We start from the raw sequence: 48,391 nt of genomic DNA, 5'->3' as shown, positions 1-48,391 counted from the left end.
CCGAGATATCTTGGAGAATTCTGCTTTAGATTCAATCATCGCTTTAACCTTGAGGACATGACCCTTGCACTTTTAAGGGCATCGGTATGCGCACCACCTATGCCAGAAAAGCTTCTCAAGCTAGCTGAGAGTCGGTGGTAATCAGGAAATAAAATGGTAAACTTAGGTTAACCAAACATAAGTACCCTCTCACACAAACCAAGCAACATCCTGTAAGACTATGTTAAATAATATAATTCCTTAGTGACCCTGCGCCGTGCAATGTTTTACAATGGCGCGAATTATGGATTGCATTATCGATACAAATCTTGGCAACATCTATGAATTAGTAAGCCAAAACTTGACATTTTCTTGTTATCTGACGGCTTATTCGTCGTCTGTTTTCGGTGCGACTTTCTTTTTCGGAATGAATACCGTATCACCCACAGCAACATTCTGATGAAAACTCTTATCGCGTTTAACGGGTTTCTTGGCTGCTTTCTTGGCTTGTGGTGCCGCTTTCTTCGCAGACTTACCTTTACCACGATAATCGGGTTTATTAGGACGTAAGCCTTTAAATTTACCTTTCAGCCCTTCAAGCTCAGAGAATGCTAAATCTTGCTGTAAAAACGCCTCTACACGCTTAAAGCTATCCCAGTCTTTTGGCCCAACCAAAGAAACTGCGTCACCTTTATTACCTGCTCGACCAGTACGGCCGACTCGGTGAACATATTCTTCAGTATGTTTCGGCATATCAAAGTTAACCACGTGCGTAACGCTAGCAATATCCAAACCGCGAGAAGCAATATCGGTTGTGACAAGAATCTTAAACACAGCACGTTCAAACTGACTCATAATCGTATTGCGCTGAGTCTGAGTTAAGCCACCGCTAAGCGCAATCGCTTTAAGCTTTTTCTCATTCAGCTTGGCGGTCAGTCTTTCCGTATCGGCACGCGTCGCCGTAAAGATAATCAGCTGCTTGTAGTTCTCTTGCTCTAAGATGCGTTCTAAAATCGCTTCTTTGTGATCTAAGTGATCACACAAGTAAAACTTCTGAGTGATATCTGTGTGCTCTTCGCTACCTGCACCAATCGCAATACGTTTTGGCGCATCAAGCATTTCGAAAGCGATGTCATTCACTTCAGCATGATCAAGTGTGGCAGAGAACATGAGAGTTTGACGACGGCGATGCTTAGCAGCGAGGTGAATACGGCGCAGTTCAGGAGCAAAGCCTAAGTCAAGCATGCGGTCTGCTTCATCAAGAACAAGTGTTTCAAGTCCATCTAAGAATAGTGAACGATGTTCTAAGTGGTCGGCTAAACGCCCTGGCGTCGCAACAATGAACTTAGGGTAGCGGCGTAGCGCTTTCACCTGATCATTAAAGTTCTCACCACCAACAATCAGAGTCGCGTCGTACGTCAGGCCACCCAGCATAGAACGTAGTTCGCCGTAAACCTGTTTTGCCAACTCACGCGTTGGTGCAAGAATCACTGCGCGAGGATCTTTTGCAGAGAATGCTTTGTTTTTTAATGACTTGTGCAACATAGGCAAAACAAAAGCCAACGTCTTACCAGAACCCGTTTTCGAAGAAGCCAACAGATCTTTACCTGCAATCGCGACCGGGATCGCTTGTTGCTGTATTTCTGTCGCCTTCTTAAAGTCAAAATGCTTTAAGTTCTTGAGTAAGCGATTGTCTAAACCTAAATCTTTAAAGTGCAAAGTATTCTCCATTTGATCATTAAGTGTCGCAGGCGAAGCTTATGATGGAGCCTTACAACACGGGAATTAATAAAAACAGACTATGATAACTGGATTCGCTTAAGGAGGATAGAGATCACATAAAATAATATCGAATGTCACTAAGGCAATAAAAGTATCACTTTTATTGCCTTACATTCATTGCTCTCACCAATGAGACGTGGGTCAACTAATTCGATAATTACCTAAAATCTTGGTTTTTTTTGACTTTTTCTGACTTTTGGAAGCGTAAAATTAGGGTTAGACTAATGGACGTTACTATACACAAAAAGGTATAGGGCATTTTATTGATACTTATATATGCAAGGAGTTCACTTATGAACAAAATGTTGATCGCAGCTGCAGCATCTTCTGTGCTTCTACTAGCTGGTTGTGCGTCTGGTCCAGACGAAGCTACTACTGCGAAAATGGATGAACTGAGCAATCAAGTAAGCCAGCTAAGCCAAGACGTTCAAACTCTTCAATCAGAAGTTCGTAAGTCTGGTAATGCGGCTATGGCAGCTCAAGAAGAAGCAGCTCGTGCAAATGAGCGTATCGACAACATTGCTCAGTCTTACACTAAGTAATTACGTCTTTTAAAAGAAAGGGTCTGCATGCAGACCCTTTCTTTTTTTGTTCTTTAGTTGATAAAGCTTGATGCGACGATTTCGACGGGAACACCGTTTTGAGCAAGGATTGCGGCTCGTGCCTTAACATCCGACTGGTCAAATTCTTCCAACCACCATGTCAGTTCTTGCGGCATGATTAAAGGTTTCTTGATACCATCACTACGAGTCAAAGGCTCATGAGCTTCGAGAAAGACACTTCGATCTGGCTCTAATGCCACCTTGATAGGTTCATTGATCACACGTACCTTCTCCCCTAACTGAACCTGTGAAAACAACCACTCGATATCTTTCGGATCCATGCGAATACAACCTGAACTGACTCTAAGTCCGATACCAAAATCTTTGTTGGTCCCATGAATTAGATAGTCTCCAGCGCCGTACGCCAAGCGTAACGCGTATTCTCCTAGTGGGTTTTCAGGCCCGGCCGGTACAACCGCTGGTAGCTCGATGCCTTTGGCAAGATACTCTTTTCGAATCGATGCTGGTGGAGTCCACGTAGGATTTGGACGTTTCTGGCTGATTTTAGTCTCCATTTCTGGAGTATCACGCCCTATACGTCCAATGCCGACAGGGAAAATATGTACCTTATTGATCTCAGGTTCAAAATAGTAGAGTCGTAACTCAGCTAAGTTGATCACGATTCCCTGACGTTCAACATTAGGCAAAATAATTTGGGTCGGAATAGTCAATACGTAGTCTATAGTGGGAAGAAAGGGATCTACCCCCTTATTTGCAGCCATAAGAGATAGAAAACCAACATCGTATTGCTTGGCGATATTCGCCAATGTGTCACCTTCTTGCACCTTATGATATTGAGTTCTGCCTACTATACTGCTTTCTTTTGCAGGCAAGTCGTAAGTAGCCGCAAATAAAGGCGAACTTATACAACAAAAGAACGCGATAAACTTACGTACCATTCACATTGTCCTTAGCATCTTTATAAAGGCTTAAGGTTATCTCTCTTTCGGTCTTATGATCAACTATTGGTGACGGATATGACAATTCCTTTGCTTTACTCCACTTCCAGGGTTGATGGATAAACTGGCGAGGTACTTTGGCTAACTCAGGAATCCATTGGTAAACAAAGTCACCTTGAGGGTCGAATTTCTCTCCCTGAGAAATGGGGTTAAAGATCCTGAAATAGGGTTGGCCGTCACAACCGGTAGAAGCGCACCACTGCCAGCCACCATTATTGGCCGCATAGTCACCGTCGATGAGATGCGAGATAAAGTATCGTTCGCCGACACGCCAATCTAGATGCAGGTCTTTGACTAAAAAACTGGCCACAATCATTCTTAATCGATTATGCATCCAGCCAGTCTGGTTTAGCTGCCTCATTGCTGCATCAACAATGGGATAGCCTGTGTGTCCTGTTTGCCAAGCTATCACTGCGCTGGCTGAGTCTCGCCAAGTAAGTGAATCTCCCCATTCAACAAAGCTCTTGCCTTTACTCAACTTATCTTCAAAGTAGATCAAGTGCTGATAAAAGTCGCGCCAGACTAATTCAGTTAGCCAAACTTCTCTTCCTGCGGTGAGTGGCAATGTCTGACTATTATGGAGACGGGCCATGCACTGACGTATCGATAAGGCCCCTATAGCTAAATAGGGAGATAGCATACTGGTGCCGTTGATCGATGGAATATCCCTTTGCTGATCATACTGATCACAACGTTCAAAAACAAAACGTCGAAGTTGACCAATGATAGCATTGGTTTCGACAGAGTAACTTCCACTGTACACACGAGGGTAATCTAGAGCACAAGCCGACGAAAGCCGTTCTATGCCGTCTATGGATTGAAGCTCAGCTTTGCAGTCGACAGGCTTTGCTTTCAGTACGCTAATAGGCTGTTGGTACAATTTGGTAAGATATGCGCGTTTAAACGGGGTAAAAACCTTGAAGTAGTCCCCTTGTTTATTGAGCACACTGCCCGGTCTCAACGCACACTTGTCATCGACCCCTATCACTTCGATATCGGAATCGCTCAGTTGCTGTTCTAAATATGAATCGCGATTTCGCTCGTCAACTTCATACTCCTTATTGTAGAAAACGCCGCTCACTGAGTTGGCTTGTGCCAAATCAGCCACTCTCTCTGCCGCCTGTGTAAACGTCTCTACTTGCACATAGAATAGAGGGACATTGAGTAAATCAAGATCATTGCGCAATTCGCATAAGCGACGAAAGATCAAGTCTGCCTGAATAGGTGCCAAGCCGTGACGCTGCCAAGTCTTAGGTGTTGCAACATAAATGGCTGCGACAGGTTGGCCTGATGCTAATGCTAAGTTCAAGGCACGGTTATCTTCGACACGCAGGTCTCTACGTAGCCATACTAACTTCATCGTTTTACTCGCTTTCTACCATATCGGATAGCTCCAGGTTGCCGCTAAAACTGAGCTTAATTCTCTCAATGTGAGATTGCTGGGCTACGGTAACTGGACGTCCACTAAAAATCGCCAATGTGTCATAAACATGTAAGTCAGGGTGTTCTACTAATCCCGACAAGTCATCGACACCATCGACAATAACGACATGCAAACCTGACTGAGAAAGCGTTAATGCCCACAAGCGAGACTCGATATCGTTGGTGCTTTCATAACAAATAAGTAAGCAACGTTTAGAGCTAGATACTTTGTTTTCTGCTTCTAAAATCTCGTTAAGCCGTGCAACTAATAAGGTTCTCATCATCCCAGTTTGGAGTGATCGTAAACCGAACCGAACCACGGAAAGCGCTTTTTCAGTGGGCTGAATGAACTGCCGCTCTACAATATCAATCGGGTACTCTTTCAGCACTGTGGCGATGATGGAGTCCGCTTTGTTTTTGCTGAGCTTAGCTAAAGCCTCTAACAACAACGGCACCTCATCCAAATGATTGACAACAGTCAGCTCATTTGCCTCGCCGGCGTCATTCAGATCTAAAACCTGTTTGACCTTACCGATAGAGACTCCTTTACTCAGCCAACTCTGTATCTCCCCAATAAGCGCTATGTGCTGCTCAGTATAGATTCGGTGACCTTTTTCCGTACGGTGTGGCTGAATTAAATTGTAGCGCCGTTGCCAAGCCCGCAATGTCACGGGCTTTACACCAGTCAGTTGAGACACTTCTCTAATTGCATACTGCTTTTGTTCACAATCCATATCTTAAACGTAACTCCTGAGGATGAGGTTGGAAGAACACCTGCTGAGAAAGGTACTGATCAGGATGCGCCGACAAGTAATGTTTAAGCAGAGTGAGGGGGGCGAGCAAAGGGAGTAAACCGACACGATAATCATCGATGGTCTGACGCAGCTCTTGTTTCTCGGCTTTACCTAATTGACGTTTAAAGTAGCCCTGAATGTGGAGAAGAACATTGGTGTTATTCTTTCTGCTCGCTCGGTACGACATCGCTTTTATTAGCCCTTCACGATAGAGAGAGTAAAACTCATCAAGCCGATACTCTTTTATATTGGCGACTAAGCTGCCTAATTTTTTATAGGACTGAGGATGGTGTGCCATCAGTACCAACTTATATCTAGAGTGGAATGCGACGATTTTCCCTCTTGTCGGTTCATCACCCATAGACTGATAGAAATCTTGTAAGGTGTAGACCCTAGTTACAAAGTTCTCTTTGAGCACAGGATCATTGAGCCGACCGTCTTCTTCTACCGGTAGCCATGGCATTCGCTCCATTAACTCTCTGGTATAAAGCCCGACACCAATGTTTTCAGCCCCACCATTTTTGTAGACTTTGACTCTTTCCATACCACAAGTTGGTGATTTAGCACAGACGATATAGCCGCATAACTGCTCACTCGCTAGCGCCTCTACTTTTGCTTTGGAAAAGTCGATCATTTGTTGAGTATGTTCCTTGCTTGGATCCTTCGTTTCGACCAAAGCAATTCGCTCTTCATTCGAAATTAAGCGAATCGTCGGTCTTGGTACTGGCATCCCGGCTCCCACCTCAGGGCAGACGGATACAAAATCAAAATAAGGCGCGAGCTCTTTGGTCACAAACTTACTGACTTTATGGCCGGAGTCGAATCGCACTCGTTCACCCAATACACAAGCACTGATGCCAATCTTAATCTTCTGTTCCATAACGAGCTCCTTACGAACCTTGTGGCTATACAAGTAAAAATCCTGTACAAGTTTTAGCATAATTTTCTTCAACTGTACAAAAATAGTGTTTGTACAATCATGGGAAATGGTACGAAAAAATTGCTTATTTGGTTCACCACATAAAGCAAACGTTTTGCCGAATCGATTGCTTTACCAGTTTCAACACATTTGGTTATCAATAGGTAAATTTGGCACACATAGCCGCTCTTTTGTGACATACTTCTCATGGAGTATTGGCAGATATAGCTAGTATTGCCTCAACAGATTTTTCAAAATCAACACAATTAGTAATCAACACCGTGATTGACTAATAAATTTGGAGTAATAACTATGGCAACCCCACACATTAACGCTCAACCTGGTGATTTCGCAGAAACAGTACTTATGCCAGGCGACCCGCTTCGCGCTAAGTACATCGCTGAAACTTTCCTAGAAGATGTCAAACAAGTTTGTGACGTTCGTAATATGTTTGGTTTTACTGGTACTTACAAAGGTAAAAAAGTATCGGTTATGGGCCACGGTATGGGTATCCCTTCTTGCTGTATCTACGTGCACGAACTTATCGCTGAGTACGGCGTGAAGAACGTAATTCGTGTAGGTAGCTGTGGCGCGGTACGTGACGACGTAAACCTAATGGACGTTGTGATCGGTATGGGTGCTTCTACTGACTCTAAAGTTAACCGCATTCGTTTCAACAACCATGATTTCGCGGCGATTGCTGACTACGGTCTACTTGAAGAAGCGGTGAACCAAGCGCGTGCTCAACAAGTTCCTGTAAAAGTAGGTAACGTATTCTCTGCAGACCTATTCTACACACCAGAAGCGGACATCTTCGAGAAGATGGAAAAGCTAGGCATTCTAGGTGTTGATATGGAAGCAGCAGGTATCTACGGTGTTGCTGCAGACTTAGGGGCGAAAGCACTAACTATCCTAACTGTATCTGACCACATCATCCGTGGTGAGAAGCTAAGTTCAGAAGAGCGTCAGAAGTCATTCAACGACATGATGAAAGTGGCTCTAGAAACAGCGATCAACATCTAATTCTATTCTTATTGCCGCCAAAGTTGTCTTTGATGGCCTGAATATCCCGAGGGGGAGATAGTGACTACTGGCAAACTGCCACAGGAAGCAGACGGGTTACAGCTCAACTTTTGTAAAACATTGGCGTGTGACAACTTTGGATTGAGTGAAGCGCATCGTTACGTTGTGCAGCATGCTAACCCTAAGCGACCTGCGATGGTATGTCGGGAGTGTGGTGCTTTCCCCCCCTTACTTAATAACCGTGAAGTTTTAAATGAACTTCACCGCCTTAGACATCTCCACAGCGACGGCCTACCCGCCTGTCGTAATGACGACTGTCAAAACTTCGGACTTTCTGTCCACACCCATAAACATCTATACCATGCCTTTGGCTATAGCGGTGACCGTCAGCGTTACCGTTGTAAGTCATGTCAGTCGACGTTTGTCGATAAATGGTCAGGTGCCAATAAAAAACTGCACTTCCAAGAAAACCTACTTGGTTTGCTCTTTATGGGCTATTCCGTACGCGAAATATGCCGCAAGTTAGAGATCAATCCAAAGACGTTTTACGATCACCTCGATCACATCGCAAGTCGTTGTCGTAGAAAACTGGCCATGTTTGACGCCCGTTGGGTAAACCACGCTCAAGACTATGAGCTTGCCTCTCATTACGTGTCTCTCCAGCCCAAAAGCAATAATGGCGTTTTGTGGATAGCGACTGGTGAAGCGCACAGTGGTTACATCTTATGTCAACACGTCAATTATTCTGCTGACGAAGAACCTAGTGGGAGTGTCGATCACGATCCGTATCAGTTTCCGGCACGATTCGTTTCACGTGAACATTCATCCGAAGCCAATATGCCAGCGCCAACCCCTTCTCCGTTCTTAAGGGAGCGCATTGATCAGCAATATCAAACCATTTTGGCTCGCGGTAACGTTGAAGATCCAATGGGAAATCTTACGGTATTTAACTACCCGTCGAAGGGTGCGTTGATTCGTCCACCCTATACTTCCTACGCGCATTTTCTGCACGTGATGGATATGTGTCACAGTGAGCGTCAAGTCTCCATATATTTGCCACAAGATCCGGTACTACGTTCTGCGGCCTTGAGTGTTTGCCTGCCGAGAATACAGCGTCAAAATATCGACCTTATGTACGTTGAGGAAGATAAAGCGTGGCGAGAAGAAAACCCAATCGACAAAATCGATATTGTTCACATGGGATGGTGGCGCGATAGGTGGGCAATAGTGTCTGGCGAACAAGCCTCTAAAGGTATTTGTTACCTAGCTGGGAATAATAACCAACCAAAACAGTGGATTCGTAAGGCTTCAATCCGCCAAACAGAGTTTTATCAACATCGTTTTCAAACTTTGTTTGAGAGCTTTATCAATGAACCTAGGCGCAAGTTACGTCCAGGTGGACTGATGCCAATGCTTGATATATTCAGAGCATGGCATAATTTATGCTATCAGGATAAGACAGGAAGGACAGCCGCTCAAACTTTAGAATTGACTCAATCACCTTTGACTTTGCGCGAACTACTTTCATAATTCTCAGTAATGTGACGAATGCCCGTAAACAGTTTCTGTTTTAGCACTTTTAGTAGTGTTCATTCTTTAGCAATTAATATAATACCAGTAAGTATGTGAACACTGATGCAGTAAAGGATTGATTCATTGGATAAAAGCCAGCGGCTGTTAAAAGTCGAAATTGAGCAACTCAAAAGGCGAATTGAAACGGAAGCCGATAAAGTGTGGGCGATTGCTGAGCAATGCGCCGCTCGCTCATCGCAAATCCTTTTCCCTGAAGGTGAAATCCAGTGTCTAATCATCATGTCTCGTTGTGCTTGGTGCACAATGGAGTACCGCAAGGGCTTAAAGTACATAAAAGACGCCCATAGTAAACTCAATGCACTTGATACTGACGACCTCCTTCCAGAAATCTTACACATTCACGCCCTGCATTACTGGGGAGAAGCCAAATACTACTCCGCACAGCAATTTTGGATCAACGCGCTAGAGCAGTCTGCCCTAGTTGATGAAACAGAAATCCAACTCGAAGCACTGATTGGCCTTGGTAATGTCTGGCGTATCACCCACGAATACCAACTTGCCAAATCTACCCATGAATTAGCCGTTAAGGTGGCCAATAACAGCCGTATTGGCTGGCTCGAAGGTAAGGCACGAATCTTACTCGCTTGGGATCTGTATTTACTCAACAACTATGTGGAAATGCTCTCGGTTCTCGATGGTGCGATGGAAGTGTTAAAAAACCATCAAGATAAAACATGGCAAGCAGAAGTGTGGGATTTTAGAGGACTAGCCCTGCTAGGACTTGAGCGCATCGAGGATGCAGAACAAGCCACCAGCAAAGCTCACGAACTCGCCCTGCGCCACGATCTCATTTGGATGAAGGCGCACTCATTCATTAGCCGAGCGCGAGTCGAACTTCTACGTAAAAGACCCGAAAAAGCCGCAGAATTACTCATACAGGCAGAACAGTCTGCCATTTCCTTCGACAATGGCGAGTTGCTATCGCAAATCTGTTTCCAACAATCTCGTGTCGCTGAAGAGTCGGGCGACTACCAAACAGCCCTTCAAGCGTTTCAAAAATATCGTAAACACTCTATTGCTATGCTCCGCGAGCAAACAGCAAGAGTCAGTAACGACAAAGCCCGCGCGTCTAAACGACAGCTCGAACAACGCGCCCGCAAGCTGATCAACCGAATTCGTGGTCAACATGAATTTGACCCAGACAAACAGTTAAGTCAGATGGTATCGGAAACCTATTGGTGGGAGCAGTTAGTTCTATTCAAGACTGAACTGAAACGCTCGAACCATGCCGTCATCACCATCCAACACCATGACTCCAACTGCCTTGATGTCTGTGCGGAACTGACACACTCAATTTGTAATAAACAAGATCTGCTGGCTCGACTGAGCAGTGAACGCCTCGGATTACTTCTGGCCGACAAAGGTGAAGAAGCGCTTAACGTTTTCCATATCCTTGCAAAAATGATTGAAATTTACCCATGGCACCGTCGTGGGCTCAACCAAGACTTACCTAAGGTTGTATACCAAGATATCCTCTCTTTCCCTTTCACATTAGAGCAGCTCGAAGACAGCCTGCAACAGGAAGATCATGATGGAAGCATTGTTTAAAAAGATATCTGAATCTGGTTTAGATGCAGCTTCCGTGTCCGGTGAAGAGGCGTTGATATTTTGGGATCATGTCAGACTACATGTAGCAACCACATCGCAGGAAAAAGCACAGTGTTTAATCATTAGCGCTGAGTTTCGTTTTGAGCTGAAGCAGTTGCAAGCCAGCATCGATGAACTTAGACAAGCGTTAAGTTATCTCTCTCTGCCTGAAGACGCTGAGCTCATTTTAGAGGTACGCAACGCACTTGCAGATAAACTGGTAGAAAATGGGGATTACCATGGTGCTCTTGGTGAATACAGCAGTTCATCAACGATAGCGGTCGATAACGGCTTCATTGATGCTTATGTTCTTGCGGTCATAGGTATGGGCAACTTATGCGATGCCTATGGCGATCACAACCGTGCACTGCGTTATTATCAAAAAGTTGACAGTATCGACCATGCCATTAGTAGTCGTTCGCTCCGTTTGCGATACAAACTCTATATGTTAGCGTGTTATATCGAACTCAATCGAACCACCGCTGCAAGCGATCTGATTAAAGAGTGTGAAGAGTTAAGCATCCTAGTCAGTGACAAAGTTCTGTCTGGCCAAATTCTTCTCTACCAAGCAAAGTTATATCGACAAAGCAGACAACTAGACTCAGCGATGCGTTGTCTTGGCAACGTACAGTACACGACAGGTAACATTCACTCGACTTGGCTGTCTAACATGATCCGTTTAGAACTTGCTGCCTGCCTGTGTGAAGTAAATAAACCTCATATTGCCAATTGGGTTCTAGAATCAACCCGAAAACGAATCAAACAATACGCGTCTCCGATCCTCAACCTTCAGCTATGTAACTCGCTGGCGGAAATTAGCGCGCAGAGCGATGATTTCAAAAGTGCCCTAGAATACCAAAAAAACGCCTACCGGATTGAGAGTGAGCTAATGAAGAAGATCCCAATCGGGGAGTTAGGCGCCAGTCAACTACGTCGACTTTCTCGTTTTGAGTTGCAATTAAAACTGATCTTGTCTGAGCAAGAGAACCGAGAGCTGAAAGAGACTACAGAAAGCCAAAAGCATACCGTAGCTCAGCTTCAACAAGATGTGTTTACCGATCCTTTGACCTCTCTACACAACCGCCGTTGGTTGGATGTCAAACTGAAAGACTTGCTGTTGCATGATGTGCCATTTGCTTTGATGGTCGTCGATATCGATCACTTTAAGTCGATCAATGATGAGCTGAGCCATTTGATTGGCGACAAAGCTATTGTTAACGTCTCCCACGAACTTTCAACCTATTTCAAGTTTCGTGGCGCTTCATGTGTGCGTTTTGGTGGAGAAGAGTTCTTGGTGATTCTCGAACGTTCTACACTCGAGCAGGCTGAATTGCATGCCGAAAACTACCGTGAGCGTATTTTCAATTTTGGTTGGCAAAATATTCTTGGCGAACGCGGACTAACCGTGAGTATTGGCATTACGCTCCATCGCGAGGGCGAAAACACCCAGCGCACATTTTACCGAGCAGATAAAGCACTTTATCGAGCCAAAGCAAATGGGCGTAATCAAGTCTGCACTGAGTAGTCAACTACTGAATAAAGAACAAGGAAAGTACCAACAAACCGAAAGCTACGCCTGACCAAGACATATTACGGCAATCTCTCCCTGAAAACCCATCATTCCTCGCATAACGTCGCTGTGCTTTAACTTTCGACAAAATTGTAACCAATTAATCGCTAATTTGTTGTTTTTATTTCTATACTTTATTTCTCAACCGCCGTACGATTTAAATTTAGAAACACAACTACAGGGACTTAGCTATGTTTTTAGACTACTTCGCCTTAGGGCTGTTGGTCTTTGTTGCCCTAGTTATCTTCTATGGCATTATCGTTATTCACGATATTCCCTATGAAATAGCTAAAGAGCGCGGGCATCCCCACCAAGACGCCATTCACTACGCGGGCTGGGTTAGCCTCTTTACTCTTCATGCCATTTGGCCATTTTTGTGGATTTGGGCCACCATTTGGCGAAAAGAGCGGGGCTGGGGATTTCAAAAGCTCGAAGAAGAGCAGCATGATATTCACCATCGAGTTTCCACCCTCATCGATCAGGTTGATCAGTTAGAGCAGGAAATTGCAACCCTCAAAGCAACCCAAAGCCAGAAAAAGTCTGATGATAACAATAAGCAGGAGGAGCAATAATGGATTTACTACTCATTCTGACTTATGCCGCGCTGTGTATTACCATTTTCAAAGTATTCAATATCCCATTGAATAAGTGGACTGTCCCAACAGCAGTGCTTGGGGGCGTGGTTTTGATCGGTACGCTGATTCTATTAATGAACTTCAACCACCCATTTACTCAGATCGGCAATCAGGTTTTCTCTTCAACACCGATCGTGTCTGGCGTGCGTGGTAAAGTGATTGAGGTCCCTGTCGAAGCAAATAAGCCATTGCAACAAGGCGATATTTTGTTTCGAATTGATCCCATCCCTTATCAGGCCGAAGTGTCTAAGTTAGAAGCTCAAATCAAAGAAGCAAGCCAGGGAGCCCTTGGCTTAGAGTCTAAGCTTCAGGCCGCCAAAGCCGCAGAAGTACAAGCGATTGCTGAACGAGATAAAGCACAAAGAGAGTTCTCGCGCTATCAACGTGGTTACGATAAAGGTGCGTTCACCGAGCAACAACTTGATACTCGCCGTCAAGCCTACAAAGCGGCGCAAGCAGCCGTGGAGTCCGCAGCAGCGGGCGTTGAACAAGCTGAGCTAGCGCTAGACTCTGAGATAGGCGGTGAAAACACCACTGTTGCTCGTCTTTTAGCTGACCTTCGCAAAGCCGAGTTTGACTTAGAGCAGACCGTCGTGAGAGCGCCCACAGATGGCTTTTCCACACAACTTGCGCTGCGACCTGGTGTGATGGCCGTACCGCTACCGCTGGCACCGGTTATGACTTTCGTCCATACCGAAGAAAAAATCTATACCGCCGCGTTTCGCCAAAATTCGCTACAAAGACTAAAACCAGGTTTTGAAGCTGAGTTTCTATTCAGAGCACTACCAGGAAAAGTGTTTAAAGGCGAAGTGATTGATGTTTTACCCGCTATCGGTGAGAGCCAGTTCCAAGCTCGTGGTAGCTTACTCGGTACTGAAGCATTGAGAACCAGTGGACGAGTCTTTGTGACGCTTAAAATTACTGACGACCTCACTGAGTACCAACTTCCTTTAGGTACTGCAGTTGAAGTGGCCGTCTATTCAGATAGGTTCAGCCATGTTTCTATCATGCGTAAAGTCCTGATTCGAATGAAGAGCTGGCAAAACTACCTCTATCTCGATCATTAACCCTACCAATCAACAGGCCTCCACCATAGAGGCCTTTTTCATTGGCAGGATTAAGAACGGCATTTTTAATCAGTAAATGAACCTGCTACTTTTTAGCCATCCAGATAGTTAGCTTTCCAAGCTCAAACTCTGAAGGTATAATCTGCGCCTTACGAACTTAGGTGTATAAAACTTAATCAAATAAAGCACCTATCATTGCGTTCTTTTACAATTTCATTGCCATTCATTCGCTCGTTGTTCATCGCTAAAAGCACGGATGAAAGGATGTAATACAAAAGGTTATCTATGAACTTTTCAGCAAAAACAGTCGTGGTCATCGCGATCGGCGCAGCACTCTACGGTATCGGCGGTCTGCCTATGTTTGGTATTCCAGTTTTCGCCAATACAACACTTAAACCAGCAATGGCTGTATTAGCTCTTTTCTCTGTACTATTTGGCCCTATCGTTGGCTTCCTAGTTGGATTTATCGGCCACTGGGTGACCGATTTATTTGCTGGCTGGGGCGTATGGCTAACTTGGGTTCTGGGCTCAGGCATTGTCGGCTTGGTGATCGGTTTCTTCCCTATCTTAACCAAACAGCGTATCTCTCAAGGCCACTTCGATAACAAAGATTTTATTCTCTTCGTTCTCCTTGCTTTGGTTGGTAATGTATTTGGCTACGGCTGTTCAGCCTTGCTCGACACCGTTCTCTACGCAGAACCATTCACCAAGGTCTTTACTCAGTTGACGATCATCGCTGCGGGTAACACCGTTCTGATCGCCGTTGTGGGTTACTTTATCCTTAAATCTGTCGCAAAACGCAACAAACAAAGCCGCAATCTTTCTGAGGCTTAAACGATAATGACCATTGAATTTTCTGACTTCTCTTTTAGATATGAGTCACTGGATAAACCGACGCTTAAACATATCAATCTAAGGATAGAGAAAGGAGAGAAAATCGTCATTATCGGGCCAAGTGGTAGCGGAAAGTCGACACTTGGCCAATGCTTGAACGGTCTGATCCCGCACGCCATCAAGGGCGAGACTTCAGGTCAATTGCTTTTAAATGGCAACGCGGCGACTCAATTGGATCTTCACCAATACACAGAGCAGATTGGTACGGTGTTACAAGACACCGATAGTCAATTCGTTGGGCTGAGTGTAGGCGAAGACATTGCCTTTGCATTAGAGAATCAACTGGCCTCGAACATCGAGATGTACCCTATCGTCAAGTCAACGGCGCAAATGGTAGAGCTCGGTGACATGCTTGATCGTTCGCCACACGATCTATCTGGAGGCCAGAAACAACGTGTATCGCTTGCCGGCATTTTAGTAGATGATGTTGATACTTTGCTGTTTGATGAACCACTTGCCGCTTTGGATCCAAAGACAAGCCGAAAAACCATCGAGATCATTGACCAGTTGCATCGTGATACGGGTAAGACAGTCATCATCATAGAGCATCGACTAGAAGATGTTCTACACCGCCCCGTAGATCGAGTCATTCTAATGCAACAAGGAGAAATTGTTGCAGACATGACACCCGACGCATTACTGGCGTCAACTCTACTCGAAACTCATGGAATTCGTGAACCACTCTACTTAACGGCTCTAAAAGCGGCCAATTGTCCGTTGGAACAATTAGACACTTACTCCTCTATTAAAGAGATGCCTATCACTGGCTATAGGCCGCACTTTGCCAACTGGCAGAGTCCAACCAAAACGCTTACTCGCTCAGAAGATAGTCTACTTACCATCAACGAGTTAACCTACTCTTACGACGGTGAGAAGAATGCGTTAGAAAACGTCTCTTTTACTATTTCTCACGGCGAATTTGTGTCTGTACTCGGCAAAAACGGTTCCGGAAAATCGACGCTTACCAAATTAATTATGGGTGTGATCGAGCCAGATTCAGGTTCTATCTGTTTAGAGGGAGAAGACATTGCTACTCTTTCTATCTTTGAGCGCAGCCAGCAAATTGGTGTGGTGTTACAAAACCCAAATCATATGATTTCACACCACATGATCTTTGATGAAGTTGCCTTTGGTTTGCGCAACAAAGGATTGTCAGAACAAAAGGTTGAGAAGAAAGTGCTCGATACCCTTGAACTCTGTGGTTTGAGCAAGTACCGAAACTGGCCAATTGAAGCGCTAAGCTATGGACAAAAAAAGCGTGTGACCATCGCTTCAATCCTTGCTTTAGAGCCTAAGCTGCTGATTCTTGATGAACCTACCGCAGGACAGGATTATCGCAACTACACCTCTATGCTGAACTTTGTTCGCAAACTAAATTCGCAGTTGGGTATTACTGTCATGATCATATCCCACGATATGCATCTTGTGCTCGAATACACTGACCGCTCAATTGTTATTTCTGACAGCCGCTTGATAGCAGATGCGCCGATGACTAAAGTTTTCAGCCAGCCCGAGCTACTCGACAAAGCCAATCTAACCACCACTAGCCTATATGATCTGGCAGAGCGTTTAGATGTCGCCGATATCAATGCGTTTATGCAGTACTTCATCCAACTAGAGAATCACGCAGCATGAAAGCTTCTAAAATGAAGTTTGGTATCAGTTATGTCGATACCAAGTCGCCTTTGCATGTACTAAATGGCATTACCAAGTTCGCCTTATTTATGGCTTGGGTCACTGTGGTACTGACCACTTTCGATATCCGATTGATTGGTTTACTGATTGTGGCAGGCCTGTACTTACTAAAAATCACTAAAGTACCTTTCAAAGTTTACAAACCTTTGCTCATTGGTACAGCCAGTGTCTTAACACTCAACGCACTATTTATGTTTTTGTTGGCTCCCCAACAAGGCAGTGAATACATTGGATCAAGTACTGTTGTGTTTAATCTGCCTGGCCACTATTCGCTAACTCAAGAGACTCTGTTCTATTTGGTTACGGTCACTCTCAAATACTTCAGCATGTTCCCAATTGCCTTGGTATTTGTCTTTACTACTCACCCGACAGAGTTTGCAGCCAGCTTGAACCGCATTGGCGTACCGTACAAGATTGCGTATGCCGTCAGTCTGACACTGCGCTACCTTCCTGAGGTCAAGAACGATTTCGTCAATATCATGCACGCTCAACAGGCCCGTGGCCTTGATATATCAAAAAACACACCTCTAGTGCAGCGCCTACAGAACGTGGCTAAGATCCTTGGTCCTCTCATTTTCTCAAGCTTGGACCGAGCAGATGAAATATCCAACGCGATGACGTTAAGAGGATTTGGACGCCACAATACCCGTTCATGGTATAGCTCAAGACCACTAGGCAACACGGACAAACTCTGCCTGCTAGCCATTACGGTCATCGTCATATTGGCGGTAGCTAAGCGCTATCTAGAAACCGAATTGTTCTGGTATCCGTTCTAACAAAAAAGCCTAGAGTCGAACTCTAGGCTTTCTTCTAACTGACCGCTAAAGCTCTGGTCCAAATTACGAGCAACATCATCGCTGACACAACCCAAACGGCGGTAGCCATACTTAGGGTTTGAACCAAACTAAAGCGATAGCTGAAATAGTAGACGGTTAACAGATAGCTAGCATAAGGGAGCAGTGAGTAGAGGCCAAACAAGGCTGTGGCTCGTAAATCTTCCATATTCCGCTCTGAGCCGACAATGTAATGCGCGATCAAAGCAAAGCTTGGAAACAGCGGTACTAAACCAGCAATAAAAAAGTTCTTCGATTTGGACAGCAGTGCAATCACCAACACAGCGGCGGCACCAATCAGACATTTAAAAAATAACGCTACCATCGCTTACCTACACCAAATTTAAGAACAGCTCTTCATCAGTCATGTATTTATGCTTGCTACCTAGATTTCTAACGTGCATAAACATAAAGTTGGGAAAACCGGGGGCGAGCAAATCATTGGGGAGCCAAACAATGCCTCCGACAAACACATATCTGCCCTGCTTGTCATCAGTGTGAAGCGCGTTATTTATCTCTGTCGACAGTTCAGGACGAACACCTTCAACGACACACACAATTTGTCCACGAGCAACGCCAATAACTCGCTTAACTAAATTGGCTTTTACCCCACAACGCCAAGCTTGTCTCGTGGCCATCTCAAAGCCATGCTTTCGCACACTTTTTTGAATATTAACAATCAGATTCATCGTGTAGAACACCTACTAGGCGGCATATGTGGCTCTAGAGTAGTAACTGCGGATAAGAATAACGACCCATCAGATTGGTGCAATTCCCACCAGATGAAAATTGCATCCAAATTGATGTTGGACACTTTGCGGCATCTTGCCGTTAGAGCAATGTGGTATTTGGACCTGTATTGTTGCACTATTAAAACGCACCAACGCACCAATATATAGCGCTTGCACTCTTGGGTTATTGCTAAATTAAATTAGATATTACGCGTCATAAACTGGCTGTTAGGGTCGAGATGGACGCTTTGCAACACGTCAACAACGCGGTTTATTTCCGCTACTTTGAAACAGCAAGACTCGACTACTTCAACAAAATCATTCTGCTCGTTAACCTAAAACAAAACCATATAGGCCCTGTGCTCAGCCACACCGAGTGTCGATACAAAGCACCAGTCACTTATCCAGATACGCTGTTAATTGGTTCCCGTGTCACTGACTTGCAAGATGACCGATTCACAATGGAGTACCAGATCGTAAGTGAAAGCACTGGTAAAGTGACGACCGTTGGTTCAGCCACTTGCGTCATGTTTGACTTTAAGCACCACACCAAAGCTTCTATACCTGAAAACATCAAACAAGCTATTTTATTAGCCGAAGAACGATAAGCTCAAAATCCTAGATTCGATTTGGCGATTTCATCAGAGCGCCAAATCAATTTGTGTGACATCTCATATTTGACTTGGTATATACTCCTCTCCATCGTAAATAAACACCTTATTTGTCAATGAACAAGAGCTTACTAACCAATCTTATCGCACTCGCTTTACTAACAGGTGGCTATCAAGCAGACAACCAAATTGCCTTATACGCTGGACTATTTGCGTTTTCAGGCGCCATCACCAACTGGCTTGCCATTCATATGCTATTTGAAAAGGTGCCTGGTCTCTATGGTTCCGGTGTTATTCCTGCGCGTTTTGAAGAATTTAAATCAGCAATCAAGACACTGATGATGGAGCAGTTTTTTACCCAAGAAAACATCGACAAGTTCTTAAGCAAGGAAATGGCTGGCGGCAAGTCCCTTAACCTTGAGCCTGTGATTGAAAAGATAGATTTTAACCCAACGTTTGACTCACTCGTTGACGTCATCGCCAACTCTCAATTTGGTGGTATGCTGGCGATGTTTGGTGGCACAGATGCGCTCCAACCTATGAAACAACCTTTTGTCGAGAAAATGAAACTAGCGATTGTCGACATGAGTCAGAGCGACACCATCAAAGATGCCTTAAAAGAACAGTTTGAAGCCCCAGCGATGATGGATGAAATACGCACTAACGTTGAGAACATCATCGATCAGCGCCTCAATGAACTCACGCCCAAACTGGTTAAGGAAATCGTTCAGAGAATGATCAAAGAACACCTAGGCTGGTTGGTCGTTTGGGGCGGGATCTTTGGTGGCATTATTGGCATAATTTCATCCTTTATTGCCTAAAATTGAAAAAGGAAGCGGTAAGCTTCCTTTTTTTATAGTTTCGATATGAGATCTGCATTAACGCCAAAGCTGGTCTTATGCTCTTCAATAACCACTTCACTGCGAGTTTGTATCACGCCAGGCAAGGTTCCTAATTTGGTCGACATAAAGTTCTGGTACGCTTTCATATCCTTAACACGCACCTTAATCATGGTATCGAAGTCACCTGATAGCGAATAACACTCTTCAATTTCCGGCATATCCGCCACAGCTTGAGCAAACTTTTCAAATATTGAAAAACTGGTTTGATCCAAACGAATATGAATGAACACTTGTACATCCAAGCCCAGCTTTTCTGGATTTAGCTCAGCATGGTAGCCCGTAATATAACCTTCTTTCTCCAATCTTTTTACCCGATCAGAACAAGGAGAGGTGGTTAAGTTAACTTGCTTGGCGAGTTCAACAATAGGAAGTCGGCCTTTCAGATTCAAGGCGCGCAGGATCTCACGATCAATTCTATCTAAATCCATTAACGGCTCATTAAGTTGTTATAGATGCTGAAGGTATTCTAAAACAAAAGCACCGAGCCACAGATAGCGATCGTTGAGTTAGCGATAAATTATGTGAAGGTTATGCGATTTTTGCGTCAGAAAAAGCGTCTTGTGCGGTCACAACTTCTGTTTGGCTATTGCAGACCCTGCAAAAGGCCTGCTTTTCCATTTTTACATAGTGGTCACCTTGGAAAACGGTGGCAAAGAAGTTCGCCATATTTTTAACTACCGAGTTATTCTGCGTCTCACAACGCTTCATGACAATTTTATGTGCCGTTTTTTTATCACAACAATGGCAGTACATGTGAGGCATTTCCGTTCGTCCTAAGTGTTAGCGTTATTGATAACTGACATATTTTGAAACCTAGAGTTCATTAAATTCAAACATTAGTTTAGAAAACGTGAGACAAGTTCAATAAATAGTCAATAGACAACAAAAAAGCCCCTAAATTTAGGGGCTTTTCACTCGAACCAATATCAATTAGTCCAGTTCAGCTAAGTGCTTTTTGAACGTTTTGTGCTGCGCTTTCACAGCCTCTTCCGGCTCGCCAGTCGTTAAACTTACACCAACAATAGCAAGAGTCGAGAAAATGATACCAGGGACAATTTCATACACGTCGAACCAGCCACCTGATAACTGCTTCCAAATAACGATAGTCACACCGCCAACCACAATACCCGCAAGTGCACCATTGCGGTTCATTCTTTCCCAGTAAAGGCTAAGGATTAGCGCAGGACCAAATGCAGCACCAAAACCAGCCCATGCGTAAGAAACCAAGCCAAGCACTGAGCTATCAGGTGTCATCGCTAAAACTAGCGCAACAACTGAGATGCCAACGACGGCAATACGACCAACCATAACAATCTCTTCTGAGCTCGCGTCTTTCTTAAACACTTGCTTGTAAAAATCTTCTGCCAACGCTGAAGAGGAAACCAGTAACTGAGAATCCGCAGTACTCATTACCGCAGCTAGAATTGCAGCAAGTAGGATACCGGCAATAACAGGGTGGAACAGAGAGTTCACCAGAAGCATAAAGATCTTCTCGCCATCATCAATGCTTACACCAGAGTTTGTCACATAGACTAAGCCAACTAGACCTACTAGAATCGCACCTGCCATTGATAGCGCAGTCCAGATCACCGCAATACGACGAGCCGTTGTCAGATCTTTATTTGAGCGAGATGCTTTGAAACGCGCCAGGATATGTGGCTGACCAAAGTAACCTAGGCCCCAAGCCACCAGAGAGATAATCGCAATCGCAGAAAGCGGTTCACCTTTAGAGTCATTCCATAGCGTTAATAGCTCAGGGTTAATCGCGGCAAGATCATTGCCAAGCTGACCGAAACCACCTTCCAACGCAGTAATTGGAACGATCATCAGTGCCGCTGCCATCAGCAGACCTTGCACTAAGTCAGTCCAAGATACCGCCAGGAAGCCACCGAATAACGTGTAAGAGACGACGCAAACGGTGCCAATGATTACTGCCGTGGAGTAATCTAGGCCAAAGACTGTTTCAAATAATTTTCCGCCTGCAACCAAGCCTGAACTGGTGTAGAAAAGGAAGAATAAAAGAATAAAGAAAGCAGAAATAACCTGAATCAGTTTAGATTTATCGTTAAAACGACGAGATAGAAATTCTGGTAAAGTCAGTGCGTCAGTCGTGATACTGTAAGTACGAAGACGTTTAGCATTAATTAACCAGTTCAACCATGTGCCTACCAGTAGACCGCCCGCTAGCCAAAATGCTTCGATGCCTGCTGCGTACGCATAACCCGGCAGACCAAGCAGAAGCCAACCACTCATATCCGATGCACCTGCAGAAAGCGCCGCCGGCCAAGGGCCTAATGAACGACCACCAAGAAAGTAGTCGCTTGAATTTTTTGTACGCTGGTATGCGATGACACCAATGGCAAGCATCAACACCAGATACGCAATAAACGTGGTTGTAATAGCAAAGCTATTTTCCATGTGATTTGTCCTCTTTTGAAAGGTCGCCTTCCCTGAATGCCCTCAATACGAGGGCAAATCAATGAAGTTTAGTGGGCTTCGTTTCCGAGCTCTAGCAAGGTCGCATTGCCACCCACTGCTGTTATATTTATTGTTCTTGTACGCTCAGTAATAAAACGGAGCGCCAAATGAGGATCGTGGGCAACAGGAATGCTCACAAGATCCGTTTCAGACGTCAGGCTTACAATTGCGCCCGAACGTTTAGCCAGTTGGCGGTTAATCGTCCTTTCCACCTCTGGACTTCCAACATAACCAATGCTTCGCACGTCCGACTCGAGCAACTGATGATAAGCATCATATGCGGCAAACTGGACAAGGTGAGTTGGAAGTGAAGACTGAACATAGGCAGCCTCTAACACTTGGCAAAGCTCCGCATCATCACTGCATAAGATGACACTATTACCCGCGATCAGCGCAGCCGTTAGTTGCGCAACGACGGATAGCTTCGCTTGCTCTTGAACATCATCCTGAATAACAAGAGCCACACCACGACCCGCGGTGTAAAGTTCGTTGGTTTCGCCTGTAGGGCCGGCCAGACTATGGGTATCAGCAATTAATGCCGACGCTTGATCAATATGGTACGAAACGACCGAAGCCAACTCAGGCTGAACTTGTTGTAAAGCCTGTTTAAAAGCGAGTAGGCACTCACTTTTAGAATCAAAATTAGTTAAATTCCAGTTTTCCCAAGCAGAGAAAGCGTCAGAAAAACAAGTTACTTGATGAACCATAATTACTTCTCCTTGCTCACTCGATTAACAAAACTGTGTTTGCGTAAAACGGTAAAGATAATGTGGACCACCCGCTTTTGGTCCAGTACCTGATAGGCCTTGACCACCAAATGGCTGCACTCCTACCACCGCGCCAACTTGATCACGGTTGATGTAGCAGTTGCCAACACGAGCATGTTTTTCAATCCAGCGGTAAGTGGTTTCATTTCGGCTATGGATACCCATGGTTAGGCCAAAACCGGTATTGTTTATCTGCTCAACCACCTGAGTGAGCTCACTTGCTTTGAATCGAACGATGTGCAAGATCGGGCCAAACTGTTCTTCTTTAAGACAAGAAATATCACGGATTTCAAAGGCTGAAGGAGCAACGAAGTCACCGTTTTCATGCTCATCCGTAAGCACCAGTTGAGCGACTTTTTTCTCTGTTTCAGTCATAAACTCGATATGCTTTAACAACTTGCTCTTCGCATTGACGTCGATAACCGGACCAACATCTGTCGAGTGAAGATAAGGTTTACCAACGCTTAACTCCTCCATCGCCCCCTGGATCAGAGCAACAATGCGATCAGCAATATCTTCTTGAACGTATAGAACACGCAGTGCACTACAGCGCTGACCCGCAGAGGCAAACGCAGAGCGAATCACATCTCTCACCACTTGCTCAGGTAATGCTGTACTGTCAACAATCATTGCGTTCTGACCACCCGTCTCCGCAATCAAAGGCACTGGAGCGGCGTCACGTTCTGCTAATGTTTGGTTAATGCGCTGCGCCGTCGCTGTTGAACCAGTGAAAGCGACACCTGCGATGGCTGGGTGTGACGTCAGAGCCGAGCCAATTTCAGCGCCACGGCCTGTTAATAGCTGAATCGTCCCTGCTTGGAATCCTGCGTCGAGCATCAGTTCAACCGCACGAGCCGCGATTAAGCTGGTCTGTTCTGCTGGTTTTGCCACGACTGTATTTCCTGCAACCAAAGCGGCTGTCACTTGGCCAAGGAAAATGGCCAGAGGGAAGTTCCAAGGGCTAATACAAACGAAAACACCACGACCTTGACGAGACACTTGACGAATCTGCCCATCAAAACCATTAATGGTTAGTTCACCTAACGCGTCCACTTGCTTAGCGTAGTAACGACAGAAATCAACCGCTTCACGCACTTCATCGATACTGTCATGAATCGTTTTACCTGCTTCCTGGTGACAAATCGCGACAAGCTCTGCGAGATTCTCTTCCAACAGATCAGCGAGAGCCTCTAGCTTCTCTGCTCGCTGAGCTTTTGGTGATGCTTGCCATGCAGGGAAGGCCTGCTCAGCACCTTCAATCGCTGCCGAAACATGCTCAAGCGTAGCGAACGCAACCTGACCTACTTGAATACGACGGTCGTAAGGAGCGGTGACTTGTTCAGTGTTGATGTTTTCCTTGATCATGCTTTCGGCAAACATGTTGCCATTGATGATCGGGCCCGCTAGCCACTGCTTACTTAGAAAACTCTCTACTTCATATTCAAACGGCTTAGCTTCGCTCTCGATATCAATGTTGATACCCAAAGAGTTCTTGCGCTCGTTAAACACGTTGGTTGGAAGAGGAATGCTTGTGTTGGAGAAAGAATCAAACGCATTAAGCATATCTACTGGATGCTGTGTCAGTGTTTCAACAGGGCAACGAGCATCGACCAAGCGATGAACAAATGAGCTGTTTGCACCATTTTCCAGTAAGCGGCGAACAAGATATGGCAGCAGATCTTTGTGGCTACCAACCGGTGCATAAATGCGCACGGATTGTTGGTAGGCCGACATCGCATGGTTGTACAGCGAATCGCCCATGCCATGCAGACGCTGGAATTCGAAATCTTTATGCTGAGCCATCACTGCAATCGATGTGACTGTCTGAGCATTGTGGCTAGCAAATTGCGGGAAAATATTACCACGAACATGTTGACTCAAAAGGAATCGAGCACAAGCTAAGTAAGCCACATCTGTCGCTTCTTTGCGCGTATAAACAGGGTAGTTAGTATAACCAGCCTGCTGTGACCATTTGATCTCACTATCCCAGTAAGCACCTTTTACAAGACGCAGAGGAATCATATCTCCCTGCTGCTTCGCTAAGCCATTTAGCCAAACCAAAACAGGAAGCGCTCGCTTAGAGTAAGCCTGCACCACTAGACCAAACTTACCCCAGCCCTTGACCAATTCACTTCGGTACACTTTTTCGAACAATTTGAGGGACAGCTCTAGGCGGTCTGCTTCTTCAGCATCAATGGTAATCGCGACGTCAAGCTCAACCGCTCGACGCAGCAATTGCTGTAAGGTATCGTAAAGTTCTGTCAGAACACGTTGTTCATTCGCAACCTCATAGCGAGGATGAAGTGCTGAAAGCTTAATCGACACAGAAGGCGCTGGACTCACATCTGCAGCATAGTCATCACGGCCTACCGCTTCGATTGCCATTAAGTAATCTTTGAAGTACTTATTTGCGTCAGCGGTGGTAAGTGCCGCTTCGCCTAGCATATCATAAGAGTAAGTGAAGCCCTTATCACGCATGTGACGACCGTTTTTTTGAGCCTCGGCAATGGTACGGCCAAGTACAAACTGGTGTCCCATGACTTTCATTGCCTGATGCATCGCCTTACGGATCACAGGCTCAGACATCTTGTTGACTAGTCGGTTAACCGCGCTTACCGGACTTTGAGATTCGCTATCAGAAAGGCCAACAACTTTACCTGTGAGCATTAAGCCCCATGTAGACGCATTAACAAACACGGAATCAGAATTTTTCAGGTGTGATTTCCAATCTGCCACAGTGAGCTTGTCACGGATTAAAGCATCGGCTGTCGCAGCGTCAGGAATACGCATCAAAGCCTCAGCAAGACACATCAGCAGAATACCTTCTTGAGTATCAAGGCTATACTCCAGTAACAGAGCGTCAATCATCTGAATGGACTTTTTGTCAGCACGAATCGTATTGATCAAATCCGTCGTTTTGATGGCAATCTGCTCTTTCTCTGACTCAGTGGGTGTTGCTAATGGCAGTAGTTGCTTAAGCCATTGTGATTCGTCCACCATATAAAGTGGCGAGATCAACGACCAAAGTTTATCAAGCGGCTGCTCGACAAACTCAGCGTTTAACACATTACTCGCTATAAACATGCGTTTTCCTCAATCTCACACCTGAAATCATTTCAGGTTTTCTACAATGGCATGCAGTGTATTTTGAGCTTGAGAAGAATACTTGTCAAAAACTCCGAGTTTTTTGCTAAAAACTCTGAATATTAACAAAACAAAAACAGAGTCACACTCAATTAAGTAAAACTTTATATCGTTTACATTAGCTTATTTAACCAAATCGTTTCTTGTACTGAGAAGGTGAAATACCTTGGAGACGGGAAAAAGTATGAGTAAAGGTGCTTTGACCTGAAAATCCGGTGAACTCAGCTACCTGTCCCAAAGTGAGATTGCCCTGCTCTATTAGCTGCTTCGCCATGTCGATTCGCTTGCCCAGCACATACTGATGAGGTGTAATCCCCATCTGTTCTTTAAACAAGGAGTGAAACTGACTCTCACCTAAGAACACACTGCCTGCGAGCTGCATCACTGAGATTCTCTGCTTCATGTGCTGCTCGATATAGCGATCTATCGCTTCAAGATCGAAGCGCGATTCTTTACGACTCGCTTCAAAGGCCGACATATGGCGCTGTAATAAAGCCACAACCGTATCACTGCAAGCTCGACTGAGCAGCAAGTCATCTGGGCTAGAATGCATCTCAGCCACTAACATCTGGATAAGCTTCTGGATTTGAGTGTTGAGCTGAAAGTACGTCTCTTTCTGGTTAAGCTCGTTAAGACGCTGCATCATCAAAGCGTCAGATTGCGAAGCAACCGGCATATTGAGTACCAGAATATCAGATTGACCGACGACACCACCGAATGCGTGCCCTGAACCGGATGTCACGACGCAACCTTGCCCAGGACCTACCATATTGCCGTAGCCACCAACTTCAAACTCCGCTTGACCACGTAAACCGATCACCACCTGAGTATAGTCGTGCACGTGACATTCCATATACGAAGGCAACGTAACCAATTGAGCTGGTTTTGGTGATAATTCTTTGGCAGTGGATGATGACATAGAGACACACAGTCAAATTACATGTTCGATAAGCCATGATATACCAGAAGTGACGCAACTCGAAAATTGTATTGTTTGATTATAAAAATGGTTGCATTTACCATCGTCAACAAACAGAAAATGAACAGAGTGAACTACTGAAAATCTGGTCATTTGTCGTGCTGGAAGAATGATCAAGTGCACATAAATTACGGCTTATGTCACTTCTATCGATTTTCGTTATTCTTGATCGAGAATCTTTACTTGCATATTTCTTCAATCAGCCCAAAATGGATGATGTACTACCTAATTTTATCTCGATTTATGATAAGCTTAGGTAATTCGCTCTATTATCTAGAGTGAATAGAAGGAAGAAATAGACCTTTTCAAGGCACCTTATGCAATGGATTGCCAAAAGTTTGTCTTTTTTCTATATAAAGTGCACTATTTGATTGATATGCACTAAGTTTGACTATTTTTTTATTGGTTATTAAACGTTAATTGTTGCAGGGACTTATGATCATACGTCGCATGCCAGCGCTTTTGCTTGCGCTAAGCCCTCTTTGGGTTTCGACTTCGATTTTCGCAGAAGAAAATGTACAGGGTGACCCTGTTTCTGAAATCGAAGTTAAGTTAGAAAATAAAGAAGCAGAAATGGGCACGATGGCTGCGGAGTTTAACTCTGAAGCTGATCGTCTCCAGCAACTTCAGAATGATAGAACTAAGCTGAAACGCAATGAGGAAGAACTCAATGCAAAGCGCAATCGCACTAAGTCAGCTCTGGACAAACAGTATAACCGTCTTTTAGATGATCCAGATATTGACCTAGTTTCATTCCAGAAAGCTTACCTAGATGTGTGGACTGAAGTGAAAGATAACCAGTCTGCACTATTGGAAAACCAACAAGCGATAACTGAAAGTGAAATGCGCCTCTCACAAGTAAAACAGAAGCAAGCCCGTCTAACTTCTGAGCTTTCTTACTTACAAGAGCAGAAAGTGGAAGCGCGTGTAAAACGTATTTCTGCTGAGCTACGCGAAAGTGATGTACTCGAAACAAGTTACAAAACAACTTGTTCATCGACCATGACTTTGGGCGAGTGTGCTAGCCAGGGTCAATACCTGACTAAACAGAAAGCCGTCAAAGCGTTCAAAGCAAAACTGATGGATCGTTTGACGGAGTCAAACCTAGCAAAGCAAAATGCCAAAGGCGTTCAGTTGAAAGTTCATGTTCAAGAGAGCCAGCTCATCCGCTCTGGTTTTGAAGGCAACAATAGCTACTTCACTCAATTGCAATTGCAATTGCAGGCGCGTCCAGAGGCCTCCGCGGCTTGTAAACTACTTAACGTTTCAACTCGTTACTGTCTAAAAGGCAGTGAAGAAGAGAAAACCGCTAAGAAAGACAAAAACTGGGTGAATGTGACCGTTCGTTCAGATCAATATGATGATTCCGTAGTTATCAATGGCATTAACTATGGCAGCACGCCAGTAGAAGTTGTTCTACCACGTGGCCAACATCAAGTTACAGTGTCGAAAAATGGTTTTCAGACATACAATCGCGTGATCACTGTCAATGCAAATGACACAGTTTGGGTTAAGCTACGTCCAAATGGATAACGGCTAAAAAAACCTACCGGATTCACAAAGATGAGCTAAAACGCCATTTTGACCCTAAGTTATCAACAGATAACTTAAGACAAGATGGCGTTTTCGTTTAAAATACCCAATTAATCAATAATTAGATGTAGAAGAAAGACGATGCGTCCAGGTTTATCAATCCTTTTATTAGCATTATCTCCTTGTTTGCTTATATCTCCCGCTTCCGCACAGGAAGCGAAGATGTCGGTCATTCAGATCGACGATAAGCTTTTTAGCAAACACGATGAGTTAACGTCTGCACAAAAAGCCTCAGACGAGCAGCAAGCTCTGTTTAATAAGCAGCAAGCCGAATTAAAGTCTCTGCAACAAACGGCCAAATCCCTTGATAAGTCGTTTGCGAGTGCCAAGAATAAGCTTGAAATGGATTATCAACGTATGATTGATGATCCCAATGTTGACCTAGCTGCATCTCAGAAGGCCTATCAAGATGCTTGGTCGTCAGTGAAGCAAAATCAAAAGGCACGTCTTGACGCTGAACAAAAGCTTGAGGAAGAGCGAGCGAATCTCGCTACTCGTAAAGCAGAAGCCGATGCAATTAAGCTTGCTATTGCAGAATTGGACGAACAAAAACTTCGTGCCAGAGTCGAACAGCTCAAACTTGAACTGGAACAGCCACAGAAAATTTCGGTCAGTTTCACTAACCGCTGCCAAGCCTCTTTAACTTTGGCGCAATGTGATCAGCAAACCAAAGAGCTAGCTTTGCAGAAAGCGGTTAAGCAATTTCGCGGTGAGATTGTTGAACAAACCAGCGAAAGTTCACTGGTCAAGCGCAATATCAATGATGTCGCTCTTAACATCCACGTTGTCAAACACATTACCACCGAACAGGGCTTCTACGATGGTATTCGTTACCGAACACTAATGGATGTAGAGCTTGAGGCTCGTCCTAAAGCAAAAGTAGCCTGTGAGCTTCTGCAAATCGATAGTCAATACTGTTTTGCGCCTGGAGCAGCAGGAAATCAGCAGTTCCAAGAGATCGCTTGGGTCACACTCGCTATTCGCTCTAACCAATACAACGACAGCGTAACGATCGATGGCGTTTCTTATGGCAGTACTCCTGTAGAAATCATGCTACCAATAGGTATCCACGACATTACAATTGAGAAAGAAGGCTACAAGTCATACAGCCAACAACTTTCCGTTAACGCGGATACGTCTTTACGTGCGGTACTGACTGAAAAAGCCAACCCGCTACGCGCTGGTGCTAAATTTGCTGATGGCTTGGCAAGCAGCGGTCACGCACCGGAATTGATCACCATTCTCCAAGGTATTTACTACACTGGAGAGAAGGCTTCTAACCAAGTTTCACTTGATCATGCTTTCGGTATTGGCGCGACACCTGTCACCGTCAGTCAATTTGCAACCTTCGTTGAACAAACCAATTACCAAACCGATGCCGAGCTAAAAAACACCTGTACCACGCTAGCTCAAGGCGAAGTAACACCAATTCCAAACAGCAGTTGGCGAGATCCTGGGTTCAAACAATCGCCTAATTCACCGGTTGTGTGTGTGAGCCAAAACGATGCCGTCTCTTACACTAATTGGTTGCGTAAGCAGACCGGCGCTTCTTACCGCCTACCAACAGAAGAAGAGTGGGAAATTGCGGCACGTGCTGGCAGCCAAGATAAATACTGGTGGGGTAATGAATTTGCACCAGGTGAAGCAAACACTGGCTGGAGTGGCACTCCTTGGTCAAACCAAAGCACTGCGCCCGTTAGCGCTTTCAAACCTAATCAGTTAGGCGTTTATGATGCGGTCGGCAATGTTTGGCAGTGGACAAGCAGCCCGAGAGGTATTGCTAAAGGCGGTGCGTGGAACTTCTCACCAGATATGGCTGCAGCAGACAAGCAGCTATACCTTTCACCATTCTCTGCCGCTAACTACTTAGGTTTCCGAGTCGTTAGAGACATTAACTAGTTATATTAGGGGGGGGGATTTCCCCCCTTTTTATCTTATTCTCTTCAGATACAATCATTACCGAGTTGGATTTATCCATCCTCCTCGGTATCAATTGATATGTCTATGCTCAGTAATTTACTGAGTGCATAGAACCTCTTCTACACGTCGACAAGATTTATCTTGTGTTTGCCAGTCATCCTACGGTGCCTGGCATTTTTTATCGTACAGCACATGTGACTTTGGTATCATACTCACTCTGTTTAGTAAGAAGTTTTTTTAAGTGAACGAGCAGCAAGTCTCTTTATTCCGTCAACTCCCCGGTTTCTGGGGATGCAAAGACCTCAACTCTGTCTTTGTTTATGCTAACACTGCTTATGCCAAACTGATCGGTTTCGAGAAGTCACAAGATTGTATTGGCCTTACCGACTTTCAAATGCCCAGTCCCACATCTCACTGCGCTGCTGATTTTGTTAAACAAGATCGGTATGTCATTGAAAACAATACGTCCTTGAGAGTTCTCGATATTCACCCATACCCAGATGGCAGTTGGCGTGCGCATTTATTTACCAAAATCCCATGGCTAGATGATTCAGAAAAGATTCAAGGGACCATTTTTTATGGGCAAGAGTTGTCTGATACCGCAATTCTAGAAGTGGGTCACTGGATATGTCGCGCGACAGGTTTACCGCCTGAAAGTAATCTTATCGCTGAAACACCGACGACAACACGCTTTGATCTCAAACTGACTAACCGAGAATCAGAAGCGCTGTTTTTACTGCTCTATGGTAAGAAACCCCACTACATCGCCACAATCATGAACATCTCGATAAAGACATTAGAAAGCTATGTCGCGAGACTGCGAGTAAAGTTTGGCGCTCACTCTAAAGCACAATTGATCGATATGGCTTTAGAGCAGGGATATGGGTCTCACATACCTAAGACGCTATTAAAAAGACAGCTGTCTGTCGCCCTAGATAATGAATACGCCGCATAAAGCGGCGTATTTTTTTATGGTGCTAAGCGGTCAATATGCCACTCTTCAGCTTGTTTTGAAAACAAGAAGCGGTCGTGAAGGCGATGCTCACCGCCCTGCCAAAATTCGATACTTTGCGGCTTAATTCGAAATCCGCCCCAGAAACTCGGTACAGGGATTTCGCCTTTTTCAAACTTTTGTTTGAGCTCTAGAAACTTACCTTCTAACACGCCACGAGCACTAATACGGCTACTTTGCTTACTGGCGATTGCCGCCAACTGACTTGCTTTGGGACGAGAAGAGAAGTACTTCATGTTTTCGACAGCAGATAGCTTTTCAGCCACACCCGTAATATGCACTTGACGCTCGAGAGGATGCCAAGGGAAATGCAGGCTAACTTTTGCGTTCGCTTCAATCTGCTGGGCTTTACGGCTACCAAGGTTGGTATAAAAAACGAAACCATCTTGATTGACATCTTTTAGTAACACAATTCGTTGGAAAGGTTGCCCTGATGCATCCACCGTTGCGACCGTCATTGCCGTTGGATCAGTCAGCTTAGCGTCGATCGCTTGCTGAAGCCATAAATCGAATTGGGCAATCGGGTCCGCTAGCAAGTCTTTTCTGCGCAAGCCACCTTTGGTGTACTCACGGCGAATATCTTCAAGTTCCATCTTTTCTCCTTGGCGAATTTTTTTGTCGATTGTGCGCCCTTAATTACAAGAACTCAAGCCTAGCACGATGGATAACGCTACACTCTATACAAACTAGCTATTAAAACATCGCTATATATCAATTAGGGGAACAAAACTGACAGCAAATCCTTAACATTTTAGACAATGAATAATAAAATCAATCAAATAACACCATTTTACAAGGATCACCAATGAGTAAGAGCAGTTACAACAAGCTTACTCCTGACGAGCTGGATTACGTTGACGATAAAACAGCCGCTCTATTGCTAAATACGCCAAGCAGCGCTCGCATCATGCTGTGGGTAATGGTGGTCTTTTTCGTGTTTGCCATTCTATGGGCATCATGGGCAGAGATCGATAAAGTGACCGTCGGTCAAGGCAAAGTTGTGCCATCATCACAAGTTCAGGTCGTACAAAACCTTGAAGGAGGTCTGGTAAAAGAGATCTTGGTTCGCGAAGGACAAACGGTTGAGAAAGGTCAGCAGCTATTGCTTATCGATGATACTCGATTCCGCTCAGACTACCGTGAACGAGAGCAACAGGTTGCCAACTTAACCGCAAGCGTTCTGCAACTTTCAGCCTCAATCACCAGTGTCGATATCGATGAGGAGTTCAACGAAAATAATTGGCAAAAAAACGTCCAATTGAATTTTAATAAACTTGCTTTCCCACCCACTTTAAGTGAACTGCAACCAGACTTGGTTGCACGTCAGCGCGCTGAATATCGCCAAGATCTTAATAATCTTCGTAACCAAATCTCACTGATTGACCAACAGGTAAAGCAGAAACAACAGGATCTGGTTGAAATTCAGGCACGAATTAAAAACCTGCGTGAAAGCTACCGCTTTGCAAAAAAAGAGCTGGAAATTACCCAGCCTCTCGCGGATGAAGGGGTTGTACCGCGTATTGAGTTGCTCAAGCTTCAACGCCAAGTCAACGATACTCAACGTGAGTTAACTTCAAGTGAGCTAAAAATGCCGGTGCTTAAATCAGCAATTCGAGAAGCGATGTTGAGCCGCATCGACGCTGCGCAGAAGTTCCGCTCTGAGCAACAAGAGAAACTCAACCAAGCACAAGACAAGTTATCGTCGATGACGGAGTCAACGGTTGGACTTGAAGATAGAGTAAACCGTACAGTCGTGACCTCACCTGTCACGGGTACAGTAAAAACACTCAACGTCAATACCGTCGGTGGCGTTATTCAACCAGGTATGGATATTGTTGAAATTGTCCCGAGCGAAGATACCTTGCTGGTTGAAGCAAAGATTGCTCCACAAGATATTGCGTTTCTACGTCCAGAGTTACACACCATCGTTAAGTTTAGTGCCTATGATTTCACTAAATACGGTGGTCTAGAAGGCACCTTGGAACACATCAGTGCAGATACCACCACTGATGAAGAGGGCAACAGCTTTTATCTGGTTCGTATTCGTACTAAAGAAACCAGTCTTGACAAAGATAACACCTTGCCAATCATACCTGGTATGACGGCTTCGGTAGACATTATTACTGGTAAACGCACCATCCTTGAATATCTGCTCAAGCCGATACTCAGCGCCCAAAACAACGCGCTAAAGGAATAGATGTATGGTCAATTACGTAGGGATGCACGCTTGAAAGCTCGCTTCATATTGAAGTCAGCATTAGTAGTCACACTACTTTTGCTGGCATCAACCACCTCGTTTGCTCTTAACACTCAAGAGCAACGTTGGATTGATGCTGTGCGTAAAACTTACGGCGAGCGCGCAGGGAGACGCGTTGAGACATGGCGCAAAGAGATGTCTCAATACAAATCGCTGTCTGAGCGTCAGAAACTGACTAAGGTCAACAATTTCTTCAACCAACTCAATTTTGTCAATGACATTAACTTGTGGGGACAAAATGATTATTGGGCAACACCCCTCGAATTTCTTGGCAGTAATGCGGGGGATTGTGAAGACTTTACCATCGCTAAATATTTCTCCCTGCTAGAACTTGGCGTTTCCGACAAAAAATTACGCTTAGTGTACGTAAAAGCTATCGAACTGAATCAATTCCATATGGTGCTCGCCTACTACTCAAAGCCAAGTGCAGAGCCCATACTGTTAGACAATATTAACCCAGAAATAAAACCAGCTTCAACGCGACGAGATCTGTTACCTATCTACAGTTTTAACGGTAAGAACTTGTGGTTAATGAAGTCGAAAAACGGACAACTCGCGGGGGAATCATCGAGGTTAAGCCTATGGAATGACCTACGTGCTCGCGAGAAATCGCTCAAACTTAATAAACCCATAGTTAACTATGATGAGTAGGCAATATGACGTTATATAAACAACTTGTCGCGGGCATGATTGCGGTGATTTTGATGTTATTGATTTCGGTGTTTATCATCGAATTCAACACAACACGAAGTAACCTCATTCAACAACAACGCTCTGAGGTGAACAACACCATCAATACCGTGGGGTTGGCTTTAGCGCCCTATTTGGAAGACAAGGACCAAGTGGCCGTTGAATCAGTAATCAATGCACTTTTCGATGGCAGTAGCTATTCGATTGTGCGCCTGATCTTCCTAGACACTGGCGATGAAATACTCCGTTCATATCCGATCAAACCAAACAATGTGCCTAAGTGGTTCACTAACCTTAACTTGTTTGAGAAGATCCATGATCGTCGGGTCGTGACCAGTGGTTGGATGCAACTTGCCGAAGTTGAGATTGTGAGTCACCCTGGGGAAGCCTACACCCAGCTATGGCTTGCATTTGAGCGTCTAGTGATTGCATTCTGTATCATCATGCTCATTGGCTTGTTCTCTATCTCATTCATCCTCAAGCGTGCGCTGCGCCCTCTTCAACTTATCGTCAATAAGATGGAACAGGTTGCTAAAAACCAGTTTGGCGAGCCGCTACCAAGACCTGCAACCCAAGATCTCATCTATGTTGTCGATGGTATCAACAGCATGTCGGCACAACTTGAAAAGTCGTTCCAAGCTCAAGCAAAAGAAGCACAACAACTGCGTGAACGCGCCTATATCGACCCTGTTTCACAACTGGGTAACCGCGCATACTACATGAGCCAACTTAATTCTTGGATTGGTGAAGGAGGTATTGGTGGTGTGGCGATTTTAGAAGCGAGTTTTATCCGCGAATTGTATGATGACAAAGGCTACGAAGCAGGTGATGGCATGGTTCGTGAGTTAGCCGATCATCTTAAAGTTTCTCTCTCGTCACCAAACGTGACACTCGCGCGTATCTCTACGGAAGAGTTTGGTTTCATCTTACCGAATACCGAAGAACCCGATCTCAAACTCATCGCAGAAAGTATCGTTACTTATGTCCAAGATATAAATGCCGACCCAACTGGTATGGCTACGTCTAACATGGCGTTAGGTGTTGTTTACAACAAAGCCTCCACCAGCTCGTCTGAATTGTTAACCATGCTCGACAACGCTCTGGCCAATGCAAAATCAAATCCAGAGCTGAGCTATGGTTACGTCACAGGCGAACGCAGTGAAGGGCTGATGGGTAAACAGCAGTGGAAAAACTTGGTGGAAGAGGCCATCAGCAACGATTGGTTCAGTTTCCGCTTCCAGGCCGCTAATGACAGCTGGGGTAAGGCTTACCACCGAGAAGTGTTCTCTGCGATTGAGAAAGATGGCGAGCGATACAGTGCAAACCAATACCTTTTCGCTCTTGAACAGCTTAACGCCAGTCATCTGTTCGATGAGTACGTTATCGAATCTATTGTCAAAAGACTTGAATCTGGAGAGTTTGAAGAGCCGATTGCCATCAACATTGCACAGAGCAGCATTTCACAACCAAGCTTTATTCGCTGGGTAACGCAACTGCTTAACAAGCACAATTCAATCGCGTCATTACTGCACTTTGAGATTCCAGAAAACTGCTTTATCAACTCTCCGCACCATACGGCGCTATTCTGTAATGCCGTCCGTGCTGCTGGCGCAGATTTCGGTGTTGACAACTATGGACGTAATTTCCAATCATTGGATTACATCAATGAATTCCGTCCAGCTTATGTGAAGCTTGATTACTTGTACACGCATCACCTTGATGATGAGAAACAGAAGTTCACTCTGACTTCGATCTCTAGAACCGCCCATAACTTGGGCATTAAGACGATTGCATCGCGTGTCGAAACTCAGACGCAGCTGGATTTCTTATCAGAACACTTTATTGAAGTCTTCCAAGGCTTTATCGTAGATAAATAACAATATAAAGGTATAGCATGCAGGATCCGCTATTAAACTCGCTTATCTACGTCAGTCGATACTACGGTTTAGCAAACTCTCCAGAGGCACTCATCAATGGCTTACCGCTTTCAGACGGTAAGCTAACCCCTTTTCTTTTCCCACGTTCCGCTGAACGCGCAGGCTTAGTAGCGAAAGAAAACCGATCGGCATTGACCGACATATCTCAATTAGTCCTTCCGGTGGTGTTGATACTTAAAAGTGGCGATGCTTGTGTATTGAACAGCATTAATGACGATAGCAGCGAAGCCGAAATCGTAACCGGAACGTCAGGCTTGGTACCCATTTCGATTCCACTCAAGGAATTGGAAGAGCTCTACATAGGACGCTACTTTCTGGTTAAAAAGCAGTTCCGCTATGACGAACGCTCCCCAGAAGTACTCAAGACGCGTGAAGGGCACTGGTTTTGGGGAACTATCTGGCAATCGAAAAAGATCTATCGCGATGTACTTATCGCCTCGGTTCTAATCAACTTATTCGCCATCGCCGCGCCAATGTTTACTCGTTTGGTCTACGACAAAGTCGTGCCTAACCTAGCGTTTGAAACCTTGTGGGTTTTGGCCAGCGGTATCTTTGTCATCTTCTTGTTTGACTTAACACTCAAGTTACTGCGCAGCTACTTTATTGATGTAGCCGGTAAGAAATCCGACATACTGATCTCCTCGAAACTGTTCAGCAAGGTAATGGGAATTCGAATGGAAGCTCGTCCGGCTTCTGTCGGTGCCTTCGCCCGACATTTGCAGGAGTTTGAATCGATTCGTGAGTTCTTTACTTCGGCGACTATAGGCTCTTTGATTGACCTGCCTTTCGCGATTCTGTTCCTGATCTTGATCTGGCTGATGGCAGGTAACTTGGTGATCGTGCCTATCGTCGGTGTATTAATTCTGGTTATTTACTCACTACTGATCCAAGGTCCGCTTCAACACACCATCGAAGAGGGCTCACGCTTAGCGTCGCAGAAGTATGCCAACCTGATTGAGAGCTTGTCTGGCCTAGAAACGGTCAAACTGTTTGGTGCACAAAGCCAGTTCCAGTTCCGCTGGGAAGAAGCAGTGGCTCACATGGCGAACTGGAACATTAAGAGCCGCAGAATCACAGATGGTATTCAAAATACCGCAGGCTTCGTTCAACAGGCATCCAACGTCGGTATGATTATACTGGGTGTTTACTTGATCGCAGAAGGAGACCTAACAATGGGTGGCCTAATCGCGGCGACTATGCTCAGTGGCCGAGCAATTGGTCCTATGGTCCAACTGTCTTTGCTATCGACCCGCTACAACCAAGCAAAATCGTCAATGACCATCATTGAGCAGGTGATGTCGATGCCGGATGAACAAGAACAAGGTAAACGTTACATTCACCGCCCTATCATCCATGGCAAGATAGAACTGGATAAGGTGACGTTCCACTATCCAGATTCACCAATAGCCTCTATCCGTGATTTAAGTTTGACCATCAACCCAGGTGAAAAAGTCGCCGTTATTGGTCGAATAGGTTCCGGTAAGACCACGCTAGAGCGATTGATTATGGGGCTTTACAAGCCGACCGAAGGTCATGTACGTATCGATGACACCGATATTGATCAGCTGCACCATATTGATATTCGCCGTAACATTGGCTGTGTGCCGCAAGATAGTCAATTGTTCTATGGCAGTATCCGCGACAACATTACTCTTGGTCGACCGTTAGCAGACGACCGTGATGTACTCGATGCAGCGAACCGTGCTGGTGTTACCGTGTTTACTCAGCAGGACCCTGCCGGTTTAGAGAGACAAGTCGGTGAAGGTGGTATGTTGCTATCTGGCGGTCAACGTCAGGCAGTAGCCATTGCCCGTTCACTGCTCGGTCGTCCTCCAGTATTGCTGATGGATGAGCCTACCAGTGCGATGGATAACCGCTCAGAAATGCACATTAAGCAGCAACTAGCCCAACTTAAGGCGAGTGAAACCTTGATTTTAATTACCCACAAGACGTCGATGCTTGATGTGGTTGACCGCGTCATTGTGATGGAAAAAGGCTGTATCATTGCAGACGGTCCGAAATCGGAAGTTCTTAATAATCTGAAGCAAGGTAAAGTGAGAGCCGTCAACTAGTTAGTTGTTCTGGCTAAATTTACACCATTAAAAGCCATTCGGAACCGAATGGCTTTTCATTTAAATAACTATTGATCTAAGTTATTGTGCAGAGCAGTCAGCGATACCGACTTGTTTCCACACTCCCCATTGTCCGGAGTTCAATGGGTTCTCTCCAATGTTTGCATACCATTTGTTTTCCCACACATAACCTTCCCATACTACCTGAGTACCTGAGTTTGGATAAGGAATGGTTGCATCCCACAAGTTGTCACACTGACCACCAGTGCCCGTTGAGGCAGCGACAACAACCGTACTTGATGCCGCCGTCGTAGCCTGACCATCACTAACCGACACAGTGAATATCAATGAAGTATCCTGGCTATACTCTGGCGCAACAAAACTCACTGACGCTCCGTTGATCGTCGCCTCTAGACCCGCCGGGATTTGCCAGCTGTAAGTAAGAGGATCATTATCTGCATCTGTTGCTGAGGCGGTAATTTGTACCACATCCCCCTGACTTGCATTAGCAGGTGCCGAAACTTCTACTACAGGAGCGTGGTTTTTAACTGGCTGATCGGCTGGATTAACAGTAACATTGACGGTATCAGTGGCGACCGCACCCTCGTTGTCAGTAACGCTCAATTGGAATGAAAGTGTTTCCGCTTGAGTGACTTCAACAACATCGAAGCTTGCTAAAGCTGAGGCCGCTCCGCTCAGGCTGACAGACGTACCCGCCGTCTGTGTCCACTGGTAACTAACGATGCTGCCATCACTATCACTAGAAGCACTGCCATCAAGTGTCACACTTGCAGGGCCAACAACCGTAACATCCGCTCCGGCGCGAGCAATTGGATTGCGATTATCAGGCGTTACACTACCGTCAGCCAAACCCTCATGCATTGCGTTTAAGATATCACCATTATCTGCATCCAGTTCCCAAGAGAAAAGACCAGCAAGACCAAGTTGACGTACATAGTTACCTTTAGCAATCACAGAACGCGAATCATCAAAAGTAATTAATTTGCCAGTACTTGGGTTCCATACCCACGGTGCTTGTGCTTGATCATCATAACCATACTGGAAGCCATTAATGCCAGTATTATCCGCACCCAACATGTACGACTTAATGCCTTTGTAATCAATCACACCCGCTTCCCAGACACCTTGAGCAGTAGTGCCTGTCAGAGGACCACTACCTGTACCTGTCATTGGGTCTGTTGGATCGGACAAGGTATCCGGAGTCACACCGTCCCAGCCACGGCCATACATCGCCGCACCCAGCACAAGTTTGTTAGCTGGAACACCCTGTGCCAACAGTGCTTGAATACCATTGTCTGCCGTGTATGCCGGACCTTTGTATGCTTCACCATTCTCATCAACACCGCTACCATCACACTGGCCCGGGCGCATAAATGTGCCACAGTAAAGCGCCGTCTGATGTCCTGGAACATTGTTCCAACCACCATAGAAGTCATAGGTCATGGCAAAGATGTAATCCATGTATTGAATTGCATTGCCATAATCGACATCTTCAATCTTATCGTAGCCAACACCAATCGCAGACGTCAGTTCATAAGTGCGTCCAGTCTCCGCTTCGAGATCATCAAGCATAACGCGCAGTTCCTGCATCAAAGCGATATAAGCAGGACCATCATTAACTGGGTCACCTAAATCCGCAGCGGCACCACCACCACCCGGGAATTCCCAGTCAATATCAACGCCATCATAGAACTTCCATGTCTTCAGGAATCGTTTTACAGAGGCGACAAAAGTGTCTCGATTGGCTTTGGTGGTAAAGTCGAAAAATGGGTCGGAAAGTGTCCAACCACCAATTGAAGGTATGATTTTAAGATCTGGATTACGCTGTTTAAGCGCCATTAACATACCGTAGTTGCCCTTGATTGGCGTACTGTACTCATGGCCTGCCTGAGTGAAGCTTTTCTGATAAGCAGCCCATGGGTCGTGAATGACAACTTCATAGTCAGACATTCCCTGACAAGCGGTAGTAAGCGCTTGGAAACTATTTCCGCCTACCGCTTTAAGTGACTCATTCGGGCCACAAATTGGGATAAATCCGTAAAGAATGTGAGTAAGGTTATCCGCTGGAATATTATCTACGGTGAAGTCTCGACCATAAATACCCCACTCTACAAAGTAAGTACCGACGACGGTATTAGGGTCGGTATTATAAGACTTATTATTGGCATCAATGTTCATCTGCAACGGAGCTAAATGAGCGCCATCAGTATCAGCAATAACGATCTCTGCGGGGTCACTGGTGCTACAGACTGTAGCGTCACATGCTTCAACGGTAAGCTGGTAACGACCAGCTTGGCTATAGGTGAAGCTAGCAACGGTTTGTGCGCCATTAATCGGACCAGTCGCGACTTGCTGACCATCAAAGTAGATCTTATACGTGTCACCGGTAACACTACTACTCCACTGGTTAAACTGAATAGCGATGTCGACCAGTTCGCTATATTGGACCATCTGGTCATAGCCAGAAGTGGTTTCCATTGCTAATTGAATTTTCGAAAACTGAAGATCATTCGAACCATTTTTATCCACTATCGGCACTGCAGGCGCCGCCACTGCTATGCCCGACATCGCCAATACGATACTCGCGGCACACAAAGTTATACGATTCATACCTAATTTCTCTCATTCCTTGTTTGTCGACTCTAAAATTAGAGTTCAATCTGCTCCCCACAAAACAGAGAACATCCCGACAAGTATTTAAGAAACTTCCGTCATTTAGGTATGACGATAACTACGACTTTCGAGTGAAAGTCAGAAATTAACAATTTGTTATCATGTTATTACATCTCAAATAAGACATTGCCCCAAAAACCAACAGTTAGCATTAAGTATTATAGTGATAGATCTGTTAGATAATTTCCAGGCTATAAATCTATTTATCAATAACAAAGAGATACATAAAACTGCCGCACTCAAAGAGTACGGCAGTTATTTAGTAGCAAAATTTGCAAGAATTTACGGACTATTTCGACTTAAACCGCGCCGTGAAATGACGAAGAACAGGCGGTTCATATTCAAAAGTAAGCCCTTTTAGCTCATGTGCACGCTCTTTTAACTCGATAATCGCATCCGCAATGTAATCCATATGATCGTTGGTGTAGACGCGGCGCGGAATCGTCAAACGCATTAGCTCGAGCTCCGATGCTTTCTGTTCACCAGTAGCAGGATCACGACCTAACAATAATGAACCAATCTCGACAGCTCGAATTCCGGCTTCTAGATATAAAGCATTACACAGTACCTGAGCTGGAAACTCATCGGCTGGGATATGTGGAAGAATCTTCGCAGCGTCGACAAAGACTGCATGTCCACCCGTTGGGTACTGGATAGGGATACCTGCCTCTCTTAGTCGTTCACCCAAATAGGCGACTTGACTGATACGATAGTGAAGATAGTCCTCATCAGCACCTTCATACAGACCACGAGCTAAGGCCTCCATATCACGTCCCGCCATACCGCCATAAGTAACGAACCCTTCCATTGGAACACAGCGGGTACGCACGGCCTGAAACAACTCTTCATGATCTCGGATACAACACAGACCACCGATATTCACCATTGGATCTTTTTTCGCAGACATCGTCAGCATGTCGCCGTACTGGTACATTTCGCGAATGATTTCTAAAATCGACTTATCTTGATATCCCGCTTCTCGTTGCTTTATAAAATAAGCATTCTCACAGTAGCGTGCGGAATCGATCACCACTGGAATATCATTCTTTGCCGCAATCTCATAGACAGCACGCATGTTTGCCATCGAGACAGGTTGACCACCCGAGCTGTTGCACGTAACCGTAGTGATGATGGCACAGATGTTTTCAGCGCCATATTCAGCAATAGCGGATTGGAGCTTGTCGAGATCAAAGTTACCTTTCCAATCATATGGCGTAGCGGTGTCAAAGGCATGTTTATCAACCACGTTGATTGCCTTGCCACCGTTCAACTCAATATGACCCGCCGTTGTATCAAAGTGATAATTAGAGATAAAAACCGGATCTTTACCGCCACGTACGGCTTTCATACGTTCGATCAGCGCCGGAAATAGAATCTGTTCAGCACCACGCCCTTGGTGGGCAGGAACGGTAAGCTTATAGCCAAAGAAATGTTCCACAGCGGCACAAAGATTGTAGTAGTTACGGCTACCAGCATACGATTCGTCCCCCATCATGAGACCGGCCCACTGATTATCACTCATGGCACCGGTTCCAGAGTCGGTTAACAGGTCGATATAGACGTCATCACTTCTAAGCAAAAATGGATTTAATCCCGCTTCGTTCAACGCTTTAACACGATCGTCATAAGTCGTCATTTTGATCGGTTCAACCATTTTGATACGGAAAGGTTCTGGGATACGTTTCATTGTGAATTTCCTTTAGATAGATCTGTTCGATTCGCGATGTCATGTCGCGAATGAGTTTAGTTAAGATGTATTTAATTAGGCGCGAGCGCACCTGAGGGAATTAACGAAACGTTGACTCTTTATTGAGTAAAGATAGGGTGTAGTCAATGTTATACCATGACGACAACACTAGTCTGTTGTCTAACATATTTGTATATGCCACAGCATCATCCTCCTGATTCATTGAACACTTCATTGAGTATAGCGGAAACAAAACACCAGTTACCGTGAAACATAGCTCAAATTTATCACTCGCAACGCGCACTCATATAAGTGACATTACGCTTTGATGAATTTTTCAAACTTCTCACATTTGTTTGTTGAAATCATTGAGTGAGCTAGGCACTCTCTTAAACAATAAATGCCTGTTTACTTGGAAACAAAAATGAAAATTAGAACAACACTACTTGCCGCTGCAACGCTAGGTATCAGCGCCACTGCTGCTGCGGATGTCACAATCGCTATTCCAGACACCATTGATGTTTTGGTGGTTAACGACAGTAAACCCGATGTCTCCGGCAGTATTTTTTCGGCCACCAAGACCCTGACCCTACCCGATGGTGAAAACCAAATTTTGTTCAAGTACCAGCCCTATTTCGATCAAGGCAAAGACCGCATCATTCTAGAAAGCGATCCCATCATTGGTACCTTTACCGCAAGTGAGACTCAGCTCGAGTTTGACTTACCTAAATATCGCAACGAGCACGACGGCGCGAAGCAAATTCGTAACCTTGAATGGGCATTGATCGATACCAGTGGGCAAGCGATCGAAATGAAGCAAGACAAACTGGTGAAAGATGGTATGCAGATTGGGCGCAACCATCAAATTGAACTGGCGGATTACAACCGAAGAGGCGGAGTTGCGGCAGTTTCAACTACCGCAGTGGTTGCCGTCACTCTTCCAGCTAAACTGGATCAGAAAAACGTTCAAGTTGGAGACAATACCGCTGAAGAGATGCTCCATTTTTGGTACAGCAAGGCCGACGCGGAGACTCAAGCTCGCTTCAAAGCCTTTATCAACAAGCAGTAATTTTATCTGTGCCAGCGGCTATGCGACCACTGGCTCATCGTAAGACTGCCCAATTGAGATTCGGTAACACTCTGCGGCGTTTGCGACCAAGCAGCCAAACACTTGCTTATCTAACTTTCCTTTATCAACTAAGTCACCAATAATGCTGATTGCATTCTCCAGCGGCAAACCTGCTCGATAGGGTCTCGACTGAGTGAGTGCTTGAAAAACGTCTGCAACCGCAACCAGTCGGCTAGGGCCATCTAAGCTTTCGGCTGTCAGTCCTAGAGGATAACCTGACCCATCAAGTCTCTCGTGGTGGTTAGAGGCCCACTGAATCACTTTCGAGTTAGTAAACATACTTTGTAACGCATGCCTAGAGTCCGTAGCATGGCGCTTAATACACGCATACTCCTCATCAGTCAGTGCACTCGGTTTATGCAAGATAGAGCTTGGCGTTTTAAGCTTGCCAATATCGTGAATCAGACCAGCGAGATAAAGCGTTCGACTAGTTTGGTTGGAGTACCCCAATTTTCGAGCCATAAACTCGGTCAGCTGGGCTACGTGTAACGAATGCTGATAGGTGAACGAACTCTTCGCATCAACAATCTGAGCATATAGCAATCACCTTTTAAGTCTGTTAGTTTAGACCGAAACAAATATGCAAATGAGACACTATGTTTAGCCAAAAAATCGATGACGATATTTCCATCGCCCTTGTCCAAGAATCGTTCGCACCACAGTACACATCTTTGATTCAAGAACAGATAGACTATCTGTCACAATGGTTGGCATGGCCTCAGCACTGCAATAGTGAGCAAGATTTTCGCCTATTTGTTCAACGAGCGTTGCACGAGTATGCAGATGGAAAATCTATGACTTGTGCGATTTTCTATCGGGGAGAACTGGTTGGAAACTGCAGTTTCAACAGCATCAATTCCGATACGCTATGTGCTGAAGTTGGCTATTGGCTATCTCAGTACCATCAAGGCAAAGGAATCATGACTCGAGTCGTCACATTCCTGATTACATATGCGTTTGAGCAACTACAGCTAGAGAAAGTACAACTTTCTGCCGCAGTAGATAACCGAGCCAGTCGACAGGTGGCTGAAAGGGTCGGAATGACGTTAGAAGGAATCCTGACTAATCAGGAAAAAATTGGATCACGTATTCTCGATCACGCCATCTATGGTATCAAGAACAGTCAAGCTCGCTAGGCTTGATAATGAGCACATTTTTACTCGTTATCTCATAGATTTATGGCGTTATGTGCTAGCATTGCACTCGCTATAAATCCTAGAGATGGACATCATGCCTACCATTGCAAAGTTACTGCTAATCATTGCCGCTCTTGGTGGCGGGTTCTTTGCCAGTGACCTAATTTCTTGGTTCCAATCGACTAAACAATCAATTTCTCTTGATCAATACTGTTTACTAACAACCAACAGCTGCCAACATAACGAAGTGGCGATATATGTCGACAAAGATACCAGTCAGCCATTAGTCCCAACCCAAATCGATGTTACTTGGCCGCAATCCGACAGTGAATATCTTCTCTTGTCCCTGCAAGGGTATGAAATGGACATGGGAACCGTGGTCTTCAAGCTGGATAAAACCCCACAAGGTGGCTTTTCTGGTCAGATAATCCTGCCTGTTTGCACAACCGGGGCAATGACTTGGTATGGTACGGTCAGCGATAGCAAAGAATCAATAAAAATCTCAATAAGGATGGAACGATGAGTCGTAATTGGTCGTTAATTTTAGTCGTCGCATTTGTGCTCGGTTTTGGGCTAAAAAGCTACCTTGATCAACAACCTAAATCAGCGTCAGTAGAACAATCTGATTCGAAGGTGGTGTTATTTGGAGAAAATAATCAGCCTGTTGACCTGTTCGACAGCCAGGATTCACGTATACGCGTTGTTTACTTTGGCTTCACTCGCTGTCCTGACGTTTGTCCAACTTCGCTTGCCATGTTAGCGGGGGCGTTAAACCAAGTCGATGACGAGGTGAAAAAACAGTTTCGGCCAATATTTATTTCCCTTGATCCGGAGCGTGATGCCGCCTCTGATTCTTACAAGTACGCACAATATTTCCACCCGATGATCGAGGGGGTATCTGCGCCACTTGAAGTAACGACACCGCTTGCCCATAAATATGGCGTTATTTTTCGCAAGACCGAGTTAGAAAACTCGCAGTTGAAATACACGCTCGATCACAGCTCTTATTTCTATTTCCTAAAACCAGATGGCACATTGATTACCAAAGTGCCACACACACTGACACCAGCTCCGCTGGTCGAAACCTTTAAAACTGTTATCTCAGAAGGATAGTTGAATGAAACTTAAAGCCCTCTTACTAGCAACATTGGTTCTAAGCCCACTGGCTCACGCTAAAATGGACATCATGGCACATCACGCTTATGCGCGCGCGACGCCACCAACAGCCGTTACGAGCGCCGTATTCGGTGAGTTTATGAACAGAGGTGAACAAGAGCGCTATATTGTCTCTGCTACAACCGAAGCGGCAGGCAAGGTTGAACTTCACGATGTGATTAAAGAGGGTGAAGTCATGAAAATGCGTCAGATTGACCGCATTACCATCCCTGCGAAAGGAAAAGTTGAGTTAAAACCGGGTAGCTTGCACATCATGTTATTCGATCTCAAACAGCCACTAGCGGAAAATCAAGAAATCGACGTCCAACTCACGTTCGCGAATGGTGAACAATACACGTTCACCGCACCAGTGAAAAAAGTCATGAGCGGAATGCAACACAAGCACTAAAAATAGTGACGAGCAGAGGTGGGCATTCGCCCTCCTCTTTTGCTAGAATTGCACAAAACTGAAACAGTTCCATAGGAGGATACGATGATTGTACTAACAACCCACCCGGCAGGAACGGCGAAGCTTGGTTAATTAAAACTCCCCTTCCCTTCTCATTGCCCGGTGTATATCAAACCGGGGTCTTAGACCCTAGCAAATCTAATTAATAGATACAGATTTTCTGTAAGCTTGGGGCATATATGAATACCAAAGCACAACCAGCAATGTCATTAACGACACTTGGCTGGAACAATCTTTTCCAGCAACAGTTAACACTTGAAGATATCGAACACCAACGAATCGCCGCTCGAGTCATTGAGCACCATCGAAGCGGATATAAGTTGCTGTGTGAGTCAGGCGAAATCAACTTAGAAATTCACAAGTCTCTACCTTCCATGACGGTAGGTGACTGGGTTTTGCTCGATGTTGACTCGCGATTCGTCCGTCTGTTAGAGCGTCAGTCGCTCTTTCAACGCAAAGCGGCCGGCAGTAAAGTCTCTGAACAACTCATTGCCGCAAATGTGACGTCGCTGTTTATTGTTTGCTCATTGAATGATGACTTCAACCTCAGCCGGATCGAACGATACTTGGCTATCGCACATGAAGCAGAGGTAGATCCTGTTATCGTCTTGACGAAAGCAGACCTAACCGAGCAACTCGATGAGAAAAAAACACAAGTTCAAAAGCTAGACCCTCTGCTAATGGTAGAGTCAGTCAATGCATTGGACTATCAACAGTGTCAACGTCTTCTTGCTTGGTGTAACAGCGGTAAAACCGTCGCGTTTATGGGCTCTTCAGGGGTCGGCAAGTCAACCTTAGTCAACAGTTTATTGCAGCAACAGGCGCAACAAACGGGTGGAATCAGGGAGAGTGATAGTAAAGGGCGCCATACGACAACGAGTCGTTCTTTGCATTTCATGCCAAGCGGCGCAGTGCTCATTGATACTCCTGGAATGCGCGAACTCCAGTTGGTTGACTGTGCCGATGGCGTTGCAGAAACCTTCTCTGACGTAGAATCTCTTGCTGCACAATGCCGCTTCTCAGACTGCCAACACCAAGACGAACCGGGTTGCTGTATTCGTCAAGCGATTGAATCGGGTCATCTCGAGCAAAGAAGGCTGAATAACTACCTTAAACTTATCCGTGAGCAACAGCACAACAGTGCAACTATTGCGCAAAAACGAGCCACATATAAACAACAGACTAAATATTACAAGAGAGTGCAAAATGCTCACCGTAACCAGAAACACGTGAGCGACTACTAAAACATAAAGGGGGCCCTCGCCCCCTTTTGTTATTTACCAATTTAATACACATTTAAAACATATAATTCACATGAAATGAATTATCTTAATTTTTCATGCTACTTTTCAATTAATCCTAGACACATTATTTCAAGTCGCTAGGGTCTGTTGATCTTTCGTGATGATTTTTTAAACGACATGGTGAAGGTTATAATCATTTCGCCAAAAACAAATCACAACTGAGTTCACCATGCCAAGGACAATACTAACTGATAAACGATGGGAAAAGCTACTTCAAGTGATGACTAGGGCGTGTTGATCTTTGCTGTACGTTTTATGCTCAGCAATACATTGGTAGCCACATTAACATAAATGCCAGCGATACCATGCTGGCATAGTTCCTTTTCAACTTGTCATATCTAGTGGATATTGCTCGATAATGCTTGATTTT

General features: G+C 45.0%; 41 protein-coding genes and 3 pseudogenes. 26 read left to right on the top strand and 18 right to left on the bottom strand.

Translation table 11 applies throughout. The features are described from left to right. Positions 1 to 141 (top strand): annotated as a pseudogene (locus QTN94_RS12275) (IS1595 family transposase); the annotation flags it as partial. Between the two features lie 225 nt (positions 142 to 366). Here the strand turns inward: QTN94_RS12275 and QTN94_RS12270 are convergent. Next, entirely contained in the window at positions 367 to 1,710 is a 1,344-nt protein-coding gene (locus tag QTN94_RS12270) for a DEAD/DEAH box helicase (RefSeq protein WP_331418152.1), read from the bottom strand. Positions 1,711 to 2,054: 344 nt separating this feature from the next. On the opposite strand from QTN94_RS12270, the gene QTN94_RS12265 reads away from it, so the two are divergent. Next, the gene (locus QTN94_RS12265) at positions 2,055 to 2,303 is read left to right on the top strand and encodes an Lpp/OprI family alanine-zipper lipoprotein (RefSeq protein WP_331427786.1); all 249 of its coding nucleotides are present in this window, start codon (positions 2,055 to 2,057) and stop codon (positions 2,301 to 2,303) included. 53 nt (positions 2,304 to 2,356) lie between these two features. On the opposite strand, the gene QTN94_RS12260 is transcribed toward QTN94_RS12265, so the two are convergent. From QTN94_RS12260 to QTN94_RS12245, 4 genes are read right to left on the bottom strand one after another with little or no spacing between them, the layout of a single operon-like run. Then, complete coding sequence (locus QTN94_RS12260) at positions 2,357 to 3,262, bottom strand: L,D-transpeptidase family protein (RefSeq protein ID WP_331427785.1); 906 nt, start codon at positions 3,260 to 3,262, stop codon at positions 2,357 to 2,359. Further along, complete coding sequence (phrB, locus tag QTN94_RS12255; RefSeq protein WP_331427784.1) at positions 3,252 to 4,682, bottom strand: deoxyribodipyrimidine photo-lyase; 1,431 nt, start codon at positions 4,680 to 4,682, stop codon at positions 3,252 to 3,254. The genes QTN94_RS12260 and phrB overlap by 11 nt, the downstream gene beginning before the upstream one ends. A gap of 4 nt (positions 4,683 to 4,686) precedes the next feature. After that, positions 4,687 to 5,478, bottom strand: coding sequence for a MerR family transcriptional regulator (locus tag QTN94_RS12250; RefSeq protein WP_331418150.1), 792 nt, complete (start codon positions 5,476 to 5,478; stop codon positions 4,687 to 4,689). Then, on the bottom strand, positions 5,468 to 6,418 hold the full coding sequence (locus QTN94_RS12245) for a YbgA family protein (RefSeq protein WP_331427783.1): 951 nt from the start codon (positions 6,416 to 6,418) through the stop codon (positions 5,468 to 5,470). The genes QTN94_RS12250 and QTN94_RS12245 overlap by 11 nt, the downstream gene beginning before the upstream one ends. Before the next feature lie 351 nt (positions 6,419 to 6,769). On the opposite strand from QTN94_RS12245, the gene deoD reads away from it, so the two are divergent. The 9 genes from deoD to QTN94_RS12200 all read left to right on the top strand — a co-directional run bounded on the left by deoD (position 6,770) and on the right by QTN94_RS12200 (position 17,297). After that, entirely contained in the window at positions 6,770 to 7,480 is a 711-nt protein-coding gene (deoD, locus tag QTN94_RS12240) for a purine-nucleoside phosphorylase (protein WP_005394915.1), read from the top strand. 60 nt (positions 7,481 to 7,540) lie between these two features. Next, complete coding sequence (locus QTN94_RS12235) at positions 7,541 to 9,010, top strand: lactate dehydrogenase (RefSeq protein ID WP_331418148.1); 1,470 nt, start codon at positions 7,541 to 7,543, stop codon at positions 9,008 to 9,010. Positions 9,011 to 9,136: 126 nt separating this feature from the next. Further along, positions 9,137 to 10,621, top strand: coding sequence for a tetratricopeptide repeat protein (locus QTN94_RS12230; RefSeq protein WP_331427782.1), 1,485 nt, complete (start codon positions 9,137 to 9,139; stop codon positions 10,619 to 10,621). Then, positions 10,605 to 12,185, top strand: a complete 1,581-nt coding sequence (locus QTN94_RS12225) for a diguanylate cyclase domain-containing protein (RefSeq protein ID WP_331427787.1) — start codon at positions 10,605 to 10,607, stop codon at positions 12,183 to 12,185. The genes QTN94_RS12230 and QTN94_RS12225 overlap by 17 nt, the downstream gene beginning before the upstream one ends. Before the next feature lie 236 nt (positions 12,186 to 12,421). Continuing rightward, positions 12,422 to 12,802 carry a DUF3302 domain-containing protein gene (locus tag QTN94_RS12220; RefSeq protein ID WP_331418146.1) on the top strand — a complete coding sequence of 127 codons (381 nt, stop codon included), beginning with the start codon at positions 12,422 to 12,424 and terminating at the stop codon, positions 12,800 to 12,802. Further along, the gene (locus QTN94_RS12215) at positions 12,802 to 13,932 is read left to right on the top strand and encodes an HlyD family secretion protein (RefSeq protein WP_331427781.1); all 1,131 of its coding nucleotides are present in this window, start codon (positions 12,802 to 12,804) and stop codon (positions 13,930 to 13,932) included. The genes QTN94_RS12220 and QTN94_RS12215 overlap by 1 nt, the downstream gene beginning before the upstream one ends. A gap of 285 nt (positions 13,933 to 14,217) precedes the next feature. Then, positions 14,218 to 14,766 (top strand): ECF-type riboflavin transporter substrate-binding protein, encoded by a 549-nt coding sequence (locus QTN94_RS12210; protein WP_331418143.1) that lies wholly within the window; start codon positions 14,218 to 14,220, stop codon positions 14,764 to 14,766. 6 nt (positions 14,767 to 14,772) lie between these two features. Beyond that, on the top strand, positions 14,773 to 16,461 hold the full coding sequence (locus QTN94_RS12205; RefSeq protein ID WP_331427780.1) for an ABC transporter ATP-binding protein: 1,689 nt from the start codon (positions 14,773 to 14,775) through the stop codon (positions 16,459 to 16,461). Beyond that, on the top strand, positions 16,458 to 17,297 hold the full coding sequence (locus QTN94_RS12200; protein ID WP_331427779.1) for an energy-coupling factor transporter transmembrane component T family protein: 840 nt from the start codon (positions 16,458 to 16,460) through the stop codon (positions 17,295 to 17,297). The genes QTN94_RS12205 and QTN94_RS12200 overlap by 4 nt, the downstream gene beginning before the upstream one ends. A gap of 34 nt (positions 17,298 to 17,331) precedes the next feature. Here the strand turns inward: QTN94_RS12200 and QTN94_RS12195 are convergent, their stop codons facing one another. After that, on the bottom strand, positions 17,332 to 17,679 hold the full coding sequence (locus QTN94_RS12195) for a GlpM family protein (RefSeq protein WP_331427778.1): 348 nt from the start codon (positions 17,677 to 17,679) through the stop codon (positions 17,332 to 17,334). 7 nt (positions 17,680 to 17,686) lie between these two features. After that, positions 17,687 to 18,043 (bottom strand): acyl-CoA synthetase, encoded by a 357-nt coding sequence (locus QTN94_RS12190; protein ID WP_331427777.1) that lies wholly within the window; start codon positions 18,041 to 18,043, stop codon positions 17,687 to 17,689. Between the two features lie 281 nt (positions 18,044 to 18,324). Here QTN94_RS12190 and QTN94_RS12185 point away from each other — a divergent pair, with 281 nt between their 5' ends. Then, entirely contained in the window at positions 18,325 to 18,693 is a 369-nt protein-coding gene (locus QTN94_RS12185) for an acyl-CoA thioesterase (RefSeq protein ID WP_331418775.1), read from the top strand. A 119-nt stretch (positions 18,694 to 18,812) separates the two neighbouring features. Next, positions 18,813 to 19,517 (top strand): DUF445 domain-containing protein, encoded by a 705-nt coding sequence (locus QTN94_RS12180; RefSeq protein ID WP_331418774.1) that lies wholly within the window; start codon positions 18,813 to 18,815, stop codon positions 19,515 to 19,517. Positions 19,518 to 19,549: 32 nt separating this feature from the next. Here the strand turns inward: QTN94_RS12180 and QTN94_RS12175 are convergent, their stop codons facing one another. From QTN94_RS12175 to QTN94_RS12150, 6 genes are all read right to left on the bottom strand, one after another. Next, positions 19,550 to 20,026, bottom strand: a complete 477-nt coding sequence (locus QTN94_RS12175) for an Lrp/AsnC family transcriptional regulator (RefSeq protein WP_004744557.1) — start codon at positions 20,024 to 20,026, stop codon at positions 19,550 to 19,552. Between the two features lie 100 nt (positions 20,027 to 20,126). Next, positions 20,127 to 20,360 carry a hypothetical protein gene (locus QTN94_RS12170; protein WP_138970882.1) on the bottom strand — a complete coding sequence of 78 codons (234 nt, stop codon included), beginning with the start codon at positions 20,358 to 20,360 and terminating at the stop codon, positions 20,127 to 20,129. A gap of 168 nt (positions 20,361 to 20,528) precedes the next feature. After that, entirely contained in the window at positions 20,529 to 22,016 is a 1,488-nt protein-coding gene (gene putP / locus QTN94_RS12165; RefSeq protein WP_331427776.1) for a sodium/proline symporter PutP, read from the bottom strand. A gap of 68 nt (positions 22,017 to 22,084) precedes the next feature. Further along, on the bottom strand, positions 22,085 to 22,783 hold the full coding sequence (locus QTN94_RS12160) for a 1-pyrroline-5-carboxylate dehydrogenase (protein ID WP_331427775.1): 699 nt from the start codon (positions 22,781 to 22,783) through the stop codon (positions 22,085 to 22,087). 24 nt (positions 22,784 to 22,807) lie between these two features. Next, the gene (gene putA, locus QTN94_RS12155) at positions 22,808 to 25,927 is read right to left on the bottom strand and encodes a bifunctional proline dehydrogenase/L-glutamate gamma-semialdehyde dehydrogenase PutA (protein ID WP_331427774.1); all 3,120 of its coding nucleotides are present in this window, start codon (positions 25,925 to 25,927) and stop codon (positions 22,808 to 22,810) included. 187 nt (positions 25,928 to 26,114) lie between these two features. After that, the gene (locus QTN94_RS12150; RefSeq protein WP_331427773.1) at positions 26,115 to 26,906 is read right to left on the bottom strand and encodes an AraC family transcriptional regulator; all 792 of its coding nucleotides are present in this window, start codon (positions 26,904 to 26,906) and stop codon (positions 26,115 to 26,117) included. A 495-nt stretch (positions 26,907 to 27,401) separates the two neighbouring features. Here QTN94_RS12150 and QTN94_RS12145 point away from each other — a divergent pair, with 495 nt between their 5' ends. The 3 genes from QTN94_RS12145 to QTN94_RS12135 all read left to right on the top strand — a co-directional run bounded on the left by QTN94_RS12145 (position 27,402) and on the right by QTN94_RS12135 (position 31,434). After that, on the top strand, positions 27,402 to 28,499 hold the full coding sequence (locus QTN94_RS12145) for a PEGA domain-containing protein (RefSeq protein ID WP_331418170.1): 1,098 nt from the start codon (positions 27,402 to 27,404) through the stop codon (positions 28,497 to 28,499). A 141-nt stretch (positions 28,500 to 28,640) separates the two neighbouring features. After that, positions 28,641 to 30,458, top strand: coding sequence for an SUMF1/EgtB/PvdO family nonheme iron enzyme (locus QTN94_RS12140; protein ID WP_331427772.1), 1,818 nt, complete (start codon positions 28,641 to 28,643; stop codon positions 30,456 to 30,458). Positions 30,459 to 30,720: 262 nt separating this feature from the next. Next, positions 30,721 to 31,434: a helix-turn-helix transcriptional regulator gene (locus QTN94_RS12135; protein ID WP_331427771.1), complete on the top strand. Its 714-nt coding sequence runs from the start codon at positions 30,721 to 30,723 to the stop codon at positions 31,432 to 31,434. A 14-nt stretch (positions 31,435 to 31,448) separates the two neighbouring features. On the opposite strand, the gene pdxH is transcribed toward QTN94_RS12135, so the two are convergent. Continuing rightward, entirely contained in the window at positions 31,449 to 32,084 is a 636-nt protein-coding gene (pdxH, locus tag QTN94_RS12130) for a pyridoxamine 5'-phosphate oxidase (protein WP_331418172.1), read from the bottom strand. A gap of 212 nt (positions 32,085 to 32,296) precedes the next feature. On the opposite strand from pdxH, the gene QTN94_RS12125 reads away from it, so the two are divergent. The 4 genes from QTN94_RS12125 to QTN94_RS12110 are packed head-to-tail and all read left to right on the top strand — an operon-like array spanning position 32,297 to position 38,447. Further along, a complete protein-coding gene (locus QTN94_RS12125) occupies positions 32,297 to 33,688 on the top strand; it encodes an HlyD family type I secretion periplasmic adaptor subunit (RefSeq protein WP_331418173.1) in 1,392 nt (463 codons plus the stop codon). Beyond that, complete coding sequence (locus QTN94_RS12120; protein WP_426950829.1) at positions 33,689 to 34,399, top strand: transglutaminase-like cysteine peptidase; 711 nt, start codon at positions 33,689 to 33,691, stop codon at positions 34,397 to 34,399. It begins immediately after the preceding gene. 5 nt (positions 34,400 to 34,404) lie between these two features. Continuing rightward, complete coding sequence (locus tag QTN94_RS12115; RefSeq protein ID WP_331427770.1) at positions 34,405 to 36,315, top strand: bifunctional diguanylate cyclase/phosphodiesterase; 1,911 nt, start codon at positions 34,405 to 34,407, stop codon at positions 36,313 to 36,315. Positions 36,316 to 36,332: 17 nt separating this feature from the next. Beyond that, positions 36,333 to 38,447 carry a type I secretion system permease/ATPase gene (locus tag QTN94_RS12110; RefSeq protein WP_331427769.1) on the top strand — a complete coding sequence of 705 codons (2,115 nt, stop codon included), beginning with the start codon at positions 36,333 to 36,335 and terminating at the stop codon, positions 38,445 to 38,447. Between the two features lie 81 nt (positions 38,448 to 38,528). Here the strand turns inward: QTN94_RS12110 and QTN94_RS12105 are convergent, their stop codons facing one another. Further along, positions 38,529 to 41,078: a glycosyl hydrolase family 18 protein gene (locus QTN94_RS12105; protein ID WP_331418177.1), complete on the bottom strand. Its 2,550-nt coding sequence runs from the start codon at positions 41,076 to 41,078 to the stop codon at positions 38,529 to 38,531. Positions 41,079 to 41,430: 352 nt separating this feature from the next. Further along, positions 41,431 to 42,828, bottom strand: coding sequence for a tryptophanase (locus tag QTN94_RS12100; protein WP_331427768.1), 1,398 nt, complete (start codon positions 42,826 to 42,828; stop codon positions 41,431 to 41,433). Positions 42,829 to 43,252: 424 nt separating this feature from the next. Here QTN94_RS12100 and QTN94_RS12095 point away from each other — a divergent pair, with 424 nt between their 5' ends. Beyond that, entirely contained in the window at positions 43,253 to 43,897 is a 645-nt protein-coding gene (locus QTN94_RS12095) for a DUF2057 family protein (protein ID WP_138970868.1), read from the top strand. A gap of 18 nt (positions 43,898 to 43,915) precedes the next feature. On the opposite strand, the pseudogene QTN94_RS12090 reads toward QTN94_RS12095, so the two are convergent. Beyond that, positions 43,916 to 44,491, bottom strand: a pseudogene (locus QTN94_RS12090) (HD-GYP domain-containing protein); the annotation flags it as partial. Positions 44,492 to 44,553: 62 nt separating this feature from the next. Between QTN94_RS12090 and QTN94_RS12085 the strand changes: the two are divergent. The 5 genes from QTN94_RS12085 (at position 44,554) to rsgA (ending at position 47,961) form a co-directional block, all read left to right on the top strand. Further along, on the top strand, positions 44,554 to 45,093 hold the full coding sequence (locus QTN94_RS12085; protein WP_331427767.1) for a GNAT family N-acetyltransferase: 540 nt from the start codon (positions 44,554 to 44,556) through the stop codon (positions 45,091 to 45,093). 94 nt (positions 45,094 to 45,187) lie between these two features. Further along, complete coding sequence (locus QTN94_RS12080) at positions 45,188 to 45,616, top strand: hypothetical protein (protein WP_331427766.1); 429 nt, start codon at positions 45,188 to 45,190, stop codon at positions 45,614 to 45,616. Further along, positions 45,613 to 46,206 (top strand): SCO family protein, encoded by a 594-nt coding sequence (locus tag QTN94_RS12075; RefSeq protein ID WP_331427765.1) that lies wholly within the window; start codon positions 45,613 to 45,615, stop codon positions 46,204 to 46,206. Before QTN94_RS12080 ends, QTN94_RS12075 begins: the two co-directional genes overlap by 4 nt. Before the next feature lie 4 nt (positions 46,207 to 46,210). Then, entirely contained in the window at positions 46,211 to 46,657 is a 447-nt protein-coding gene (locus QTN94_RS12070) for a copper chaperone PCu(A)C (protein ID WP_138970864.1), read from the top strand. A gap of 239 nt (positions 46,658 to 46,896) precedes the next feature. Next, positions 46,897 to 47,961 (top strand): ribosome small subunit-dependent GTPase A, encoded by a 1,065-nt coding sequence (gene rsgA / locus QTN94_RS12065; protein ID WP_331427764.1) that lies wholly within the window; start codon positions 46,897 to 46,899, stop codon positions 47,959 to 47,961. Between the two features lie 319 nt (positions 47,962 to 48,280). Here the strand turns inward: rsgA and QTN94_RS12060 are convergent. Then, positions 48,281 to 48,391 (bottom strand): annotated as a pseudogene (locus tag QTN94_RS12060) (IS5/IS1182 family transposase); the annotation flags it as partial.

Source organism: Vibrio sp. M250220, from assembly GCF_036533795.1.
Classification (GTDB): domain Bacteria; phylum Pseudomonadota; class Gammaproteobacteria; order Enterobacterales; family Vibrionaceae; genus Vibrio.
This window is presented reverse-complemented; position numbering and strand designations above follow the sequence as displayed.

Coding starts and splice junctions, on each gene's coding strand:
- QTN94_RS12270 (WP_331418152.1), bottom strand. CDS start 1,710: ATGGAGAATACTTTGCACTTTAAAGATTTAGGTTTAGACAATCGCTTA.
- QTN94_RS12265 (WP_331427786.1), top strand. CDS start 2,055: ATGAACAAAATGTTGATCGCAGCTGCAGCATCTTCTGTGCTTCTACTA.
- QTN94_RS12260 (WP_331427785.1), bottom strand. CDS start 3,262: ATGGTACGTAAGTTTATCGCGTTCTTTTGTTGTATAAGTTCGCCTTTA.
- phrB (WP_331427784.1), bottom strand. CDS start 4,682: ATGAAGTTAGTATGGCTACGTAGAGACCTGCGTGTCGAAGATAACCGT.
- QTN94_RS12250 (WP_331418150.1), bottom strand. CDS start 5,478: ATGGATTGTGAACAAAAGCAGTATGCAATTAGAGAAGTGTCTCAACTG.
- QTN94_RS12245 (WP_331427783.1), bottom strand. CDS start 6,418: ATGGAACAGAAGATTAAGATTGGCATCAGTGCTTGTGTATTGGGTGAA.
- deoD (WP_005394915.1), top strand. CDS start 6,770: ATGGCAACCCCACACATTAACGCTCAACCTGGTGATTTCGCAGAAACA.
- QTN94_RS12225 (WP_331427787.1), top strand. CDS start 10,605: ATGGAAGCATTGTTTAAAAAGATATCTGAATCTGGTTTAGATGCAGCT.
- QTN94_RS12220 (WP_331418146.1), top strand. CDS start 12,422: ATGTTTTTAGACTACTTCGCCTTAGGGCTGTTGGTCTTTGTTGCCCTA.
- QTN94_RS12215 (WP_331427781.1), top strand. CDS start 12,802: ATGGATTTACTACTCATTCTGACTTATGCCGCGCTGTGTATTACCATT.
- QTN94_RS12210 (WP_331418143.1), top strand. CDS start 14,218: ATGAACTTTTCAGCAAAAACAGTCGTGGTCATCGCGATCGGCGCAGCA.
- QTN94_RS12205 (WP_331427780.1), top strand. CDS start 14,773: ATGACCATTGAATTTTCTGACTTCTCTTTTAGATATGAGTCACTGGAT.
- QTN94_RS12200 (WP_331427779.1), top strand. CDS start 16,458: ATGAAAGCTTCTAAAATGAAGTTTGGTATCAGTTATGTCGATACCAAG.
- QTN94_RS12195 (WP_331427778.1), bottom strand. CDS start 17,679: ATGGTAGCGTTATTTTTTAAATGTCTGATTGGTGCCGCCGCTGTGTTG.
- QTN94_RS12190 (WP_331427777.1), bottom strand. CDS start 18,043: ATGAATCTGATTGTTAATATTCAAAAAAGTGTGCGAAAGCATGGCTTT.
- QTN94_RS12185 (WP_331418775.1), top strand. CDS start 18,325: ATGGACGCTTTGCAACACGTCAACAACGCGGTTTATTTCCGCTACTTT.
- QTN94_RS12180 (WP_331418774.1), top strand. CDS start 18,813: ATGAACAAGAGCTTACTAACCAATCTTATCGCACTCGCTTTACTAACA.
- QTN94_RS12175 (WP_004744557.1), bottom strand. CDS start 20,026: ATGGATTTAGATAGAATTGATCGTGAGATCCTGCGCGCCTTGAATCTG.
- QTN94_RS12170 (WP_138970882.1), bottom strand. CDS start 20,360: ATGCCTCACATGTACTGCCATTGTTGTGATAAAAAAACGGCACATAAA.
- putP (WP_331427776.1), bottom strand. CDS start 22,016: ATGGAAAATAGCTTTGCTATTACAACCACGTTTATTGCGTATCTGGTG.
- QTN94_RS12160 (WP_331427775.1), bottom strand. CDS start 22,783: ATGGTTCATCAAGTAACTTGTTTTTCTGACGCTTTCTCTGCTTGGGAA.
- putA (WP_331427774.1), bottom strand. CDS start 25,927: ATGTTTATAGCGAGTAATGTGTTAAACGCTGAGTTTGTCGAGCAGCCG.
- QTN94_RS12150 (WP_331427773.1), bottom strand. CDS start 26,906: ATGTCATCATCCACTGCCAAAGAATTATCACCAAAACCAGCTCAATTG.
- QTN94_RS12145 (WP_331418170.1), top strand. CDS start 27,402: ATGATCATACGTCGCATGCCAGCGCTTTTGCTTGCGCTAAGCCCTCTT.
- QTN94_RS12140 (WP_331427772.1), top strand. CDS start 28,641: ATGCGTCCAGGTTTATCAATCCTTTTATTAGCATTATCTCCTTGTTTG.
- pdxH (WP_331418172.1), bottom strand. CDS start 32,084: ATGGAACTTGAAGATATTCGCCGTGAGTACACCAAAGGTGGCTTGCGC.
- QTN94_RS12125 (WP_331418173.1), top strand. CDS start 32,297: ATGAGTAAGAGCAGTTACAACAAGCTTACTCCTGACGAGCTGGATTAC.
- QTN94_RS12120 (WP_426950829.1), top strand. CDS start 33,689: ATGTATGGTCAATTACGTAGGGATGCACGCTTGAAAGCTCGCTTCATA.
- QTN94_RS12115 (WP_331427770.1), top strand. CDS start 34,405: ATGACGTTATATAAACAACTTGTCGCGGGCATGATTGCGGTGATTTTG.
- QTN94_RS12110 (WP_331427769.1), top strand. CDS start 36,333: ATGCAGGATCCGCTATTAAACTCGCTTATCTACGTCAGTCGATACTAC.
- QTN94_RS12105 (WP_331418177.1), bottom strand. CDS start 41,078: ATGAATCGTATAACTTTGTGTGCCGCGAGTATCGTATTGGCGATGTCG.
- QTN94_RS12100 (WP_331427768.1), bottom strand. CDS start 42,828: ATGAAACGTATCCCAGAACCTTTCCGTATCAAAATGGTTGAACCGATC.
- QTN94_RS12095 (WP_138970868.1), top strand. CDS start 43,253: ATGAAAATTAGAACAACACTACTTGCCGCTGCAACGCTAGGTATCAGC.
- QTN94_RS12085 (WP_331427767.1), top strand. CDS start 44,554: ATGTTTAGCCAAAAAATCGATGACGATATTTCCATCGCCCTTGTCCAA.
- QTN94_RS12080 (WP_331427766.1), top strand. CDS start 45,188: ATGCCTACCATTGCAAAGTTACTGCTAATCATTGCCGCTCTTGGTGGC.
- QTN94_RS12075 (WP_331427765.1), top strand. CDS start 45,613: ATGAGTCGTAATTGGTCGTTAATTTTAGTCGTCGCATTTGTGCTCGGT.
- QTN94_RS12070 (WP_138970864.1), top strand. CDS start 46,211: ATGAAACTTAAAGCCCTCTTACTAGCAACATTGGTTCTAAGCCCACTG.
- rsgA (WP_331427764.1), top strand. CDS start 46,897: ATGAATACCAAAGCACAACCAGCAATGTCATTAACGACACTTGGCTGG.